Genomic DNA, 57671 nt, shown 5'->3' with positions numbered 1-57671 from the left:
CAGATCGTAGGACTGACTAGGTAATTGAGTTTTTTCTGCGGCTGCGTGTTGCCATTGAATCGTCTTTTGTTTTTGTTGAGCTTGGTATTGGGCAACGGCTAAATAGTAGGGAGAGAGATCTAACCCAGTTACCCGCGCTTGCGGATAAGTATCTTGCAGTGCGAAGCTACTCATGCCGACACTACAGCCTAAATCGACAATATCGTTAATTTCTGCCTTGATTTGCTCCTTTAATATCCGGTGATATTCCCGTCGCAATCGCGGGTCGCCGTCCATCCCCGCCCCGGGCCAGATGGTAGAATGGACAGCATAGGCGGCAGATTCTACCTCAAAAGCTGGCAACCAGTCTAAATTGCCCTTTTCGTAAGCGTGGAAAGAACAAACGTAGTATTCGGGATAGACGAGATCGGGATTTTCTACCGCTTGCAGTTCCTGACTCCAATCCCGTTGCTGCCATTGTTTGACGGTTTCTCGCCAAGGTACGCCTAGTTTTTCGGCTCTTTTAATCATCATATTGCGCGCCTGATAGCGAGCGATGTCAAAAAGCGGTTTTATGCCGAGAATACGGTTAACTAGACCAGAAACAGGATTAAAGGAGGCCGGAACGGGTGTAACTGTCATAGAAAAGCTTCGATCGTAAATTTTCCCTTATTTATCTTATAACAGTGATCAGTAATCAGTAATCAGTAATCAGTGAAAAGACAGCACTGTCACCGCCATTTAATACTGCTCAGTTAATACCACTCACTGAAAACTCACATCTGATAACTGTTGACTGATAACAGCAAAAAGCTCCCTAACCCCCATCCGACCAATTTTTCTTATGAGAACAATCGCTGAAATCAACGACAAGATCGCTAAAAAAACGGCTGTAGTCTGGACAGTAGAGGAATTAAAAAGCCGCGTGAGCGAGATGGGAATTAAGGAGGTTTTTTCCCAAGTAGATGTGGTTTGTACGGGAACCTTTGAACCGATGGAATCTTCGGGAGCAATTATTAATTTAGGTCAGACGGATCCGCCGATAAAAATTCGTCAATGTTGGTTAGATGGGATTCCTGCTTATGCTGGTTTTGGGGCGGTGGATTTATATTTAGGAGCCAGTGCTATTAGTGATCTAGCGGCCAAAAATGAGAATTTAGAGGGAGAAAATCCCGAAAGGGGCGGCGGACATATTATTGAGGATTTAATCGCCGGAAAATCGATTCAACTGCGTGCTGTCGGCCAGGCCACCGATTGTTATCCTCGTGCTTCTTTTGAAACGATTATTTCTAAGGAGACTATCAATCAATTTTATCTTTTTAATCCTCGCAATCTCTACCAAAATTTTATCGTCGGAGTCAATGGGGGAGAGCGGACTTTATATACTTATTTAGGACCCCTACAGCCGCGATTAGGTAATGCGGTTTATTCTAACCCCGGGGCAATTTCTCCCCTGTTAAATGACCCCGATTTAGAGGCTATAGGCATCGGTACGCGCCTTTTTTTGGGAGGAGGAATCGGTTATATTGCCTGGGAAGGAACCCAACATTTTCCCCTGCAAAAACGCCTACAAAATCGCACTCCTATTGGACCGGCTTCCACCTTAGCCTTAATTGGTGATGCTAAACAAATGAATTCTCGTTGGGTGCGAGGTTGTTATTTCAAAAATTATGGGGCTTCTTTAATGTTAGGGGTAGCAGTACCGATTCCAATTTTAAGCGAGGAAATAGTTCGACATTGTGCGGTAAAAGATGAGGAAATTGTCGCTCCAGTGGTGGATTTTTCTATTCCCCGGCGAGTCCGTCCTACCTTTGGTTTAATCACCTACGCTAAACTAAAAAGCGGTCGGATTATGATCGAGGGAAAAAGTGTTAGGGTGGCTCCTTTGGCCAGTATTTCCCTGTCCCGGGAAGCCGCTTTAGAATTAAAAGCACTGATCGAATCGGGAGAATTTACCCTCACAGAACCCGTGGCAAAAATTAATCTAGAGCGGACTTTTATCCCCCAGGATCGTTGGGGCGGAAAATTATCAATTGAGTGAGGAGTTAAGGGATTGCGTGCAGGTGGCACAACTACAATTAAGATGACGAAAAATCGGATTTTCTTCCCCAGTTGTCTTGCCGATAATCATGTCACCTAAGTTCTCGGTATTGAAACTAGGATGAAAGGACTCTGGGGCAGCTTGTACGGAGTTAGTGGTAACTGCTAGGGCTAATAAACTAGCGGAAGCAGTGGCAAGAATAACGACTTTTTGATTCATAAATTTGTGGGAATTATTGACCATGAATACCACTGATTATAACACTGCCCCCTGCCGACCGCCTCCGTTAACGACCCAAAAGATTGGCAATATCAGCACATCCCCCCGGAATAGTTGCGCGGGACTTTTCCCCACACCAACGACAACAATAGTGACGCTGTTCCTCACTCATGTTTTTCACCCCGGTAAAATTGACATTTTCTACCACTGCTCCCGTGTGTTCTCCGCTGTCATAATTGGGGGGAACGGTACGACTGCGGGGGGTAGCATTTTCTAGGGAACCATAAAATAAACGCATCCCTTTCATATCTGCCCCTCTTAAATTAGCTTCGTAGAGAATTGTCCGCGATACATTTGCTTTCACCAAATCGCTATAACTTAAATCGGCCCGCACCATATTCGCTTCGCTTAAATCCGTCCAGCGCAGATCCTGCCCAGAAATGTCGGCCCCTGCTAACATTACCCCCAATTGTACTACTCTTGTACCGAACTCTCGATCCTCCGCATAACCTCCTTCCCCGTCTAGAATCGGTCGGCCTAGATAACGATCGCGTTTAATCGGTGATAATAGCCGCGATTGACTCAAAAAACGCAGTATTTTTGCTTTTCCAGAGGCATCGACACTGCTGAGGATGGAAGCGGTGCGACCTTCTGCGATCGCTCTTTCCTGGGGCCAATCTTCTAAAAATCCCTCCTCATCCAAGGCTAGATCGGAAATGCCCTGAAAATAGGAATCGATCGTCTGTTGTTGGGTAATGCGATTTTGTTGTATGGTTAAATCCTTAGAAATAACGTACTGTTCCCAGGCCACATAGACGGCTAACACAGCGATCATAATCTGTCCCAAAGCCCCCACCCACTCGGCCCAGGAACCGAACTCATCGTATTTAAAACTGTCTAACCATCGCAATATGCGCTCGTAAACTCCTAAATATTTCCCTAATCCGGCCAGAGCAGCTATAAAAACCATAAAAGCGAAAACCGTCTGACGTTCAGAGGGAGTGAGATAATGGGCGATCCACTGGCGAATAGAGGGCAAAATCACCTGTAAAGATATCAATATCGCTACTATCGCCCCAGAAAAGCCTAACCAGTCCCAGCTAAAGACGAGGCCGATGGTCATCAGCATCAGGGGGGCCAGTAATAACCCCGCGTTACCCGGCCGAAGATCTTTTAATACTAGGATGCGCTGACGCACAGGATTACGCGAAGATAAAGAGGAGACGTATTCGGAGGCATCGGGGGCCGATAAACCGGCTTTACCGTTATTTTCGGGGTTATCAGCCCTATTTTCCGCGGTGAGTTTTTCTGGGTCTTTGCGATCGCTCATATTAATCCTTGTCAAGAGAAAATAATTCCACACCGAAAACTGAAGCGAAAACCCTCGATAAATCTTGCTGTACTTGCCTAAGACTAATATTAGGCAGAAACTGCTCTAAACTGCCCACGGGTTTATTAGTAATCCCACAGGGAATAATCTCGGCAAAACCGCTTAAATCCGGACAAACATTGAGGGCAAAACCATGATAGGTAATCCAACGACTAACTTTAATACCGATCGCCGCTATTTTATACCCTTCTACCCATACCCCCGTCAAGCCCCCGATTCTTGACCCCGACAATCCATAAATAGCGATAGTTTGCAGGATGACTTCTTCCAATTGTCGCAAATACCAGTGTAAATCCTGCCGATAATAGCGCAAATTGAGGATCGGATAGCCCACTAACTGCCCCGGACAGTGATAGGTAACTTCGCCTCCTCGCTCGATTCGGTACACTTCTTTATCGGTTTTGTCAAGATTAAATTTAATAAACTTAATATCTGAACCGGTACCGAGGGTGTAAACGGGGGGATGTTCCAGTAGGAGCAACATATCGGGTAAGTCGGGATTAGCAATTCTCGCCTCCACCAGCGATCGCTGTTGCGACCAAGCGCGAGCATAGGGAGTAATTGCCTGAATTTTTAGCCCACAGAGACGAGGTATTTTTTGTGCATTCATCGAAAGATGTGATTGGTCAAATTATTGAAGAAATGTGGAAGAGCGCCAAGGAAAATTAAAAGAAGGGAAGAATAGATGTTGGGGAGAATAATAGGCGCTAATCTCAAGTTATTCCATCTATCATCTCTTGGGATCAGTATCCTCCAGTTTATCGTCATCAGCGCCAAAAAAGCACCAAAACAAGTTCAATCCTTGATTGAGCAAACCCACCAACAGGTTATTGACCCTAATACTCAAAGAAATGTTATCGAGTTAATCGAGAATATTATTATCTACAAATTTCCGCAGAAAAGTCGCCAGGAGTTAGAAGCTATGTTTAATCTCACGGAATGGAAACAAACCAAGTTTGATCAAGAAGCTAAGGAAGAGGGAAAACTTGAAGGGAAACTTGAAGGGAAATTTGCAGGAAAATTGGAAACAATTCCCCTTCTGGTTAGGTTGGGACTTAATGAAGAACAAATTGCACGGGAATTAAATCTAAAAGTTGAGCTTGTTCATCAATTTATTACCAATCAGAACAACTAAAACTTTTGAGATATTGCTTCGGGGAGGGATTAATTTTCCCCAAAAGGGAGAATCTCTCAATCTCCCCTCGCAATGACAATCTTTCTTTCGGTATCCTGGATAGTTCTGGTAGCAATAGGTGAGAGTAGGGTAAACTTCTAAGTATTCTTCTAGTTTTGTTAATTTATTTTGGCAAAATTTCTCTCTTTTTAGTTATTTCAGGATGAGGTAAAGATTCCCCTAATTTCTGATAAAGTTGTATCAGAGATACTAGGACTTCTTCAGCATTTTTCACAGCTTCAGCATAAGTATTACCATGAGTCCGCCATTTTTGTCCTGGAAAGTCGGGTAAGCCAACTAGATAACAATTGTCTTCATCAGACCACTGAATCAGTATTCTATATTTAAGTTTTTTCATCTTCTTTTCTCCTGACCTCTTCAATGGCATTTTTGACTTCTTGTTCTTGGTAACGTTTGGCATCTGCTCCGTCTTTTCCCGATAGGGTGATTTTCCAGGCATATAGAGGGTGTAACCAGTGGTTGTGGCTGCCTTTTCCCGGAAAATCAATAAATCCAGCTTTTTTGAGCATTTGTTTTAATTCTCTGATTTTTTTGGGCATCAGTCAAGATTTGCTCGCTCAGGTAATTTGCTGGAGGGTGTGACAAGTCTTGTATAATTCTTATTATATAAGGATTTCGAGCATTGAGCGGTTACTGGAGAAGCTTCTTGAACAGGAGAGAGGGGGAGCAGGGGAGTACAGGTTGTTTCTCTTCTGGGTTCCCCTTTTCCTTGGCTCACCAGTGCTAGAAGATTTAGATTCAGGAATAGGATACCAAGGAAAAATTTTTATGAAAACTGTTGACAAGACTCAGTTCAAAGCTAATTTACTAGAATTGTTGCCAATTGTGGAGTTACAAGGAGAAGAAATTTTAGTGACAGAAGGGAGTAAACCAGTGGCGAGAATTTCTCCCTATCAAAAAAGTTATTCAACGGCGGAATTGTTGAAGAATATGCGAGGAAAAGTTCAGTATTTTGAAAATTTAACTACCCCAACAACTGAAGAATGGACGGAAGTATAAAAATTGTTCTTGATACTTGCGCTTTGCGCTAAATGGCGACTCTAAAAAAGTCTAATCTATGGTAAATTTTCTAAATCGTTTAAATCTTTAAATCTTGCACTAGCTTTTTTGTTTAGTTTTAAATGCTTTAAACTAAATTGATTTATTCAAGCGATTGTTATCGATCGGAATTTATTTTGCAGGAGACGACCCAGAGTGTTTTTCTTGATTTTAGCACAAACCTTATAGGGAAAAGCAGGGAAGCTTAACAAAAACTTAACAAAAATTCACTCAAAAATTATTGACAAGAAAAGACTGCTAACTTGGAAACTAAATATTTTGAGGATTGAGAGTAATTGTCATTAACTAATCGAGAAAATGCTTTTATTCAGCCTGAAAAACTCATTGATTATTTACTTTTGGAAAATCCCTCTGTTGGTAAATCAAAAGCTAAGTTTTTTCGTGAACTCGTTTTTAATGAAGAAAATGTAACGTTTTGAGAACAAGAATTGTCAAAAATAGTAAGAAATCAAGATGTTACTGAGGTAATTACTACAGAACATGGTACTAAATATGTAATAATAGGAACAATCAATACTCCTAAAAATAAATCAGTTACTATTCTTACAGTCTGGATTATTGGGCGAATTTAGAAGATTATCTTCAAGTTTATCCTCATACAGATTGGCATGACTTCTATGTAAATATTGCCTTACCTATTCTTGAAGGTCTGGAATTTTGTCACCGTTTCACAGAGACATTCATCCGACAAACATTCTTGTTGACAATAAAGGTAATGTCAAGCTTGCTGACTTTAACGTTTCCAGGAAAATTGACAATGACGATAATAGTAATATTACCTTGGTCTCTCTGTTGAAACCTGGGCGAGGTATTTATGTTCCTCCTGAACCGGGTAATGGGCTAAACAGCTATACTAGAGATGTGTTTGCTTTTGGCATTTTAGGGTTAGATTGTTTGAATGATGTTGAATTGTCTAATTATCAAGATGTTTTAGCTGCACTACAAAAACTTGATGCACCACTACCCATTAAAAATTTAATTGCAGCTACAATTGCCCTTGATCCCGAAAAAAGACCGGCTACAGCCACAGTTCTTTTAAAAGAATTACAAGCAATTGAAAACCTAGAACAGATTAAAAAACCCTTAGTCAAGGAATCTGAAATAAAACTCAATTCCCATCTAGTTAATGGAAACACAAATCTTAATCAAGTATGATCAAATGTTGCTGTAACAACCCCTGTTTCTGCAAACTTGATCAATGCTAGTCAAGCAAGCACTACTCCTAGTCAACGTTCAAACCTCGTTTATGTGTTAGGAACTTTAGGCTACGATTTCGGAACAGAAGTGCGTCGGGACACCTTTAAACAGTTAATGCCAACTATCACGATAGATATCGCTCTTTCAGGACTCTAGGAGAGATAGAATTAAGATATATAGCCTGAAATCGAGAGGTGGTCTATGGTTAAGCCACGCCCAGCCCAACCAACGGTTAAATTCATTGATGACTACTGCGAAAACTATAGAGATTTATTTCCAGAAGTTAGAACATTTGAATATTTTAAGTATCTACATCTGGGAATAATTTCAGATATAAAAAGGAAAACTTTACCAGCGATAGCGAAGGTAGTAGGGTTAGAAGATGCCGAGGGATTAGATCACTTTTTAACCGAGGCATCTTGGTCAGTAGAAGAATTGAGAAATAGAAGATTAAAATCAATTCTGAATTTGGTAAATGGGAAAAACATAATGGTCATTATCGACGAAACAGGGGATAAAAAGAAAGGAAAAAACACCGATTATGTGAAGAGACAATATATTGGTAATCTGGAAAAAATTGAAAATAAAATTGTAGCAGTAACGGCTTATGTATTATTGAGAGTAATGACATTTACTCTAATAGCTGAATTGTATAAACCAAGAGAGATATTAAAAGAAGGGGATGATGACAAAAGCCAGCCAAAAATAGGAGGAGAAATCATTAAAAAACTGAGAGAAATGGGCTTGAAGATTAAGCTAGTATTAGCAGATAGCGAATAGGGGGAAAGCGATGAGAATTTTGTTAGCATCTTAAATCAAGAAAAGCTAAAATTTGTACTGGCAATTCGCAGCAATCACGGAGTATGGCTACCATCGTAGCAAAGAGTAAGATCTAATAAATGGCGAGAATTTGAGAGAGTATTCTCCACAGGAAAGACGGAAAAAAGATATGTAAGGGAGATTATCTTTGGCAAAAAAAGAGAAATAAGGTATGGGCAAGTTACCGATAACAAAGAAACCTTACTAGATAACTCAACCTGGTACATTATCACAAAAGTACCAGGGATAAAGTATAAAGATGTGGGGAACTTATATGGGCTAAGAAACTGGGTAGAGTACGGGTTAAAACAGAGTAAAAATGAATTGGGTTGGGCCGACTTTCGAGTAACTGACTATAGCCGAATTGCAAGATGGTGGGAAATGGTCATGAGTGCTTACTTAATGGTAAGCCTACAGTCAGAAGTGTGGGGTGTGGGGTGTGGGGTTTTATCGATTTTCAGGACGTTCGGCGAAGCTCAGTCGAGTGGACGGTGAGCTTGTCGAACCGCCCTGGTCAATTACCTAATTTTCAGGGAAAAAGTGCCTAAAATTTCTCTGCGATTACTCCAAAGGCCAGCACTTTTTGAGGTCAAAAAGCCTAAAGATATTATCCAACAAGGTTTTTAGATTTATTCAGCCAACTCTAGGTAATTGCCAATTTTTTTCAAAAATTCCTGGAAGAATCGCCCCTCGATCGCTACAATAGAACCTAGTAGAGCGCGGATAAACTCGATCGCTATGAATCAACCTGCAATTTTTCATCTCGCTATTCCGATTACTGATGTGTCCACCGCTAAAAGCTTTTACTGTGATGGTTTAGGTTGTTTAGCAGGAAGGGAAACCGAGAAAGCGATTATCTTAAATTTCTCCGGTCATCAGGTAGTCGCTCATGTCACCGAAAGGCCTCTTACTCCCCAAAATAGTATTTATCCTCGCCATTTTGGTCTAATTCTGCCGGATGCCAGCGATTGGGACAATCTTCTCGAACAAGCGCGAGTCAATCAACTAAAATTTTATCTAGAACCAAAAACTCGCTTTACTGGGGAGATAACCGAGCATAAAACCTTTTTTCTAGAGGATCCTTTCTATAATCTCCTCGAATTTAAACATTATCGCCACTACGAAGCTATTTTTGCCAGTCGGGAATTAACAGCGATCGGCGATCGATCTGAAAATAAACAACAGGTGACTTTTTTGTAACTGGTTAGTTCTATCTTCAACTGCGACAAAAATAGGGGAACTTCGCTCAGATTTTCTCATCGAAACTAAAAAAACCTTGGCTGGCAATGATCAATTCTCAGGAAATCTATGAAAAAACTTTTATTGTTAACCCTATTCATTATCGGTCTAGGATTTGCTCTCTTTAACTTTACTGGATTAGCAAATCGGGGCGAATATCAATCAATTTTAATCGACTTTAAGGACGATATACCCGTCAGCGTCCTCGATGAGCAGTTAAATACTGTCAACAAAAAAGCGGGAAAAACCACCAGTTTAAATAGTATTTTTTCCATCGATGAACATCTTTACACCGTCGATGGAGATAGCAAACTCCTGAAAACTCTCCGCAATTCCGACCTAAAAAAATACACTGAATCGATCGAACCCGATTATATTTATCATGCTTTCATCGCCCCCAATGACCCCGACTATAGCAAACAGTGGAACCTGCGAGGAATTAACATCGAACGCGCTTGGGAAGAAAATCACGGTGAAGGGATCACCGTCGCTGTTATTGATACAGGTGTATCACAAGTTCCCGATCTGCGAGAAACCGAGTTTGTGGAAGGCTACGACTTCGTCAACGATCGCAGCAATGCCGAGGACGATAACGGTCACGGAACCCATGTAGCGGGAACAATTGCCCAATCGACCAATAATAACTACGGGGTGGCCGGCATCGCCTACAAAGCCAAAATTATGCCCCTCAAGGTACTTTCCGGGACGGGTGGGGGAACCGTGGCAGATATCGCCGAAGCGATCCGTTTTGCCGTCGATAATAAAGCCGATGTCATCAATATGAGTTTAGGGGGTGGAGGCGAAACCCAAGTAATGAAAGACGCGATCGAATATGCCTATAGTAAAGGTGTGGTAATCGTCGCCGCCGCCGGTAATGCCGATGATAATTCCGCCGCCTATCCTGCCCGTTTTCCCCACGTTATCGGCGTTTCTGCGGTAGATGCCTCCGGAAATAAAGCCCCCTATTCTAATTTCGGGGCCGGAATCGATATTGCTGCCCCCGGCGGCTCCGATACGGGTAAAATTATCCAAGAAACCATCGATCCCGCTAAGGGGGGGGAACCGGCGTTCCTCGGTTTTCAGGGAACCAGCATGGCGGCCCCTCACGTTGCTGGGGTGGTAGCTTTAATCAAGGCTGCGGGAATTAAAGAACCCAATGCAGTTTTAGAGGTTTTGCAACAGTCGGCCCGTAAGATCAATGATGATCCCTTTAATCATTTTGGCGCCGGACAATTAGACGCGGGCAATGCCCTACAATTGGCCCTAAAAGGACAGATTACTTTCCGGGATTTTTGGCGTTGGTTGCGCGATAACGGTTATCTCAATCCCCGTTTCTGGATTGATGGCGGTGCGGTGGCGGTTTTACCCAAAATGGCTATGGTTTTGGGTTCTTATCTCCTCGCTTGGTGGCTGAGAAATTATTTTCCCTTCTCCTGGAACGGATTTTTGAATGCTGGTCTAATTTTTGGCAGTTCTGGCTTATTTTTCCTCAGAGGTCTTTATATCTTCGATTTACCCCAATGGCCTTTCCGAGTGATGGGGAGTTCTCTTTCCGACCTAGGAGGCGTTATTCAGGGAAGTTCTGCCCTTAATCCGCTTTTTGCCAGTGTTATCCTGCCCTTTGTCCTGATTGCTCTGCTTTTGGGCCATCCCCAAGCCAAATGGTTAGCGGTGGGGGTAACTTTAGCCATGGCGGTGACTTTAGGTATCAGTGCTGTTATCCATCCTACTCTGATCTGGTTAGGTTCTGGTACGAGCGCTCAGGCATTTTTGGGCGTAAATGCGCTTTTATGTCTCGGTTTAGGTTATTTAGCCCTAAAAAGTGCTACTTCCTCCCGATACGCTTAAACAGGGGTTACAATGGGACAACAAAGGTGATTTACCGATAAAAACCTCTTTGGTCTTGGTATCTCCCTTTTGTTTGGCATTGAGTTCTCCTACAACAGCAGCCTCGGACATTAACCGAGGTTTTTTCTTTATAGTGTATGTTAGTTTCTAAGGGTTTTTTGGGAATGCTGAATCTGTTTCTCGAAAGTTTCCCTCAATACCCCCTCGAATCATCGAGCTTATCTATTGTCTCTTTTCTAAGGTGTCTATCGTGTCAAATCATAAAATTCTCGTTATCGATGACAGTAAAGCGATCAGGATGCACATTCGCGATATGTTACCAGAGGGTAACTTTGAATTCCTCGAAGCTAAAGACGGATTAGAGGGCTATCATCTCATCCGGGCTGAAAACCCGAATTTGATTATTTTGGACTTCCTTCTCCCGAAAATGAGCGGTTGGGAGGTGTTTCAGCAAATCGAAAGCGAAGATAATCTCAAAAGTATTCCCCTCGTGTTAATGTCGGGACGGAAAGAGGAGGTAGTAGAGAAAATCCCCGAACCTTTCCAGCATTTTGCCTTTATTGAGAAGCCTTTTGACCAAAAACAATTGGTACAAGCAATTAAAGAAGCGATGGCCAAGGCCAAACAGTATTCTCCTAAACCAACAGTTTCTAGCCCGAAACTAGAGGAACTCACTGGGGATTATACCACCGATATTCAGACTCTCCATGCCCAAATTTCCCAAATGCAAACAGAAATGGCAAGTATGAAGAGACAAATGGCTCAATTAGTGGCTTTTATTAAGAAAAAACTGGCCTAGAACTATTTATCCCGATCTTTTATAACTTGGGCAAGCAGTTATCGTTATCCGGCGGTGCCAATTTCTGGCTAATCTCCTGTCCCTTTTAAACAGGATTTAGTTGAAGTGGTATTTATGGCTCTTCTAGAGTAGTTATGATATATTAGCAGAAAATAATCCACGCAAGCCTTGCCAAAAGGCTAACCAGAATTCAAAAAAGCAATTTTAATAAAAAAAAGCTTTTTGCTTTGTTGGATTCCAGGCTATTTAAGGGGTTAGGCTGATTTCAACTACTAATTGGCTATCACCAGTCTAGGAGAGCCGTATTTATTTGGTGAGTGACGGCGAACCCTAAGTTATTAATTAACTGATAACTAATTATGAATTGGCAAGAAATAGCAGGTAATTGGGTTTTTCTCCCCCGTCGTCCCCGGGGTATCATTCACTTTTTAGGTGGGGCATTTGTGGCGGCAGCCCCGAATATTACCTATCGTTGGTTATTAGAAAGCCTTGGTAATTCAGGATACGCTATTGTTGCTACTCCCTTTGTTAATACCCTCGATCATAAATCGATCGCCCGCACAGTTTTAAACCGTTTTGATAATATTATTGAACGTCTGCGCTGGAATCATAGTCTGCCCCAAGGTTATCTCCCCATCTACGGATTGGGTCACAGTATGGGGTGTAAACTACATTTATTAATCGGTAGTCTCTACGAAGTCGAACGGGAGGGAAATATCCTAATTTCCTTTAATAATTATCCCATTCGTCGAGCTATTCCCTTTATCGAACCTTTGCAAATTGACACCACTTTTAACCTCGAATTTACCCCTTCTCCCGAAGAAACGAACGAGTTAATTTTCCAAGATTATGCCATTCGTCGCAATCTTTTAATCCGTTTTCAAGACGACACGATCGATCAATCTCTGGTATTAAATCCCCTGCTAAAAAAACGCTTTAATGATTTAATTACCCTGCGAACTCTCCCGGGCAATCATCTCACTCCCTTGAGTCAAGATGTCAGTTGGCAAACCGGAGAAGTATTTACTCCCCTTGATGCGATCGGCCAATGGTTAAAACAGGGACTTGCCCGGGATAATTCCCGTCTCAAAGATGAGATTCTCCAGTGGTTAAATCCCGTCCTTCCCGCCCCTCGTTAGCTTTCCTCTAGATTAATCCCCATTGCCCGTAATTGCGCCTCTATGCGGGCTAATTTTGCCTCAGCTAATTCGGCCCGTTGGCGTTCCTGTTGGGCTTGCTGTTCGGCTAATTCCGCTTTTTGCTTGATTTCTAGGGTGGTCAAAAACCGCGAGCCATCGGGATAAAAAATAGCTAACTGGGGACTCTCCAGTTGAAAACGAATCTGTAGCCGCGGACTCTGCCAATTATCGATCGCGGCAATCATCTCCAATTGATCACCCCTGCGCCACCAACCCTGTAGATAATTAGCATCGGGATCATAGAGATAATATTCTTCTACGCCAAAACGCTGATAAAATTGCCATTTTCGGCGCATTTCCGCTTTAGTGTTGCCCGGAGAGAGAATTTCAAAGACCACCTGCGGCGCAATCTGGTTTTCTAACCATTGCTTATAGGAACCTCGATCGCCCTTGGGTCTGCCAAACACCACCATAGCATCCGGCGCTTGACAGGTTTTATTATCCCCCTCGACCGGATACCACAACAGATCGCCGGCGATAAACACATGGTCATTCTCTGCGAATAAACATTCGAGATTTTCCTTGATCGTCACGATCCAGCGAAACTGTTTGGTATTATCGGCCATCGGTTTACCGTCACTATCGGGATAGATAATCTCCGACTCAGAGAAAGATTGGGCTTTTACCATTGTTCTACTCCCTAGCGTACTAACTATTTAGTATAACCTTAAATTCCCTGACGAAAGAGGGCAAAAGCCGAGGTATAACCGTGTAGAAAAGTGCGACCGGCCACCGGCCCGATTTCTCCATTGCAAAAGAAACCAGCGAGGGGAACATTGGCGAAATAACGCTGAAAAAGACCCGAATCAAAGTCCGGTTTTTCGTAGAGATTTTCCCCGCGACCGAGACAGGAAAAGACTAAAGCCCCTAGTACCTCTGAACTATTAGGTTTTCCTTGGGGAAAAGCTTGCAAAAGTAATTCTAAATCTAGGGCGGAAGTCTCGGCATCGCGCAGGTGAAATTGTACCCGTTGCCCCGGACGAACTCGATCGCCGATTGCGATCGCACCTTGACGAGGATCTACTCCCAAAACACTGCGAATTAAGAAATCCCCGGCCCGCAACTGCATTTTGAACTCATCCCTAGCAATACCGATAAAAAGGGAGTTTTGCACTAATTCTCGGTCTTTTTCCCTTAAGGAGGGGATTAAATCCCGCAGTAGGTTTAAAGGTGGTTGGGGAGTCCCATCAGGCCCTTTACCGGTCATGGAGATGATAATATTGCGTTCTCCCTCACTCACCTGATAAATCGGTCCGATGGGACGACAACCCTGGGCGACGATAGTTTCGACGATAATATTGCCAGAAAGGGCGATTCCTACGGTTCCCTGACGATAGAGATAGCTATTACGGGGTTTTTGTTGATCGTGGTAGAATAGACCCCCAGAACGTTCGATCATGCCACCACTGACTAAACCGCCGATTTTGGCCGAACCGGGGTAGGCAAAATCCAAACCCTCTAACAGATCATTGATGCGACTGGAAAAAGGATCGGCTAAAAGGATAAATTGGGGATTTTTGGCCGCTTCTACCCCTAATAATTCTGTCCAACTAGAGGGGGAACTGTCGAGATCGGGCATTTCCGCCGCTTCGATATAGAAGGGCTGCACTTCCACATTAGGCAAATGGGCGACGGTGAGACTTAAAGCCGGACTCGCTTCGATTTCTCGCGCTTTTTCCCTGTCACCCATGCCGACAATCCCCGCCCCACCGCAGCCGATCAGGACAGGAACCGGGAGTTTATCCAAGATTAAGGGAACTAAACGGGGATAGTCGCTGGCATAGGCAGAAGAAATAAAAATTATGGCTAGATCTGCCGATCCGACTAACTTATCTTGCACTTTTTCCACTACCTCCGTCACCGCCGCTTCTAGGGAGGGACGGGTTGATAGGGCATTAATCCACTCGATGCGATCGCTCATGTTTCTTGACCCCAAATTTGGTCTAAATGGTCAAAAATGATCATCTTAACAATAAATTAACCTAAAAATCCTATCCTCGCCCCTAGATGTGGGGATAAATTGTAGAATTGTCATGACGTGAGCAAATACAGCCGCAAGGGATTGCCAGTCATTTTAATCGTATTTAATCTTAAAATAGAGAATTGTCCCCGCTAAGATAAAAGTAACAAAATTAGCGACAATAATCGGTTTGCTGCTCATATAAATACCGTAGATGAGCCAGAGAAAAACCCCCAGACAAAAGCAAATAAACATAGTGAGGGACAAGTCCTTAGCCGAACGATAACGCCAAGTTTTAATCACTTGGGGTAAAAACGAGACAGTAGTTAATATTCCCGCCACGATCCCGATTAGTTCAATAATATTCACCGCTTATCCTCTTAGCTTAGTTTCTTTCATTTTAAACTGTTGACTATCTAAATTACTCCTGAAGACGGCTCTCTCGACATCATCGGGTAAAGTGTTGGTAAATGTGACATTTTTTCCATTGTTTCTATTGAGCGATTACTATCACCGAAGTGCCGATTTGTACCTTTTCCAATAAAGCTTTTATATCTCGATCGCGCATCCTGACGCAACCGTGGCAGACGGCCCAGCCGATGAGATTTTCTGGGTTTGTACCGTGAAAAACGATAAAATTCGCGCCATCAGTCCAAAATCCAATCCAACGAGCCCCTAAGGGGTTGTTTTTTCCCGATGGCACCAGTTGACCGGTGAAAGGATGTTCCCAGACTGGTTCCCGCACCATCTGAATCACCCTAAATTCTCCCGTCGGGGTTTCCCAACCCGGACGACCGATCGCCACTGGGTAATACCATTTTTCTTTATTCTTGGCAGGTATCTTACCCCCCCTTGCCCCCCCGACGTCGGGGGGGTTGGGGGGGTGGGGGGTTAGGGCGATTAACCATCTCTGTCATTACTTATGAAAAATGGTATAAGAAGCGATTATTTTCTGTGCTTGGTCAACAAAAACCCGTCTTTTTTTTAAATTCAGCAGCAAACGGGTTTCCGTTCGGGTTGCCGTGGTTGCGGGAAGGGAATTGACGGGACTAACTGGGGGATTGAGCAAAAATTCCCCCATTCCTAGACATAAACAGAGAATCGGCAGCAAAACTAGCATCTGATACCGGCAAAGTCAAAATTAGACCTCTGGCAAAAATCAAAAATCTGACCTTAGGTGAGGAGTAAGGAGCCAGTAGTCTCAGAGTCAGGAGAATTAAGAATGAGCATTAATCAATTAAATGCTCTATTTAGGGATTTTAGGCAATTTTATGCCTATTTTTCTCATTTTTGAACTCTCAAAAATTAATTATGCAAGAACTCTATTTTTTATCTGCATTCTAATCTGATTGTGACGATGTAATACCAAATCCGTTTTTAATATTGTGATTAACTCACAAGTTATGGATTGTTTCTCCCCACATCCCACTTGCTAATTCCCACTTCCCACTCTCCTATACCTTGAAAACACGATTTAGTATTAGAAGCCCTAGTCAGGGGTGGAGATAAGCTAGGTGGTAAGCTGTACTGAATTTAAACTGCTTATTGGGAATTTTAGTACAAATGCTCAAACTGCCTCTCCCAACTCCGGCACTCCGCTGCAGTCTTAACGAGTAATTTAGATAGTCAACAGCTTAGTTCAGGGGGAACTGGAATAGGAATAGGTGCGGCAGCTCCTATTCCAGTCAGTTTATTCGTGTTGCAAACGTTCCAACGCGGCCACCAGCGCATCCACCTCGGCCTTAGTATTGTAGAAAGCCAAGGAAGGGCGCACCGTTGCCTCTAAACCAAAGCGTCGCAGAATGGGTTGAGCGCAGTGATGGCCTGCTCGCACGGCAATCCCTTCCCGGTTCAGGGCCTGTCCGATGAATTCCACATCAAATCCCTCCAGCACAAAGGAAAGCACGGCAGCCTTATCGGCTGCCGTCCCAATCAAACGCAGGCCCGGGATGGTTGTCAGTCCCGCAGTGGCATACTCCAGAAGTTCATGCTCGTAATTGGCAATGGTGGTCAAACCAATCTGCTGAACATAATCCAAGGCCGTCCCTAGGCCAACGGCATCGGCAATATTGCCCGTTCCGGCCTCAAAACGAGTGGGAGCCGCCTGATACACGGTACGCTCAAACGTCACATCCACGATCATGTTGCCGCCGCTTTGCCAGGGAACCGTGGCATTTAACAGGTCTTCTTGACCATAAAGTACCCCGATTCCTGTGGGACCAAAGACTTTATGTCCGGAAAAGACGAACCAATCACACCCTAATTGTTGAACATCGATCGGAATGTGGGAAACCGATTGAGCGCCATCTAACAAGACTTTAGCTCCGACCCGATGGGCTAAGTCAATGATTTGTTTGGCGGGGGTAATGGTTCCCAAGGCATTGGAAACATGGGAAAAGGCCACCAGTTTTGTGCGGGAGTTGAGTAATTGTTGGTACTCTGCCAGTAAAATCTGCCCGTGGTCATCGACGGGGACAACCCGCAATTTTGCTCCCGTTTGGGCGGCTAGTTGCTGCCAAGGCACAATATTGGCATGGTGTTCCAGATGGGTGAGGACAATCTCATCCCCCGCTTGTAGGGTTTGTTGTCCCCAGCTTTTTGCCACCAGATTAATGCCTTCCGTTGTTCCCCGCACGAAAATGATTTCGTTGGCAGAGGAGGCATTGAGAAAACGACGTACCGTTTCTCTGGCCGCTTCGTAAGCATCTGTGGAGCGAGCCGCTAATTCATGGGCGGCACGATGCACATTGGAATTTTCATGGCTGTAGAAATGAACGAGGCGATCGATGACTGCTTGGGGCTTTTGAGTTGTTGCGGCATTGTCGAACCAGATCAGTGGTTTGCCATTCACCCGTTCTTGCAGGATGGGAAAATCCTGGCGAATGGTATGAACATCAAAGAAGCTAGGTCTTTGAACGCTTCGCCCGCTTGCCTGGGGGACAAAAAGGGGATCGATACCCGGGACTTGAACAAGCTGGCCCGGTTTGGCCACTACCGCCGGAAGGTCGGGGATTTTTGTTTCTAACTCTTCAATGAAGTAGAAAGAGGGGGTGGCTAAGGGTACAGTAAAGGGAACTGTGGGCCGTTCGCCCACAGCAGCCGGGGAAGTTGCGGGGGTGGATGGCACCAGATCATCCCGGTCTGGACTCAACCCCTTGGCCCGCGACGCTCCAAGGTCGTGCCGTTGTAGTTCTTGAATTATCGTCTGGGCGAGATGCTCAAGAAGGTCAGGTTGGAATAAGGGGTTAAGAGAAATGTTCTCGACCTCAGTTAGGGCAGTGGTGGGCGGGGATAGAGCGGTTAGATTCCCCCCCGCCTTTTCAGGGATCAGTTCAGGGTTAGTCATAGTCGTAGATGTGGTATTGGTTGACATCAACGTTCTCCAGTACGGCCGCCGCATCGTCGGTCAACACTGCCAACGAACAGTAGAGGGAGACCAGGTAAGATGCGATCGCCTTGCGACTAATCCCCATAAATCGCACCGACAAGCCAACTCCCTGTTGACCGGGTAAATTGGGCTGATAGAGACCGACCACCCCTTGACGGCTTTCTCCTACCCGCAATAACAAAATATTAGTTTTGCCTTGTTCATTCACGGCCAACTTATCGGAAGGAATCAAAGGCACGCCTCGCCAGGTAATAAACTGAGACCCGAATAATGACACCGTAGCGGGGGGTACACCCCGTCGGGTTGCTTCTCGGCCAAAGGCGGCGATCGCTTTAGGATGGGCGAGGAAAAATGCCGGTTCTTTCCACACCTTGACCAGCAACTCATCCAAATCGTCCGGCGTGGGCGCACCATTGCGAGGTTGTACTTTCTGGGAATCAACAATATTGTTCAGCAATCCGTACTCATGGTTGTTGATCAACTCATTTTCTTGACGTTCCTTCAGGGTTTCGATCGTCAGCCGCAATTGTTCATGGATCTGATCGTGGGGACTGCTGTAGAGATCGGACACGCGAGTGTGAACATCCAGTACCGTATTCACCGCACTCAAGAAATACTCCCGGGGGGTCTCTTCGTAATCCACAAAGGTTTCGGGCAGTTCCCGCTCATCTCGTTCAGAGCAGGCCACCTCAACCCGGGAAGCATCCCTGACTTTGTTGAGACGATAAATCCCCGCCTCAACGGGTAGCCAATGCAAGAGGCGAACGAACCACCGGGGTGAAATGGTCAATAACTGAGGAACGGTCTTCGTGGCATTGGCTAACTGCCGAGCGGCAGCATCTCCCAAAGCCAGTTGTAATTCATGATCTTGGGTATAGGTCATTGAGTTAAATCCTCCAATTTAAGAAAAAGTAACAAAGCGACTGTTATGGCCGAACAATCACAGCCCGGACAGCCCCTCAAATTCCAGAGCCGTCATCAAACATTTCCTGTCGTAGTTGCGCCTGGGAGATAAAACCCCCCGGCGGCACACTGCGGGTTAACCAAACATTTCCACCGATGGTGGCGCCCCGACCGATAGTTACCCGACCGAGAATCGTTGCACCTGAGTAAATCACCACATCATCTTCAATAATCGGATGACGGGCTTGACCTTTGATTAAACTGCCCGATTCGTCCCGGGGAAAGCTTTTTGCCCCGAGCGTGACCGCTTGGTAAAGGCGCACGCGATCGCCAATCACCGTAGTAGCCCCAATCACCACCCCCGTCCCATGATCGATAAAGAAACTATTGCCAATCGAGGCACCGGGGTGAATGTCAATCCCCGTTAAGGAATGACCAATTTCACTGATAATCCGCGCCAACAAGGGCGATTCCAACCGATACAGGGCATGGGCAATGCGGTGATAAGTGATGGCCGTTACCCCGGGATAACAAAACAACACTTCATCTAAATTTCTGGCCGCCGGATCACCTCGATAGGCCGCCGTGATATCGGTTTCCAGCAGAGCTTTCAGATGGGGTAATTGAGTGGCAAAGGCTTGTACCGTCCCTTGGGCGTGTTTCTCAATCTGGTCTGACGACCAGTGCAACTGTGACCCCAGCAACCACTGTTCGCGACAAACCTGATGATGCAGCAGTTGCAGGACTTCATTGAGGGTATGACCGATAAAATAGCGGCTGGATGTTTCGCCTAAATCGGGATTGCCAAAGTGATAGGGAAAAAGAACGGCACGCAGTCGATCAACAATCCGAAATAAGGCCTCACGGGAGGGCAAGGGGAAATGGTTTCGTGATTGAGACCAACTGTGGAACGACTCGCCACGAGGTTTGGACAATTGAGCGATAATCTCATCGAGATCCAAGGACAGGGGCGGTTGGGAGAGAGCGCTGGAACTGCTCGGATGCTCGCTCGTCATGCCACTAACCCTTGCTCATTAAATACCCCTTGGAACAGGATGGAACTCAAATACCGTTCTCCGGAATCTGGCAAAATCACGACAATGGTTTTGCCTTGGTGTTCGGGTTGTTGTGCCAAGCGAGCGGCGACGGCGGCGGCGGCACCGCAGGAAATGCCGGAGATAATCCCTTCTTCTTTGGCCAACCGTTGGGCATAAAGAATGGCCTCTTCGTTGGAAACGGTTTCAATCCCATCCACAAGGGATAAATCCAGAACTTCGGGAACAAACCCCGCCCCAATGCCCTGAATTTTGTGAGGGCCAGACTTTAAGGGCTGACCTGCCCGGGCTTGGGATAGTATGGGGCTGGCTTCTGGCTCCACTGCTACCGATAAAATCGGTTTTCCCCGGGTCTTTTTGACATAGCGCGAAACTCCCGTAATGGTTCCGCCCGTTCCCACACCCGACACGAGAATATCGATCGCCCCGTCTGTGTCCTGCCAAATTTCAGGGCCGGTGGTTTCCTCATGGATGCGGGGATTGGCAGCATTGCGGAACTGTTGCAACAACACATAGCGATCGGGATTAGACGCGGCAATTTCCTCTGCCTTTGCCACTGCTCCGGTCATGCCCTTAGTCCCTTCTGTTAACACCAGATTGGCTCCATAGGCGAGCAACAGTTTGCGCCGCTCCAGGCTCATGGTTTCTGGCATGGTCAGGGTTAGGGGAATCCCCTTAGCGGCGGCTACAAAGGCTAGGGCAATGCCTGTATTGCCACTGGTGGGTTCAACCAGTTCTTTGCCCGGCCCCAATAATCCCCGTTGTTCCGCATCCCAGATCATGGCCGCACCAATACGACATTTGACTGAATAGGCTGGATTGCGACCTTCAATCTTGGCCAGAACCGTGGCGTGATTGTTGCCAACGACTCGATTAAGGCGCACTAGAGGAGTCCGCCCGATCGACAAACTGTTATCTGCGAACCATTTCTTACTCACAAAATGGCAACTCCATGATTAAAATACGACAGTTCACCAGATTGGCTCATCCTGAATTCATTTAAAATTCATTTTGAATCCATTTGAAATTCATTCTAGCCTATGCACTATCAACCTCTGGTCAAGCTAAACAAATCTTTACAATCAAGGGGGGTAGGCGATCGCTGGAGGAGAAGAATCTATCCTGAATTATTCACCAATTGCCAAAACCCTGATTATGAGAGGGTCTCAAAAAACAGTCTGTTTTTTAGCTAGATCCCTGAATGATTTTCCTAGCAAGGCTTTTGAGTATTTTCCCAAATCTTCATGAAGAATACAGGCTATGAGGGCTCTGGGCATAACTTTGGCGTTATGCGGCTTAGGTTATCAGTGCCATGCCGAAGGCACCCGGTAGCAGTACGCCGATCCGTAGGAAAGATTGAGTGATAAAATCGGCAGTAACGCCCAATTTTAGCAGAGAGTTTTCCCTTAAAAATCCCAACTTAGTAGATTGACAAAAATGAGATGCACCCAATTTGCTCTCCCTCAATCCCTCTTAAAAAAGGGGACTTAAATTCGATAATTTGATGTGTAATTTTTATGAGCGAGAATTGCTATGAGATGCCGGTTCAAGGCGAATTAATTGACCGTTACCTTCATCGGTGAGCAGGTATAAAAATCCGTCGGGACTTTGACGCACATCCCGCACCCTCTGACCGATGGGAATCGCTTCTTGATTGATAATTTCACCCGATTTATCCACTTCCAGACGGCGAATATGCCTGGAAACTAAACCACCGGCGAATAAATTTCCCTGCCAATTAGGAAAGCGATTACCAGTATAAAAGACCAATCCCGAAGGAGCGATCGCAGGTTTCCAAATTGTTTTCGGATCGATCAGACCGGGGCGAGATTCTTCGCGGGAAACGGGGGTGTTAGTGCCGTACTCTTGACTGGCAGAAACCACTGGCCAGCCATAATTTTTACCTTTTTCAATTAAATTTAATTCATCCCCTCCTTTTGCTCCGTGTTCTGTTGCCCAGACTCGTTGAGTCATCGGATCAAAGCTGATTCCTTGAATATTCCGATGACCATAACTCCAAATTTTAGAATCCGCAAAAGGATTATCTTTCGGTAGAGAACCATCGTCATTGATGCGGATAATTTTACCTAAATGACTTTGCAGATTTTGTGCTTGTTTTCTAATTAAATCTCCCGCTAATTGTAGGGGAGGATTACCCCCGTCTCCAATCGCTACCAATAAAGTGCCATCCGGTAGCCATAATAACCGCGAACCGAAGTGTTGAGAGCCGGTTTTTGCCTGGGAAACTTCAAAAATAACCCGCACATCTCGCAAACTTGTACCATCATAAACCGCACGAGCGACGCGGGTACGATTAGCCTCCTGGTCTCCGTGGGCATAAGTTAGATAAATCCAGCGATTTTGGGTAAATTGGGGATGAATTGCCACATCGAGCAGTCCTCCTTGTCCGACGGCAAAAACTTCGGGAACTCCAGCGATGGCTTTTGGGTCTAATTTGCCCTCTCTAACCACTCTTAAACGACCGGGGCGCTCTGTGATGAGGATTTCCCCGTTAGGTAGCCAAACCATAGCCCAAGGATGCTCTAAACCCTCGATTACGGTCACTTTTTGCCATTGATTGGTCTGGGAATTATTCGCCGAAGTTAATACCTTTGTACCTTGACAACTGGAGATAATTATGGTAAGCAAAACGCTAGATACTAAAGGCGAGAAAATGCGATTGAGAGAATTAAGCATGAGTTGGTAACTCCCCAAGTTTGCCATGGCATAGACATCATTAAGGTTGGTTCGGGTTAATTGCTCGTACAAACTATTTGGCAATACCTGTAATTTTCGCTTTGACTTTTTCAACCAATGAAGAAGAATTCACATCGTGGAGATGTTGTTTACTGGCTTTACTTAGGATTGATGCCACTAAACCAAAGGAGGACTGAGAAGAAAAAATCAAATCATTACAACTGGCTAACAAATACATATCCATTAATGCTTCTATGCCATTTTGAACGCGATCGGGACATTGATCCCAGTTCTGGTGCATTCTTTCTCCTGAGGGTGGAAACCATTTTGGTGTGGTGATAATATTTGGGAATTCCTGTTGAAATTTTTCAACAACTTCTTGAGAATCTGTGGACAAGAAAATGCTGTTAAATTTATTGTTTTTGTTGATTTTTTTAGTCTTAGTAATTAGCTTATCCAAAGGAATCTTCATATCTGTATATCTGACATGAACGCCTAGGGTATTCACTCCCAAGTGAGATGATTTAAAATCTTCGATAGACTGAACGATTTCAGGTTTCAGGCTTAGATGAGAGTTTAATACCTGTTTGATAATAGTACGATCATCCATTTTTGCCAAGTAATCGAACTTCCCATGAAAAAGTTGTCTCATCTGGTTGATTTTATGAGTATAGGCACAGAAAACCAGAATCTCACTCTCATAATTTGTTCTAGATAATTCAACCGACATAGATTGATCCGAAATCCTTAAATCTTTTCTTAGTCCACCAAAAGACTGATCTAACTTATCAATCCATATCTCAGGATAGACAGATTTGGTATCAGGTATAGATTCTACTGAACTTGTGTTTGGACAGTTAAAAAATAGAGGGAAGGAGTTGATATCGTCATGACAATAAGTATTATCCCGCCAATCAATAACTAACTGGCGATTACTAATTTCACTATAGATTATTGCACCACAGGCGGCCAGAATTCGGTTTCCCATGCCAGAGGAACCTTTACAAATCAGAAATTTTCTAGAGCTATTCATATTTTCTATTAAGTATCTACTAAACTATAAACCTAGACGACGGCGAGTTCTTTTGAAACTAAGGGGGGAGTGAGCTATAAATAGCTTCACAAATTCTAGGCGACGCAGATAGAATCTGTTGGGTTAAACCCTTTAAAACTTCCTTGAGTAGATCGGGACGAGTAAAAACTGTTAAAATAACTGGCGGCAAATAACTAGGTAAAGGCATCTCATCAAGAGACATTGGTAAATTTGTTAAATTCATAGACTACCGCAAAACAAAATTTTTAACATCTGTACAAATCACGCCCTATATATTAACACCTTAATTTGAGTTTGTCAAGCTTAATTACACTTCGATAACTCCCAGCTAGAATTGTTTGACCTTAACTTGAGAGAAAACTTTTATTATAATGTTCGGATATCCTATCTCCTTTTCATGACCACTTATTAACCGTAACTTCCTATCCCTAGATAAAATTTTACAACCATAATCAGCGATTACTAAAAATCATATCCTTAAAAACCCCTATCGGTCATTAAAGAGATAGGGGATAATTATTTTAGATACTTTCTGTTTTTTCTGACTTGCTTTTATAAGTATCTTGAGTCAGATAGCGGATGCGAGATTTCAGAAATTCAGCGACTCCATAAATTTCATCAAGACTGTCTATATTGGTGGTTGCTTCTTTACCAGTTTCGACGTTATCGGGAATACTGATTGATTTCTTGCCAGTTTTTTCATGGAAGCGCAGACGACAGACTGTTTTGGTTACTTTTCCATCTAAGTTGATACCAAAATAACTTTTAGTGTCTTTGTATTGAATGCGTGCGGTATTGATTTCTTCCCGTAGAATTGATTTAATAATGTAAAATCCTTCCAATTCTTCGAGGGTCGTATTAATTCCATCTCCCCCTGTTTCTTCTGGTGGAGTATCTTCTGCTGCTGTATCAGCAGGATTTGGTTCGGGTTCTTTTCTAAAAACTTCCTCAAATTTTTCTTTGATGATATCATTGATATACTCTTTGAGAGAACGCTTAATAATTTCTGTGAATTTTTCAACAACCGATGCAGTTCTCACTCCAGAATACACATGACTAACAAAAAACTTAACAAATTCGGGGGAAGGATCATTTAATTGCTGGGCAATCACTTTTTTAACTTCTTTGGTGTACAATAAATTGCGAGCAGCCTCTTTTATTTTGCCAGAATTGAAGTCAGATGTGCTAGTGCTAAATTTAGAAAATCGTTTTAATTCGTTAACAGAAGAGTCGTCAAAGTCGAGGATGTTAAACTCAAAAAATGGCTTATCGTCCATGATATTATCCTTGACGGTATCCGTATAAAACCGATAGATAATCCCATTAGTTAAAACTCCAAAGTTAGCTCCAGTTGCATTAAAATATCGATGCAGTTGGGAACTATGTTTAGGATGCTCAAGATTTTGATGACAGCTTTTACATTCCATCAAAACAATCGGTTGATTGTCCAAACAAATAGCATAATCTACTTTTTCCCCTTTTAATCCAGTTAAATCGGCACTATATTCGGGGTGAACTTCCATGGGATTGAACACATCGTAACCCCATGCTTGCAAAAAAGGCATAATAAAAGCTGTTTTGGTTGCCTGTTCGTTTTGGATTTGAGAACGAGAGGTTTCAACTTTTTGAGCAATTTCTTTGAGTTTATCGATTTCCATGATAGCCTCATTATCTAGGATGTGTGGGTTATCTTCTCAGCCTAACCATAATTTAACCTTTTTTTACCTCAGGGTCAAGCATTTTTGACTGTCATGATCATTAATTCAAGAATATTTACACTAATCCAGTGCCATTCGGATATTTTATGCTATTATTACTAGGAACGGCTTATTTTTAATAATGTCCCCATTTGATCAAAGACAATGCTTGCTTTAGAACAGCTTTATGAACGGGAGTATGATCGCTGGTTAAGCGAGACGATCGAGTTATTAAAAAATCGTCAGTTAGATCAGTTAGATTACGAACATTTAATCGAGGAGTTGGCAGCTTTGGGACGAAGCGAAAAAACTGCTGTTAAAAGTTTAAGTTTACAAATAATAATCCATCTGTTACTCTATCAATTTTGGACGACAGAAAGAGAAAAAAAATAGTAATCATTGGGCGGCAGAGATTATCACTTTTCGAGTACAATTAGAAGATAAGCTCACCACCAATTTAAGCAAATTTCTAGAACTAGAGTTAGAGAATATCTATGAAAATGCCCGCTTAATTGCCGAAAAAAAGACAGGATTAAAAAATTTACCGATAATTTGTCCCTACTCTCTGAGACAAATTCTTGAGAAACAGTGGTTTCCCGATACAGATAATCAATAAACTCTCAAAAATATGGACTCTCACAACAGTGAACCGATTATAATTGCCGAAGCGGTGGAAAAATGGTATGATAACCGCTTTCATGCTTTGCGGGGAGTCAATCTCACCGTGAATAAACAGGAAGTTGTCGTGATTATGGGGCCGTCCGGTTCGGGAAAATCCACCTTTATCCGCACTTTTAATGGGTTGGAATCCTATCAAAAAGGTCGCATTATTATTGACGGAATAACTGTGTCCCACAACCTCAAAAATATCGAGGCAATCCGTCAGGAAGTCGGCATGGTTTTTCAACAATTTAACCTCTTTCCCCATCTGACGGTATTAGATAATGTCACCCTCGGTCCGATGTGGGTGCGCGGTTGGAAAAAAGCGCAAGCGGAGGAAATAGCGAGAAAACTCCTCGAAAAAGTTGGTATTCTCGAACAAGCGCTTAAATATCCCCCTCAGTTATCGGGAGGACAACAGCAGCGGGTGGCGATCGTTCGCGCTTTGGCCATGCAGCCGAAGGTGATGTTATTCGATGAACCCACCTCAGCTTTAGACCCAGAAATGGTGCGAGAAGTCTTGGAAACGATGCAAAGTTTAGCCAAATCGGGGATGACCATGGTTTGTGTCACCCACGAGGTAGGATTCGCGCGAGAAGTGGCCGATCAAGTGGTATTTATGGATCAGGGTTTAATTTTGGAAATTGCCCCCCCAGCAGAATTTTTTAATAATCCTCAATCCGATCGAACTCAGCAATTTTTAGCAAAAATTCTTTGATTTTCCATGACTTGATCATTAAACCCTCTCTTTTTCTTCTTCTACCTCCACTAAAAGGGGAACGAGATTTTCATTTAAACGACCGGCTCGAATTAATTCTGCGTAGGTATTAGCTTCGATATCAAGTAAAGTATCTTGAAATTGTTCGACCACCAGATCTTTTAATTGTGGGTGTTCCTGTAGTAATTTTTGCAACTGATCCCCCAAGGACTTTAATTGTCCTTCCACCAGAGTTTTTTTGTAGCGATAAAATTCGGGATCGATATCGGGAAAACGTTCTGGTTGTTGCAGATAATTAGACACCCTAGTTAAAGCAATTTGACGAGCAATTAAGGCCGAATATTCGGTGCGAATCGGTTGATCACCGATAAGATTGAGGGCATTTAATAGCCATTGTATAGATAATCCTTGCACCAATAAAGTAAATAAAACCACCCCAAAAACCACGTCAATAATTTCTTGACGGTAGGGGATAGACGTAGGAACACTTAACGCTAGGGCGATCGAAACCGAACCGCGTAATCCTCCCCACCATAACACCGTTCTTTCCTTAAAATTGATCTTATTGCCCGTAATTAGGTTACTAATTCCCCCTAGTCCAAAAATTGAGAACAGACGGGAAACCACCATAGCGGCGATCGCTATTAAAATCCCGGTTAAGTGACTACCGAGACTCTCAAAACGGGTTTGATCGCCGATCAGTAAAAAGATGATGGAATTGACAAAAAAGGCGATAAATTCCCAAAATTCGCTAACTACCAAGCGCGTGCGGGGACTCATACCAATGCGCGAACCGAGATTACCGAGAATAATCCCGACAATTACCACCCCAATCACACCAGATCCGCCTAATTTTTCCGTGACGAGATAGGTTCCGTATGCAGAAACTAGAGTAAGAGACTGTTCCACAAAAGGCAGATCGAAGCGTTGGGTAAGGTAGGAAATGCCGAAACCGATCACGCAACCCACACCGATGCCAATCCCCACAAAGGTGCAGAAACGAGCGATCGTCACGGGAATTGAGAAGGTATCGACTCCCAAGGGAATACCCACCAAGAGGACGAAAGCGACCACAGCGACCCCATCATTAAAGAGACTTTCCCCTTCCATCAGGATCGTCAGTTTTTTACTGGCCCCCAATTCTTTAAATAGGGCAATCACAGAGACGGGATCGGTGGCAGCTAGGGCAGCCCCCAAGAGAAACGCGATCGATAGGGGTAAATTAGCAAAGATATGTAGGGGATAGGCGACTCCCAAAACGGAGATAATCACCCCGATAACGGCAAAAAGGACGATAGTAACCCAATATTCCTTTAATTTAGCCCAGGGAATATTCCAGGCTGCTTCAAATAACAGAGGAGGCAGAAAAATTTCCAGAATTAATTCCGGGGAAAGATTAACTAGACGCAAATCTAAAAAAGCTAAACCCATACCGACAATAACTAACAGCAGGGTGTAGGGAATTTTGCGGAGGAAGGCAACGGTTCTCGATAAAGTGGCGACACTCAAGGAAATGGTCAAAACTAGCAGGAATTGCTCTAAATTATGAGCGATCGCTTCGTTAGCAGTAGATTCTAGACTCATTATTTTCAGTTATCAGTTATCAGTTATCAGTTATCAGTTATCAGTTATCAGTTATCAGTTATCAGTTATCAGTATTAAGTGGCAATTGCGGGGCTTTCTTTTTTCTTTTCAGTGATTACTGTTTACTGATTACTGATTACTGGACGGCTACGCCGTGCCTTTGGCAACACTGAAAAAGTCTCCTAACACCCTAGTCATTCGGGGACTGAGGAGAGATTTTCAAAGAGGAAATGGCCCCTTCTTCTATGGGGGTTTCTGATGTATTCCTTTCCCCACCGAGAGAAGGAGTTTTCTTGCCGCCAGAACCGCCACTTTTCGGGGGTTTCGAGGAGAGGAATCGGGCCTCGAACTGTTTGATCAGCACATACAAAACCGGGACGAGAAATAAACTCAACACCGTGGAAATCAGATAACCGCCTAGGATTGCAGTTCCCAGGGACCAACGACTCATCGCTCCGGCGCCGGAAGCGATAACCAAGGGCAAGAAACCGACTAAACCGGAAATAGCTGTCATCAGAATCGGTCTTAAGCGTTCCGTCGAGGCCCGGGCTGCCGCCTCGGGAATACTTAAACCCAAAGTACGGGACTGGTTAGCGAATTCCACGATTAAAATCGCATTTTTAGCCGCTAAACCGATCAACATGACCAAAGCCACCTGAGCATAGATATTATTATTCACCGTCGGGAAGAGACTACCCACTTGTAGGAAATTCGCCCGCAACAGTAAGGCCCCCATGGCACCTAGGATCGCTAGGGGAACGGTAATCATGATGATAATCGGGTCGATATAGCTTTCGTACTGGGCCGCAAGGACGAGGAAAACCACGATAAAGGCTAATCCGAAGATAATTGGGGCAGCCCCGGCGGAAGTTTTTTCTTGGAAAGCTGTACCCGTCCAAGCGTAACCGAAACCGGGCTGCAGGACTTTCCGACAAACATCTTCCATCACTGCGATCGCCTGTCCCGTACTAAAACCGGGGGCGGGACTACCCTGAACGTTAATCGAGGGATAGAGGTTAAAGTTAGTGATAATCGGTGGATAGGTGAAGCGTTTGACGCTAACTAAACCCGATAGGGGAATATTGGCCCCGGTACGGGAACGGACGTAAAGACGGTTAATATCTTCAGGATTAGAACGATAATCCGCTTCTGCTTGGGCAAAGACTCGATACAAGCGATCGCCTAGGACGAATTGATTGACGAAGTTGGAACCGAGATAGGTTTGCAGGGTACCGAAAACGGCCTGCATATCGACGTTTTGCGCCTGTAGCTGGTTGCGATTGATGGAAAGTTCCAGCATCGGCGTGTCGGTGGTAAATTGGGTGAAAATTCCCGATAATTCCGGTCTTGTTCGGGCCTCGGCCATGACTTTATTAGCGTTGTCAATCAAAGCGTCCATGGGGAAAGAAGCGCGGTTTTGGATAAATAACTCGAAACCGCCAGTAGAACTTAATCCATCCACGGGGGGCGCATTAACGGCGAAAGCGCGAGCATCTCGGACTTTAGTGGCTAATTGTTGGTTAATTTTCCTGAGAACCCCGAAAACTGACTTATCTTCCCCGGGCCGTTCCGACCATTCTTTTAACTTGACAAAAAATAGCCCTTGGTTGCTGCCACTTCCGGCAAAACTAAAGCCCGCCATACCGACAAAGTGTTCCACTTCTTCGATACCGGCGAGAATTTCTTCGTTAATCTGACGGATAACCCGGTCGGTGTAGCGCAGGGAAACCCCGGGGGGTGCTTGCACCAAAACGAAGGCATAACCTTGGTCTTCTTCGGGGATAAAACCCTGGGGAGTGGTGTTGTAACTCCAAGCTGTGAGAAAGAGGGCGGCGATAAAGAAGGGTAAAACCAGAAAGCGAACTCGGATCAGAAATTCGATCGAGCGTCGATAACCTTCTTTAACTGCGTTAAAACCTCGATTAAAGCCCTCGAAAAACAGTCCCAAGGGTCCACGGGTGCCTTGGGGCGGTTTCATGATAATCGCCGACATGGTGGGGGAAAAACTGAGGGCGTTAAAGGTGGAGATCAGAATTGAAGCGGAGATGATGACGGCAAATTGTCGATAAACGATCCCCACCGTACCGGGGAAGAAGGTGACGGGAATAAAAACCGCAAATAGTACAAGAGAACTGGCGATTACCGCCGAGGTTAACTCACCCATGGCATCGAGGGCAGCTTGAAATGGCCGCATTCCCTGTCGTAATTTTTCCGATACCGCCTCTACAACCACGATCCCGTCGTCCACCACTAACCCGGTGGCTAGAATGACGGCAAACAAGGAGAGGTTATTGAGAGAATAGCCTAAAGCGAGGGCGACGGCCATGGTTCCGATCAAAGATACGGGAATAGCGATCGCCGGAATGATCGTGGTGCGCCAATCCTGAAGGAAGATAAAAATGACTAGAATAACCAGTAAAATCGCCTCCACCAGAGTGCCAAGGGCTTCTTCGAGGGAGGCGGCGACAAAGGCGGTATTATCGAGGGTAATGGCGATATTTAACCCCGGGGGGAAACTTGGTTCTAGTTCCGCCATTTTTTCTTTGACCAGTTTGGCGGTATTCCAAGCGTTGGAACCGGGCAACTGATAGACGATATAGACGACGGCGGGGGATTTGTCGAAATAGGCGGCGGTACTGTAGTTTTCGGCTCCGATTTCTGCCCGTCCCACGTCTTTAATACGGATTAAACTGCCATTTTCCCCGACTTTGACGACGATATTTTCCGCTTCCTCCCCAGTGGCAACCCTACCAACGGCGCGAATGGCAATCTGGAATTGCTGCTCTTCGGGACTGGGATCACCGCCAATTGTCCCCGCACCCACCTGAATATTCTGTTCTCGGATCGCCTGTACTACTTCGTTCGCCGATACACCCCTAGCGGCTAAAGCATCGGGATTAAGCCAAAAACGTAGGGCGTATTCCCTCTCCCCGATGATGGTTGTACTACCAACTCCCTCGATCCGGCGAATCTCGGCATCGATGACTCGATCGACAAAGTTACTCAAAAAGACTGTATCGTAGGGATAATTGCCCTTTTCGTCTGGTTTGGCGGAAATCCCGTAGGCAAGGGTAACGCTGGGGGATTGAGTATTGGTTGTCACCCCCTGCCGGTTCACTTCTTCCGGTAAACTGGCGGCGGCGGTACTGACACGGTTTTGTACCAAGACTTGGGCAATGTTACGATCCATTTCCACCGGGAAAAAGACATTCACCGTACTCTGTCCAGTGTTGGTACTCTGGGACTGCATATAAACAATCTGTTCTGTCCCGTTAATCTGGCGATCGAGTACCGTGGTAACGTTATCCTGTACGGTTTTGGCATCGGTTCCCAAATAGTTGGCATTTACCGCTACCTGAATAAATGCCAACTGGGGCAGTTTTTCTAGGGGTAAAAAGGGAATGGCGATCGCTCCGATCAAAACGATTAAAATCGAGCAAACCGTAGTCAGAACGGGTCTTTTAATGAAAGTATCGGCAATACTGAGGATCATAGGGCGTTACTGGTTCATCTTTTCTAGGATAGTTGCGGCAGTGGGAGATTTACGAGTCAGATAATTAAATATTAATAGTTTAAAGATGGTATCTAGGATAACGGGAACAGTGGCCACAAACAAGCTAATGAATGTAATATTCTCGCGCCAACCAAAGTGTCGGAACAAAGTTTCTAAGATTACCGTCCAACCCTCCGCCGAGTGAAACCCGACAAATATATCGGTAAAGAGAATAAAGATAAAGGCTTTGGTGATATCATTTAAGCTGAGAAAATAACGACTAACATAAGCTCGCGTAATTGCCAATTGTTGACGACCAAAAATTAAGATCGCAATAAAGGCTATTAATCCAGTAATATCGGAGAGCAAGTTTTTCCAACCATCTTGACTTTCATAACCCGCTTCTCTGAATAATTCCTCCACCTGTTCCCGAAAATTTTCCTCCGATTCATGCCCTACTTTTGCTACTCCTAAAACCTGCTTGATTTCTTGTATTTCTTGAAGTCTAGCAAATTCCCTGAGATATTTTTCGCCAATTTCCTGAGAAATATAAACTTCTGATATTTTCGCTCTATCCACACCAAAATAGTTTAAAACAGGGCTAAAGACGAAGTTTCTACTAATAACCTGCACCGAGAGAGGAACTAAAATAATAATCAGGATAAAACGAATAGCAATCCGTTGCTGTTGTCGCAAGGTACGGAGTTGTTTAATAACGGTTTGTTCGTATTCTGGGGTTAATTCTTGCTGGAAGTTAAAAAATTTATTACTGGTTGCAGGAGAAATTATCTGGTTATCTTTATCCCTGGGTTTATCACTGGTGAGATTGGTATTAGGCAGATTTGGGGTTTGATTATTCGGTAATGGGGGCAGCAATTCCTCTACATCTAGGCGATATTTACCGATAATATCCTCGATCACCTTTAAAGTCTCTAGGATGTTATTATTTTCTGGGTTAGTTTGCGGGTTAAGAAAATTACCCAGACGCACTTGAGTTAAATCGAGACGTATCTGTAATAATTCTCGTTCTAGGGTACTTTGAAAGTAATCATAAACACTTTTTCCTCCCACGGCAGCCGGGGAAATTTTTTGTCCCCCAAAATGTTTATCTTCGATCGCTTTAATTTTCAGCGCTCTCTGATAAGCTGATTCTAGGGCCACTAAAGAGCGTCTTTCTACCCATTGATTAACTCGATTCCAAGGCACGGCTATAATCCTCGCTTTTCTGTGATCACAAGTTATATTTATTCTACAAAAAACATCCAATTCTCGCTACTATAATTCTTAAGTTTGCTTAATTTTTTTTTCTGCAAATACTTGACGTCAAGGAAACTTTAGGTTAAAGTCTTGACAGTCCCTTTGAATAACTGCCCTTTATGGATAAAAAGCTAATCAAACAATTGCTGAAAAAAGATAATCCGATTATCTTAGAAATAGGTGCCCACAAGGGTACTGACACTCTTGAATTTCTCAGGGAATTTCCCAGAATCAAAATTTATAGTTTTGAACCCGATACGCGCGTAATTGCACAACACAGAAATCTAGTCAACGATCCTCGCTCTCAATTGTACGAATTGGCTCTATCCGATCAAGATGGTGAGGCGGTATTTTATCAAAGTGGTGTGCAAGTAGGTGATCAACTCAAACACGATGCTTCTTCTTCTCTGAAAAAACCGCAGGAACATTTGAAAGCTTATCCTAAAATCTCTTTTAATAGTTCTACCACTGTTAAAACTATGCGCTTGGATACTTGGGCAGAAGAAAATAATATCACAGAAGTTGATTTTATTTGGGCAGATGTGCAGGGAGCCGAAGAACAGTTAATTAGAGGTGGTTTAGAAACTTTAGCTAAAACCAGATATTTTTATACGGAATATTCCGATAGAGAGTTGTACGAGAATCAGATTAATCTCAGAACAATTCAATCTTTGATTCCTGAGTTTAAATTTGTTTGTTTCTATGCTAGTAACGTTCTGTTTAAAAATAGCCGTTACCTAGATTCAGGACTGGATATTTTATCAGAAAGACTTTTGACTAATTACCATATCTATACCAAAGAAAGGGCTTATTTTCGTCTACCTTTTAAGACTGGATTACGCAAGCTTTCTCAGAAGATAACGGGCAAAAAAGGTTAATAACACTCCCAAAGATTAATGGTTCTTCGGTACTTGTTATGCAATCACAAATACTGGACTTGACGCGTAAGGTTTTCAGGATAAGCAAAGAGTCCCTAGCATACTACCTGCCGAAGAACCAAATTAATTTTGTTGGGTTAGGGCAATATTAAAATCCACCTTTGTTTTCTAAAAACAGTTGATTGTCTAACGCAAAGGTACATCTCCACTTTCGAGAAATATCCATAATATTACATTTTGAGCGCAGGTGATGCACTCCCACCATTGAGGAAATGATATTATTGTTTTCGCCCTCTTTTACAGCGTTTCTCCTTAAGATAAAGTGTAACCTAATTTGTTATCAACGACCGATAACTGACTCCCTAAAACGAAAACCTCGTAGCTCACCATTAGGATAACTGCTCTAATTAAACTTAGCAATAATTTTTAGATATTGAATGTTCCTCGACAAATAAACTATAGTTACTTTGAAAGATTTCAGGAGTAAATCTATTAGCCTGTTGCCGACAATTTTCTGGAGCAATTCTATCACCGTGATCAACAAAATAGTTAACTGCTGCTACCAAAGATTGGGGATTTTGTTCCCCAAAAAGTAATCCTGTTCCCTGGGGAGAATTTTCCCGCAGCTCCCGCACGGTTTCTAAAGCACCTCCGGCGGCAAATGCAATCACGGGAGTGCCACAAGCTTGCGCTTCCACTAAAGCAATACCAAAATCCTCACAGGCAGCATAAATAAACGCTTTTGCTTTCGACATATACTCTGCTACTATTCGATCGGACACGGAACCTAAAATCTGAATATTATCCCTCGCTAACTGTCGAATTAAAGCCATCTGGGGACCATCTCCAATAACCACTAGGGGTAATCCCAATTGATTAAATGCCTCCACAATTAAAGGGACTTTTTTATAACTAACCAAACGAGATACCACTAAATAAAAATCTTCTTTTTTCTCTTGGTAGGGAAAACGCTCAATTTGTACGGGAGGATAAATAACTTTTGCCTCCCGTCGATAACAGCGCCAAATTCGTCTAGCGGTGTGGTGGGAATTAGCCAGAAAATAGTCCACACGATTAGCAGAAATCACATCCCACTGACGCAAACCATGCAAAAGATAACGGGTAAAAATACCGGGTAATCCCCGTCCTAACTTACTATTAGCCAGATAGTCAAAAGTTAAATCCCAAGCATAACGCATCGGACTGTGACAGTAACAAATGTGAACCTGATCTGGTCGTATTAAAACCCCTTTAGCCACACAATGGGAAGAGGATAAAACTACATCATAATCCTCTAAATTTAACTGCTCGATCGCTAGGGGAAGAAAAGGTAAGTATTTTTGGACGCCATTTCTCGCTTTCGGGAAATTTTGCAGAAAAGTTGTCCCGATCGAGCGACCATAGAGATAACTATCGGGATTAGTGGACTCAAAATCGATCAAAGCGTATAAATCCGCCTCTAGACATTGTAAAATCTCCTTAACCACTAATTCCGATCCCCCTGTCGCTTTTGGGGTTAACCACTCGTGAACCAGAGCGTACTTCATAGGATAATCAATAATCTCAGCCGTAATTATAGCAGTAAGGGATCAGCAGTTTAAGAGTTCACTTTCCGGCTTTCTCTTCCCCAAAATTGCCGATGCCTATCCGATCACGGTAAAAAACCCTAGGAAGAAATTATTAAATTTTTCAAGAAAAATTGCAAAGTTTAGTAAAAATTACTAGCCAGATCAGATGATCGAGTTCATAATGGGGATCAAGGAAAAAATAGACTTAAACCGATTGGGATCAAGAAAAACTAGCTTTATATACAAAAGATAACTAATTAACGAGGTTTGCTATGATCACCCTGCAACAAGTACGCTGTCCTAATTGTGGAAATTTTGCCGAAAGACAGCATATTTTAGAACACCATCTCGTTAGCACCGCCTGTCCTCGCTGTGATTATCTGTTAATTAGTTGCAGTCTGACGGGAAATGTACTAGAGTGCTATGCACCCGGTATTGGGTTAAGAAGTTAACTAAGGGAGAGATTCTGGAGACAAGGACAGAACTTAAAAATCTCAGGATTAAATAGGGCTGGCTGAAAAAGTTTTATACAAATATATTAACAACTGCGTGTAAGCATCTCACGGAAAAACTAATGCGCTCTGGGTTTTGGGGGTTCTACCCCGCAAAAGCTGGGATTGAGTGATCAAATCGCAAGTAACGCCCAATTTTAGCTGAGAGTTTCCTTTTGAAGTGGGGAATCTGGGTTAAAATAGACCGAGAAAGTTAACAAAAAAATTGTCTCGCTCAAGTGGGCGAAAATCAGCTTATGACCCTTGCGGTGGCGATCGAAAAGTTAAAAAAATCCTACGGTCAGACGGCAGCGGTTAAAGATATCTCCTTTACCGTGGCAGCGGCGGAAATCTTCGGTTTACTCGGTCCCAATGGTGCGGGGAAAACCACCACGATTCGCTGTCTTTGTACCCTTGCTAAACCCGATGGCGGCAAAATCGAGGTGGGGGGTGTCGATGCCTTGAATAACCCCAAATCCGCCCGTAAACGCCTGGGGTACGTTGCCCAAGAAGTCGCCCTCGATAAAATGCTCACTGGCCGGGAACTGTTACAACTACAAGCGGCCATATATCACATTCCCGCTCAAAAGTCAAGAGATCGCATCAAAGAATTAATAAATCTTTTAGGATTAGAGGAATACGCCGACAAAAAAACAGGAACCTATTCCGGCGGCATCAAAAAACGGCTGGATTTAGCGGCGGGATTACTGCATCAGCCGGAAGTTTTGGTGCTGGATGAACCGACTGTGGGACTCGATATCGAAAGTCGTTTGATTGTCTGGGATTTTCTGCGACAATTGCGGGCGGCCGGAACCAGTGTATTAATTACCAGCCATTATCTCGAAGAAATCGACGCTTTGGCCGATAACTTGGCAATTATCGACAATGGTATCGTCATCGCTCGCGGTACCCCCTCACAACTGAAGGAGCAACTGGGCGGCGATCGCATTACCCTAAAAGTGCGGGAATTTTCCCCAGAGGAAGAAGCTTTTAAGGCGAAAGAGTTATTATCCCGTCTGCCTTTTGTCGAGGAAGTGATCGTCAATACCGTCCAGGGTAACTCCCTGAATCTCATCGTCACGGCCAATAGCAATCCTTTAAGCAAAATTGAGCAAACCCTAGCCGAATCGGGATTACCCGTGTTTAGCATCGCCCAATCCCGCCCTAGTCTCGATGATGTCTATCTGGCGGCCACTGGACGCACCCTGATGGATGCGGAAATTGCCGCCGCCAGCAGTCGCGACCTGAAAGCGGAGAAAAAACAAGCGATGAAGGAATCCTAGTTCAGGGAGAAAGGCTGTAATATTGCCTAATTGACTGGTTAAATCGTCTATAATTGGAGCGATCGACTATCTATCAATCAATATGAAAGATAAACGGGTATTGCTGACCGGCGGTACGGGAGGACTGGGTTTAGGAGTCACTCCGGCGGTTTTACACCATGGCGGTCATCTGACCATGACCTATCGGGAGGAAAGGGAGGTGGGTCGTCTGAAATCTCGGCTGAGTGCGGCGGAATTTGAGCGTATTCGCTTTGTCAGGGTGGATTTAACCCAAGAAACTGCCGTGGCTAGATTAATTGATGATCTCGGTCGGGTCGATGTTTTAATTCATCTAGTCGGGGGTTTTACCATGGGGGCGACGGAGGAGTTTAGCTATGAAGATTGGCTAAAAATGTTCGATTTAAACCTCCATAGCACTTTTTTACTGTGTAAACACTGTTTACGCTCGATGAAACTTCATAATTATGGTCGTATCGTCACTATCGGTTCTCGTGGTGCCGTACAACCGGGGGCAAATTTGGCCGCCTATTGTGCCTCGAAAGCGGCGGTAGTGGCTTTAACCCAAGCGATCGCAGAAGAAACCAAACAGACTAATATTACCGCTAACGTGGTTTTGCCCAGTGTTATCGATACTCCGGGCAACCGGGAAGCGATGGGAGAGGCAAATGCCAAGGACTGGGTAAGTCCCCAATCTCTAGCCGAGGTGATCTGTTTTCTAGCGGGGGAAGGGGCGAAAGACTTGCGCGGGGCGGCAATTCCCGTCTATGGTTCCCTGTGAGTGTTTTTTGTCTTCGGGCTGATACACTGATGACGGCGCTCGCTCTTGCTAAAAATTGGGTTTAATTTATGCTTATGCCGATTCTTATCAGTCTTACTGTCTTGCTTTTATCCTATCTGCTCGGTTCAATTCCCACGGGTTATTTAATCGGTAAATACAGCAAAGGTATCGATATTCGTGACTATGGTTCCGGTTCCACTGGGGCTACCAATGTGCTGAGAACTCTGGGAAAAACTGCCGGGGCGACGGTGTTATTAATTGATATGTTAAAAGGAATGGCGGCGGTGGCCCTGGTACGAGGACTATATTTTATGGATGTCAATCCTCTCCCAGAAAGTTGGTATTATTGGTTAATTATCGGGGCAGCATTGGGGGCAATCATTGGTCATAGTAAATCGATTTTCTTGAATTTTAGCGGGGGGAAATCCGTCGCCACCAGTTTAGGGGTTTTATTAGTGATGAATCCCCTAGTGGCTTGCGGAACTTTGGCGAGTTTTTTGGTTATGCTCACACTTTTCCGGATTGTTTCTTTAGGTTCGATTATCGGGGCGCTGGTGGTGAATATTTTAATGGTTGTTTTGGGTCAACCTCTCCCCTATATTTTATTTAGTTTGATGGGTGGAATCTATGTGATTGTTCGTCATCAGGGTAATATTAAAAGATTGTTGGCAGGGACGGAACCGAAAATAGGCCAGAAAGTACAGCCATCATCGGAAGTAGGTTAAATAACTTTTTCAAGTCAGAATAACCCCTATGAAATGAAGTTGACGGTTCGGAAAAAAAAGTCAATTCAAATGGATTAAAGCTCTTGCCCTTCTTAGTCGGTGGTAAGCTGAAGGCTCATGGGTTCTTTTATGAATATTTGAGAGGGGGAGAGATAGCGAGGAAATCATGGTTCGATGCCATAATTTCTAGATTTGTTCATTTATTAGTCAAATTATCAGTGAAAGATTGTCTTTTTTGACTTAACTTATTTAGCTAGTAAATATCGATAAATTTGCTCGGTTTTTTCTGCTAATCGTTGCCAAGTGAATTTTTCTTCTACTTTTCTTTGACCGGCTATTCCGAGACTAGCGGCTAAATTATTAGCTAATAATACTTGACAAATTGTCTCGGCTATGGATTGAGATTCTTGGGGGACTAAAAAGCCATCAACCCCTTGAGAAATCACCTCAGCAACCGCAGGAATATCACAACCGATGACGGGTTTAGCAAAACTCCAAGCTTCTGTATAGACTCCCCCAAAACTTTCTTGGGTTGAAGGCACACAGAGAAGAGTACAAGCAGCCAAAGCGTCGGTTTTGGTCTGTAAATCCACGCTACCTAAACGAATAATTCTAGGGTCTTGATATTGGGCATAAATCTGTTCAGAATTGCCCACAGTTGGACCGACAAAAACAAATTTCGTTTCGGGGATTTTTTGCCAAATTTGACTAGCTGCTTGTAGGAGTTGTTGATAACCTTTGTAGGGATAGTGTTGCCCCAAAAAAAGTACCATCGGTTCATTGATTTGATAACGTTGTTTAAAATCTTCGGGATCAGCATGAGCAGCAAGAATTGGACCGACTCCAGTGGTATGAATTTTGTCTTCTTTTACTCCTAATTTAATCAGGATTTGTTTTTCGTTATTGGTTAGGGTAATCACGGCATCAGCTAATTGATAAAGTTTAATATATTCTCGATAGCGCCACCCCACCCACCGGGGATGATGCACAGGGGTGAAAACGAAGGGAATATCTAGTTTTTTAGCGAGATTATAGGAAGCGTAACTGAGTCCCTCGCGACCAATTCTGACGTTATGAATTAAATCTTTATCTTGGGCATAATTAGTTAAATAACTCTCTAAAATATCGGCAAGTTTGGGGAGAGCAAGAGACATTAAGGGATAATATATGGGCAGATAAGGTAAGAGTTTAATTTTATCCTGAAGACTAATACCAATTTGATGAACGGGAATATGATCAATAGTATAATCTTGACTTTTTTGGGGTGCTTTCAGGGTGGTTCCTAGGAGCCAATCCGTGCGATTTTGGTTCCAGTGGGTAATAACTTGGATTGGGTGTTTTTGGTGCAGCTGTTGGGCTAAAAGATGTTGATGCAGTTGCGCTCCACCGATGGCGGGGGGGTAGGCTGTTAAGGTGTAAAGTAGTTTCATATCAGTTTAATTAAGACTGTCTGCTGTGGTTTTTAACCAAAGGATAAAACTATTAATATCTTCTTGGACTTCTAGCCATGTATTATAATAGTTATTAACCAGATTTTCTAATTTTTGTTTTTCCAATTCAAACCCATATATATTGCGAACAACGTGCCGAAAGCTGAGGTATTCATTAAGTTTATACACCGTATCTTCTCGTAATACAGCAGGACGATAATCTTGAGGTTTACTCATAGGATTTAATAGCCTTCTATGCCAGTCATAACTAGATGGTAAACCACCATTTAACTCAGAAGCGATAATTTGAAAAATTCGTTCACATCCTGTATAGAAGTTATGGAGTTTTATAGCTAAACTTTCGGCACAAATATCGGCTAGTGCTGGGTTGGTTAGCATTGCCGCTTGAACTAAACGCATTTGGCTTTCTAGCTGATTTAATCTATTAACTTCCGGGGCAATATCAAGGGCGATTTCTTGTAATTCACTGGCACTCATCGGACGCATAAAGACATTCTCCTGTTTGCAAAACTCTTTTAAGGAAATGAGGTTCTAAGTCTTCTATAGGCTTTAAATCAATCCAGCGATCGCTAATTAAATTAACTTTTCCTAAAGCTTGAAAAAAACTTTCTGGGGGTATGCCAGCCACTGCTAGATCAATATCAGAAGTTTCCTGAAATTTACCTTTAACTAGAGAACCAAACAGGATAATTTTTGTAATTGGGAAATTTTCTTTTAGATAATCAATAACTGGCGGAAGCTTTTTCCTAGCTTCTTGGGCTAATTTTTGATGATATTCCCGCTGCTCTTTTTGGCGTTTTTGCCAGTATTCAAGATAGGGGTTACTTGCCGACATAATAATTATAGTATCGAGAATTTAGCTTAAGTTTCAATCTCTTTTTCTAAGTTGCTGTAGATTTTTCTTGTCCTGTCTAAATTAATTTTCAATTGTCCATAATCAATATTGGCGCCGTAGGCATATCGTCCGCAAATTTTTTGCTCCCAAAAATTAGCCGATAACTGACCGCTAGTCAAGGGTTACAATGGAAGACTGAAACAAAAATTTATAAAGTTGGGTTATGAGTAATCAGTACGATGCGATCGTGATTGGGTCGGGAATCGGGGGATTGGTGACAGCGACGCAATTAGCGGCAAAAGGGGCAAAAGTCCTAGTTTTAGAGAGTTATCTGATTCCGGGGGGCAGCGCGGGTTATTTTGAACGAGAGGGTTATCGTTTTGATGTGGGTGCTTCGATGATTTTTGGTTTTGGCAAAAAGGGGACGACTAACCTCCTAACCAAGGCTTTGGCAGCGGTGGATATGAGTATCGAAACCATTGCCGATCCCGTCCAGATTCATTATCATCTCCCGGACGGATTAGACTTAAAAGTTCATCGCGACTACGAACAATTTTTACAGGAATTAATTAGCCATTTTCCCACAGAAAAAACCGGTATCCGGCGCTTTTACGATGAATGCTGGCAGGTGTTTAATTGTCTCAATAGTATGGATTTACTATCACTGGAAGAACCCCGCTATCTGACTAGGGTTTTTTTCCAGCATCCTTTATCCTGTTTGGGATTGGTCAAGTATTTACCCCAAAATGCGGGAGATGTGGCCAGAAAATATATTAAAGACCCGAAATTATTGAAATTTATCGATATGGAATGTTATTGTTGGTCGGTAGTACCCGCCGATCGCACTCCGATGATTAATGCGGGAATGGTCTTTAGCGATCGCCATTACGGGGGAATTAACTATCCCCGGGGGGGAGTGGGACAGATTGCCCTCAAGTTAGTCGCGGGATTGGAAAAAGCTGGTGGTGAAATCCAGTATCAAGCGAGAGTGACTAAGATTATTTTAGATGCAGGACGGGCGATCGGGGTAAAATTGACCAATGGTAAGGAATATTACGCTAAAAAGATTGTTTCTAATGCCACCCGTTGGGATACCTTCGAGAAACTACTCCCCCCGGAATCTCTCCCGGGTAGCGAAAAAAAATGGCAAAAACGCTATCAAAAATCCCCCAGTTTCCTGAGTTTGCATCTGGGAGTTAAGGCCGATGTATTACCATCAGGAAGCGAATGTCACCATATTTTACTAGAAGATTGGGAAAATATGGAAGCAGAACAGGGAACTATCTTTGTTTCTATTCCTACCTTACTCGATCCCTCCCTAGCACCTCCAGACCATCATATCATTCATACTTTCACCCCTAGCTGGATTGATCAATGGCAAAAACTGCCTCCCCAAGAATATCAACAGAAAAAAGAGGCCGCTGCTCATCGTCTCATCGATCGCCTGAAAAAACTCTTTCCCAAACTAGATACAGGATTAGATTATATCGAAATTGGCACAGCCCGCACCCATCGCCGCTTTTTGAATAGAATCGATGGCAGTTACGGCCCAATACCGCGAAGAAAACTGTTAGGCTTGTTAGGAATGCCCTTTAATCGCACAGCTATTCCTAATCTTTATTGTGTAGGAGATAGTACCTTCCCCGGTCAAGGATTAAACGCGGTGGCCTTTTCTGGTTTTGCTTGCAGTCATCTTCTATCGGTAGATCTGGGTTTACCTAGTCGCAGAGATTAAAAGCTGAAAATCAGGATTTTTACCAGCGAATTCGCAAACGGGAAGGGGATACTTGACAGCGTTTCTCAGATAGATGAAGCGCATTTTTGCGACTGGAGTTTTTACTTCGGCAAGGTTTAATTTATACTTCACCTTGACGAGAAACGCTGTGGGATATTAAGTAGGGAGGCACAATTATTTGTAGGATGGGTTAGCGGTAGCGTAAAATGATTGGGCGTTGGGTTTCATGCTTCAACCCAACCTACGTTCATCTGATATAGCGGTGTGCAGTCGTATGAGGTACAGTGTCACGAGCTATAAACCATGATAGGCAAAGCTTGGTTTGTATCTCACTCAAGCGCTTACCGCTATAACTGATAACTGATAACTGATAACTGATAACTGATAACTGATAACTGATAACTGATAACTGATAACTGATAACTGATCACTGATAACTGATAACTGATCACTGATAACTGATGCTTACTCCCTTTGATTCCCCCAGATCTTTACATTGGCAGCAAAGCTTGCGATCGCCGATTGTTCGTCAATTGGAGATATTTAGCTTTACAATGCAGTTTTTGACTTTTTTGCTCTGGGATCGTTTAACGGGGGCTAATAGGGGCAAAAAACGGCAAAGGAGAGCAAAATGGTTAGTTGATCGCCTCATGAATTTGGGACCAACTTTTATTAAAATTGGACAATCTTTATCGACGCGAGCAGATTTAATTCCGCTCGAATATATCGAACAATTAACCCAATTACAGGATCGAGTTCCCGAATTTAATAGTCAAGAAGCGATCCGAGTTATTGAAACAGAATTAGGACAAACCATAGATAATTTATTTGAAAGTTTTACCGTATCTCCCCTCGCTTGTGCCAGTTTAGGACAAGTGCATCGAGCGCGGTTATTAAGTGGGGAAGAAGTCGTTATTAAGGTACAAAGACCGAATCTAGAAGGACTATTTAATCTCGATTTTGAATTGTTGCATCGTCTCACCCGTTGGTTAAATATTTTCCCCGGAGTGAAAAAATATAATTTAGAAGCTATCTATCAAGAATTCTTTGAACTACTCTTTCAAGAAATTGATTATATTCATGAGGGCAAAAATGCTGATCGCTTTCGGGAAAATTTTAAGAATTATCCCCAGGTAAAAGTCCCTTTAGTTTACTGGCAATATACCACCCGCAAGGTCTTAACTTTGGAGTATGTGCCGGGGATTAAAGTTGATGATCGAGAGACTTTACTAGCTAATGGTATTAACGTAGATGGGATTATTCAACTGGGGATCTGTTCCTATCTCAAACAACTATTACAGGATGGTTTTTTCCAATCAGATCCCCATCCGGGTAATATGGCAGTTAGTCAGGAAGGGGAGTTAATTTTCTACGATTTCGGCACGATGTTCGAGGTAAAATCTGTCGCTAAAGATCAAATGATCGAAACCTTTTTTGCTGTCTTGAGAAAGGATACGGAAACAGTCTTAAAAACTCTGGTGTATATGGGGTTAATTGAACCCGTTAGAGATCTACAACCCGTGCGAAATATCTTGCAGTTTCTTTTAGATGAATTTCGTGATAAACCGGTAGATGTGAGGGCCTTTGAACAAATTAGCGATCAAGTGTATTTAATGTTTAAACAGCAACCCTTTCGCTTACCTCCCCAAATGACTTTTATTATTAAATCTGTCACCACTTTGGATGGGATTGCCCGCTCTTTAGATCCCCAGTATAATTTATTAGCAGCTAGTCAACCTTTTGTGAAAAGTCTAGCGGTATCAGGAGGAACTACCAACACCATGCTTACCCTAGCTAATCAAGCGCGCACTTTTCTTCAACAACAATGGCAAAAAGGTAATAAAAACGAAAGAATGCTCCGTCAGTTAGAGGAAAAGATCGAGCGAGGAAATTTAGTTTTTCAAGTTAAGTCACGGGAAAATGAACGACTTTTGAAAAGAATTTATCTGGGAGTTAAAGTATTAATCAATGTCTGTCTATTGGGATTTAGCATTATCTCAGCCATATTTTTATTAAACACTAACTATAGTAAACTAGCTATTATTCCCTTCAGTTTAGCGGGGTTATTTGGTTTATTCTTTCTGCGTTCTTCCATGGCTTTATTGATTCAGGAAAGATTAGATAAAATCTTAGAAAAGTAAATAATTATCATCTTTAATTAGTAGATCGTTTTTGTTATCCGCAACAAAAATTAAAGTTTGACAGGCTGTCTGTTGACAAGATTTTCCAGAAGTTATCATAATGAAAATGTTTTCATTGCACCTAGCAGCAAGAGGACAAGAAAATGTTATTAAAATCTTTAGCCCTTGGTTCCCTTGTGGGATTATCCTTAGTTACATCTATCCCAGTCTTGGCTAATCCTTCCCTTTCTCCAGTACAAACTAACGAAGCAATAATCGCTGTCGGTCAACAAAAATCCGATTTATTTGTTAATTTAACCACCGATGATCCTTGGCGAGCTGCAATGGCCATTGGTGTCGCCACCAATATGCTGAAAAAAGGTCACTCAACCACCATTTTTTTGAATATTACAGGGGTACACCTGGCTGCGAAGACAATTCCTCAACACACTAACGGTATCACTGGTAAAACCCTGCAAGCAATGTTAGTAGATTTCATCAGTCAAGGGGGAAAAGTCTTAATTTGTCCCTCCTGTATGAAACAAGCAGCCATAAAACCCGAAGATCTAATTGCCGGTGTGGTGACAAGTTCCCCCGATTCCCTAGAAGCAAATTTATTTAAGGAAACGGTTAAAGTAATTAGCTGGTAATCGAGCATTTTCTAGAGAATATCGAGGCTGCCTCTCAAGGTTGTCTGAGATGCAGCCAGATAACTGGATATTCTCCCGTCGTAATGGTGATTTAAATCACTGTTTAATCCATGCTGATGGCCAAATACCGCCAATTTCGAGGCCAGCTAGACGACTAGAGGCATTGATAAGGGTTTTACCACGACTATCAGCCAATTTTATCGATAATTTACCTTTGAGGGTATCTTGACAAGCAAAACAGAGACCTTTTTCTGTGGGTACACGCACGCGATCGGGAGGATGATCACTGATCCCGATTAAGACAATGGTATAATTCTCGTTAGTTGCCCTCATTTCCCAGTATCCCCAGGGTTGCACTGTCCAAGTTAGTTGAGAATTCCAGATATCAAACTTATAAAAGCGATTTTGCCAGTGAATACCGATAATTCCCACCGATTCCGTCCAGTTAAGAACTTTCCGGGTAGAACCCACTGCGGTTAAGGTTAAATCGGGATTTTCAGGGAAAGCATTACAATTAATCCAAAACCACTTTTCCGGGAAAGAATAGCCCCAATTTTTCTCGCTATAAAAAGGTACATTCTCAAATTGATAATTTTTTCCCCGATAGGTAATCATTCCCGTTGCTAAACCATGAGCAGTTAAAATCTGCCAACCTGGGTCAAAAATCGGTAAATAAGATAATATTCCTGCTGTTGCTTGGGGTGGACGCTTTTTATCTCCCCAACTGTACCTAGTTTCAACGTGATAATCCCATTGACAGATTTCTCCGGTGACAGGATCGTAAATTCGTCCTTGCTGCTGGTGTGCCGTTGCTTGATAACCTTCTTGAATAGATTCAAAAAAATCTGACGAAGAAAGCAGACGGGGACGGATTTTTAAGTTAGTTTTTCCCCAATGGATAATGGCTAATTGCTGACGACTTGCCCAAAATTTATCCGTATCGGGAAAAGTGCGACAAAGATAATTAGATTCTATGGCTAAAATTTGTACCGCTCCGCCGCTATTGACTTGACCGCCGCTTGGGTCTTGAATAGAATACATAAAGGCGAATCCGTCGGCTAATTGCGGAATCATGACTCGGAAGTACCAACCTTCAAAGAATCGGGGAGTGATACCATCCCAATGGTAGCCAGAATGAGGGGGTTGTGAAGACATCTATGGGTTTATCTTTAGGTATTGATTTTGGCACATCGGGAGCGCGAGCGATTGCTATTGATTCTAGCAAAAATATCGTCGCTGAGGTTCATTATCCTTTCACTAATGCCAATTTTCAGGATTGGCAAAAGGCCCTATTTTATTTATTGGATAATCTAGGGGATTCGGTACGTTCAGAACTTAAATCGATCGCAATTAATGGTACTTCCTCGACGGTGTTATTATGTGATAATTGGGGTAATCCTCTTTCTCAGGCAATATTATACAATGACGGGCGAGGAATTGCCTTTTTAGAAGCAATTAAAGCTATAGCACCTCCTCACCATCCTGTCATTAGTGCCACCTCCAGTTTAGCCAAATTACTTTGGTGGAGTGAGCAAGAAATTTTTTCGCAAGCGCGTTATTTTCTCTCGCAAGCGGATTGGTTAGCATTTCTCCTGCACGGTAAACTGGGAATTAGTGATTATCACAATGCCTTAAAGTTAGGTTATGATCTCGAAAATCTCTGTTATCCCCATTGGTTAGAGAATTTACCGATGTTTAATTTACTACCGCAAATTTTTGCCCCGGGTACAGCGATCGATACTATTAAACCGGATTTAGTGACTCGTTTTGCTATCCCGAAAGATTGTTTAATTTATACGGGAACCACCGACAGCATAGCGGCATTTTTAGCCAGTGGTGCTAATTCTTTAGGGGCTGCAGTGACATCTTTAGGTTCAACTTTAGTTTTAAAATTATTAAGTAGCCAGAAAGTTGATGATAGTAACTATGGCATCTATAGTCATCGTTTAGGAAATTTGTGGTTAACTGGTGGGGCATCCAATACGGGGGGAGCAGTGTTAAAGAAGTTTTTTTCTGATCAAGAATTGAGAAATTATAGTTTAGCAATAGATGGAGAAAAAGAAAGTAATTTAGATTATTATCCTCTACTAAAAGCGGGCGAGCGCTTTCCCATTAATGATCCTTTGTTACCCGCAAAACTGACTCCCCGACCCGATAATCCTCTAGAATTTTTGCATGGTTTACTGGAAAGTATTGCCCGCATTGAAGCTTTAGGTTATCAGCGTTTACAGGAATTGGGGGCCAATAAATTAGAGCGAGTTGATAGCGCGGGTGGTGGGGCAAAAAATTCGACTTGGAGAATAATTCGTCAGCGTCATTTAGGGGTTCCCGTGCTTTTATCTAAACAGGAGCAAGCGGCCTATGGTACTGCCCTATTAGCACAGCAATCGGTTACGCTATTGAAATAGTCTCATAAGTAGGATTTGCGGCAAAAAGCTTGTTGGTGGGGTTAGGAGTCAGTATTCAGGAGTCAGTATTCAGGAGATAGGGTGATAGGGTTTTGGGGCGATAGGGTGATGAGACAGCTTCCCCATTTCCCCATTTCCCCATTTCCCCATTTCCCCATTTCCCCATTTCCCCACTTCCCCACTTCCCCACACCCTACACCCTACACCCTACACCCTTCGTTAATTAACCATAATAGGGTGGCTCATTACCCAGTTTCCATTTGATATTACAGCCTAAACTCGGTTTTTGGTCTGTCGGCACTGGTTGGCCGGTTAAAACCTTGTCAATAGCGGCGCGGAGATCTTTGCCTGTGACTGGTATTCCATTACTAGGACGACTATCATCCAATTGACCGCGATAGACTAGGCTGCGCTGACTATCAAAGAGGAAAAAATCGGGAGTACAGGCTGCCGTGTAAGCTTTCGCCACTTCTTGGCTTTCGTCATAGCATAAATTGAATTTAAAGTCAAGGGTTATCGCCATTTTTTTCAAATTTTCGGGCGAATCATCGGGATATTTCTCCACGTCATTAGAACTAATTGCGAGGATGCCCAGATTGGTATTAGCATAATCGCGACCTAGACGGGTAAGTTCTTCTTGAATGTGTTTAACAAAGGGACAATGTTCACAGAGGAAGATGACTAACAGAGCGGTTTTAGCCGCAAAGCTGTCCAGAGAGATAGTTTCACCCGAAACCACATCGGGTAAGGCAAAACTGGGGGCTTTTGTCCCCAGATCTAACATTGTGGACTCGGTGCGTGCCATAAAGTTTCTACTCTTTTCTATAGGGAGGACTGAGATTTTTATAGCATTTCATGCTTCATCGCGCAAATTTAAGTCATTGACCAGCATCAGTAAACAGTAAACAGTAATCAGTAATCAGTAAACTGATAAGCCATTGACCTATCTAAATTACTGGTTAGAGCTGCAGTAGTCATGGTTCGCAGTGTCCGCCAATTATGGAATAAAACTACTACAGAAATTCGCTTCTTCATCAGTAGTTTAGCAGCAGATGCCCAAAAACAGGCCGAGGTGATTCGCAGACATTGGAGTATTGAAAATAGTCTCCATTGGGTACTCGATGTTACATTTAATGAAGATGCCAGTGGGATTCCTCTGGGGTATGGAGCGGAAAACCTAGGGGGAGCATCTCACCTTTGTAACCCCTAAATCAGGTTTTATGTCAAGCTATTTTGAAAGCCTTGCTAGAAACCAGTTTTAGGGACAAGTATAATTACTCACTTGCATAAATGAGATGCTCCGGGCAAACGGCAAACTGGCAAATGGCAAACTTACTGGAAAAATCAAATTATGGGAACTTTGCAAGCAAAAAACCACATCCTCAAACCTGTATTCATCATCATATCAGGATTAGCGATTACTCAAACTATTGGCTGTACAACTTTCAATAGCTATCATCAGAAAAATCAAGTAAACGCCCAAACACCTGCAAAACCAGCACCCCAAGAAATTGTACAAACTGGAGAAGTGCGCCCTTTACCTAGTAGTTTAGATAAAATACCTGTTTTTAATAGCAACAGTCCAGAGTGGATCAAAAATGAAGGTATTCTACTTTCTACTTTTACACCTAATAACAAAAAAGTTCCAGCCGCACATTTAAACTTTCCCATTCAAGGCAGATTTGATTTATTTGCTCATCATTATACCCACACTCCCAAGGATTTACAAACCTTATATATAGGAGTAATTTTACATAATTCCAGTAAAAAACCTATCACTATTAACATTTTACAAGGTGCGAGTTATTTAATGACAGAAGCACCGTTTGTCACCTGGCAACCCTACATAGAAAATAACGATGGTAAAGCATTTTCTGGACCAGGTGCAAGAGCAGTAGCGGATGTTTTGCGGGGAGTACGTCAAAAAGAATTTCCAGCAAGAATAGTCATTGCTGCTGGGGGAAGTCAAATGTTATTAAACCATCCTATCCCAGTCAGAAATTTAGAAAAACCTGTCAATGGCAGCTCCAGTTTTTTCCGATTAAATAGCAGTGGTAAAATTTATGCAGCGAGTTTAGCCATGTTTGCGAAAAAAAATGCTGATGGTAGCGAGCGCGCACCCACATTAAAAGAATGGCAAGACTTATTAAATAACGGTAACTTTGCAGGACCAAGAGATAAAACCCCCACACCCCCAGATGCAAAAGGAGGTCAATTAATTTACAGCAGAGTCGCAGGTATATCCGAAGGTGCAACATGGAAAGCAAACCTCACAGACAACACCAAAACCCAAACCCTGACTATTCCCGAACCAGGTAAAACTATTTCTTATCCCATAGCCACCTTACGGGGTGGAAGGTTAGGAACAGAACAAAGCCAAACCGCAAAAATGCTAGTGCGGTATCCTGATACTGCTTACGAAGCACATGGTAACTATGGGGTAGAATATCAACTCAACATACCTTTAACTAATAACACTAATAAAAATCAGACAGTTAGCATCACTTTAGAAACTCCATTAAAAGAAGATAGACTATCTGAAAAAGGAATTAAATTTAGAAAACCATCATTAGACTTTCCCTTTTTCCGTGGTACAGTGCGTTTAAAATATAGCGATGATCAAGGTAAACAACAAACCCGTTATGTACATTTATGGCATAGAACAGGGCAGGTTTTAGATCCTTTATTAAAACTAGATTTAAAACCAGGAACTCAAATAAAAGTACAATTAGATGTTATTTATCCACCTGATTCTACACCGCCGCAGGTGGTTACAATTAAGACTTTGGAAAATTAAAATAAATTGCAACAGACAAAAATCACTGACTGCCTTGTCTGTTACGGCGAACTGACAGGAGTTAATCTGAGAGGAAGCAAAAAAAAGGGCGTTGCTGAATCAAGGTATGAATGACAACCTTGCATCCATCCAAAAGTTAGTTTGGGTCTAGGTTTTAAAAATCCCACACAAGAAGATTCAGAACTCAAATCAGCAACGCCGGTTGAATGGTACTCAACCCCTCTTTCTTTCCTCCCCGTTTATCTTGACTCTAATCTCGGAATTTAGCAACAGTTTTCTTAGCTTAAATCCCAGAATTAACCTACTGAAACTGATCTGCCCAATTTTCGATCACACGCTGACTTTCGCGAGCAATAACTAAAGCGTTATCGGGGACATTTCTAGTAATTGTAGAACCCGCAGCCACGGTGACATTTTTTCCTAATTTTAAAGGGGCCACTAAAACACTATTTGCCCCGGTTTTTGTGCCACTGCCGATCATAGTTTGGTGTTTTTTTACACCATCGTAATTAGCAGTGATTGTTCCCGCACCAACGTTAACTTTTTCCCCTAAAGTGGCATCTCCCAGATAGGATAAATGGGCAATATTGGTTTTATTGCCGATGTCACTTTTTTTAATTTCAACAAAATTACCGACTCGACAATTAGCCCCAATTTTCGCTTCTCCGCGCAAATGAGCATAGGGACCGATGCGACAACCAGAATCCACCTGACTATCAGAAATAACCGAAAATAAGACCGTTACATCGCTGCCTATGCGACTATTTTCGATTAAACTCCCCGGACCTATACGACAACCAGAAGCGATTATCGTCTCACCGCGCAGATGGGTTTGGGGTTCGATAATCACATCGGGACTGAGGGTGACAGTATCCTCAATGGTGACACTATCGGGGTCAATAATGGTGACTCCAGCGGCCATCCAATCATCTTTGACTCTAGTTTGCAGGATATCATAGGCGGCGGCCAATTGTTTGCGATCGTTAATGCCGCTAATTTCTAAACAGTCCTCCACATCCACGGCCATGACGGGATCGAGAAAATTGACCACATCCGTGAGATAATACTCACCTTGATCGTTATTGGGGGTTAAATTAGGCAGTATAGCCGCTAATTTTGACCAATTAAAGCAGTATATACCTCCATTAATCCGGTGGTTTTGTCGTTGGGCATCGGTACAGTCTCTTTCTTCCACAATCTGCTTAACGAGATTATTGCCATCACAAAAAACTCGACCGTAACCTTTCGGGTTAGGGAGGTTAGCAGTTAAGAGGGTGGCAGCGTTACCATGGTCTTGATGAATCTGGAGAAGATTTTGCAAGGTTTCGGGACGCAACAGGGGAACATCGCCATTTAAGACCAACAAATCCCCCTGAAAGTCCTCTAAATGGGGGATTAACTGCTGAATAGCATGGCCAGTGCCTAACTGTTCCTTTTGTTCGACAAATTCGATATCCTCGAGATGCTGTAGAGTATTTCGCACCTGTTGCCCTTGATAACCGATAATTACCAGTTTTCGCCGGGGATGTAAGGATTCGCTGACATTAAGGACCCGTTCCACTAGCGATCGACTGCCGAGGGGATGTAAAACTTTCGGAAGGCTGGACTTCATTCGGGTTCCCTTACCCGCTGCTAAAATTGCTACCGCTACCATGGTCATGCTTGCCAATATCGTTCGCGACTGAGTATATCGCACTCCGATCCCCTTGGTTGCAAGAATTTTTCCCCTCTTTCATCCTGTGCCAGTTGAGAAACTACCATAAAAAGGTTTTCTTTAAGACATTGTCAAGGTACTATACACAAATTGAAACAATTAAACATAATCAGCATTCTATAGATACCGCTATGACAACTGTACTAACTAAGGAATCCTCCGCCATGAAACAGATTCGCACCACCTACCAAGCTGACCAACAGGTGAAATACCTGCATCTGGAAGCGGAAATCGAGGTACTGCTGCAACAACTGCAAAACCTCAAGCGCAAAAACCAAGAGAATCAACACCTAAATTAAAGAAAATTTCCCTAAGAATTCTCAAATCCCACCCTCTGATCGGCGAGAAGGTGGGAAAATGTTTTTTGAGAATTCCAGATAGGTGTAGATTAATGATCAATTTTGCCTTACAGCAAGCCTTCGCCCGTCGTCATGCCCTGAAAGTGATTAGTGGGTTAAATAATTTCGATCGCTCGCAGGTTCTCTCAGTAGTTAAAGCCGCTACAGCCGGAGGAGCAACTTTTGTCGATATTGCCGCTAATGCTGACCTAATTGGGTCCGTAAAAGCCTTGACAAATTTACCCGTGTGTGTATCGGCCGTCGAGCCAGAATTGTTGGTGATGGCAGTGGCGGCCGGGGCCGATTTAATTGAGATCGGTAATTTCGATAGTTTTTATGCCCAAGGACGCATTTTTGAAGCTGCGGAAGTTTTAGCCCTAACCCGTCAAACTCGCGACTTACTGCCCGAAATTACCCTGTCTGTGACAGTTCCCCATATCCTACCCCTCGATGAACAGGTGAGACTAGCAGAAGCTCTAGTTAGTCAGGGTGCTGACATTATTCAAACTGAAGGCGGCACTAGCAGTCAACCCCGTCACGCCGGTATTTTGGGACTGATTGAAAAAGCTGCCCCGACTTTAGCGGCAGCCCACGCTATTTCCCATGCGGTTAAAGTTCCCGTCCTCTGCGCTTCCGGTTTATCCAGCGTTACCGCCCCTATGGCGATCGCTGCTGGAGCGGCCGGTATCGGTGTTGGTTCGGCGATCAATCAATTGGATAATGAAGTGGCCATGGTGGCAGCTGTGCGCGGTTTAGTCGAATCTCTGCAAGCACAACCGGTCCCTATTGGCAACTAGAACAATTTTTGTCTAGATACGACGGAGAAGGGTCTGTTTTCCCTTCTCTTTTTCCCTTTGTCACCAGTTATCAGTTACCAGATGTGAGTTTTCAGTTATCAGATGTGAGTTAAGCTGTACTGAATTTAAACCGCGTCTTGGAAATTTTAGTACAAATGCTCAAACTGCTTCTCCCTGCTCCGCAGCTCCGGCGCTCCCCTGCAATCTTAACGAGCAATTTAGATATAGCGTTTTTCAGTCTGCTGAGGTACAAAAGTTATGGGTTTTAGGCAAAAGGCAAGAGGGAAAAGGCAAAAGGGAAGAAAAATAGGTGTACCTCACTAGCTTAGGAAACGCTATAGTCAAAAGCTTATCAGTTCACTGATTACTGCTCACTGATTACTGATTACTGATTACTGATTACTGATAACTGATTACTGCTCACTGATAACTGATTACTGCTCACTGATAACTGATTACTGCTCACTGATAACTGATAACTGATAACTGATAACTGAAAAGCCCCAACCCCATCAACTGTGGTAAAATGCGCTATGGCTCAAAACATTAGAGATAGAAGCACTCCACCATGATTCGAGATATCTTCATGCCCGCGCTCAGTTCCACCATGACCGAAGGAAAAATAGTTTCTTGGGTGAAGTCCCCCGGGGAAAAAGTCAGCAAAGGGGAAACGGTGTTAGTGGTCGAATCCGACAAAGCCGACATGGACGTGGAATCGTTTTATGATGGCTATCTCGCTGTAATTTTAGTCGAAGCTGGCCAGGAAGCACCCGTGGGGGAAGCGATCGCCTATATCGCCGAAACTGAAGAGGAAATTGAACTGGCCAAAGCTCAGGGAAAAACCGCCGCAGCTGCCCCTAGCAAGCCCGTAGAGACCCCAGAAATCGCTCCGCCTCCCGTTTCGATCCCCGTCGCCGCCGTTAAAGATAATGGCCGTTTAGTCGCCTCTCCCAGGGCCAAAAAACTGGCTAAAGAATTAAAGGTAGATCTGAAAACCCTAGTGGGTAGCGGTCCCCACGGACGAATTACCGCCGAAGACGTAGAAAAATCGACAGGAAAAGTCAGCACCGCCCCCGCTCCTGTCATTACTCCCCCGCAACCCGTCAGCGTCCCTGTAGCGGCTCCTAAAGCCCCGATTCCAACCAGCGCCCCAGTCGGTCGGACTGTTCCCCTCACCACTCTGCAAAAAGCCGTCGCTCAGAATATGTCGGTTAGCCTACAGGTTCCCACCTTCCAAGTGGGCTACACTATCACCACCGACCCACTGGATCAACTCTATCAACAGCTAAAATCCAAGGGTGTCACCATGACGGCCCTGTTAGCAAAAGCAGTAGCCAACACCCTCGCTAAACATCCGATCGTTAATGCCAGCTATAGCGACGCAGGAATCCAATACCACGGAGCGATTAACGTGTCCGTAGCCGTAGCTATGCCTGGTGGTGGCTTAATTACGCCGGTTTTGCGCTCTGCTGACCAGATGGATATCTATTCCCTCTCCCGCAGTTGGAAAGATTTAGTTGATCGCGCCCGCAGTAAACAACTGCAACCGGAAGAATATAATAGCGGTACTTTTACCATTTCTAATCTGGGAATGTTCGGAGTCGATCGCTTTACCGCTATCTTACCCCCCAACCAAGGTGCAATCCTGGCCGTGGGTGCTTCCCGTCCCCAAATCGTCGTCAATAAAGATGGTTTATTCGGAGTGCAAAAACAGATGACGGTTAATCTCACCAGTGACCACCGAGTCATCTACGGGGCCGATGCTGCCTCCTTCCTGCAAGACTTGGCTAAACTGATCGAAACTGAGGTGCAGTCCTTAACTATGTAATCAGAATCTAGACAGCAGGAGCCAAGGGAGTTTCTCTCTAGCTCCTGCTTTGTTGTTACTAAAAAAATGTAAAGAATTAGCTAAAATGGGTTTAACCCTATCTATCACCCGAAACTATCGCCCAAACAAGGCCAAAAAAAGTGTTAATCTCAGGGAACTTTAAGATCTAAGCCAATATCGGTAAATTAACCCTCGATCTCGCCCTATATATTAAGCCTACACTAATTCGTATTCCCACGACCTAACGCCTACCCATAGGAAAAAATGATCACAGAGAATAGTCGCTTACGTTCAGAATTTTTAAATACACAGGTTATCACTCGCAATACAGGCAAAAAACTCGGCGTTGTTAAAGATATCCTAGTAGATATCGATCAACGAGAAGTGGTTGCCCTGGGACTCCGCGATAATATCCTCTCCTTGTCGGGAATGCCTCAATATATGTATTTATCGAGCATCAGTCAGACGGGAGACGTGGTTCTCGTTGAAGATGATAACGTCTTGGAATCCGTCGATATCGATGCTTATACTCCCTTAATCGGTAGTGAAGTGATCACGGAAACCGGCGAACCTTTAGGCAAAGTCCGCGATTATCAATTTGATCCCCTTAGTGGTCAATTACATTCCATTATCATTGCTTCCCTAGGATTGCCTCTGATCCCCGAACAATTGATCAGTACCTACGAAATTTCCATTGAAGAAGTGGTTAGCAGCGGTCCGAATCGCTTAATCGTCTTTGAAGGGGCCGAGGAACGTCTCACCCAAGTTAGTGTGGGGGTTTTGGAACGTTTGGGTATTGGTCGTCCCCCCTGGGAAAGAGAAGAGGAAGAAGCTTATTATACCCCCGCTGCTCGCCCAGAAAATCAGTTAGGTACGGGTATTCCCCTCCGCACTCCCGTGGAGGCCGCTAAACCCGTTGAAGAACGCTGGAGTGAAGACGAATGGGAAAAAGAACCCCTGCGGGCCAATCCCCCACCGCAAAAACGGGCCGAAGCTCGTTATTATGAGCAAGAATACGAGGAAGAAGAAGATAACTGGGGAGAGGCTCGCTCAGAACGCGCAGAAAGCTTTTCTCGTCCTCAGTACGACGATTACGAAGATAAGGCCGAGGATGATATGTGGGATGATGACGTGGAACCAGATTACAATCCCCCCCGCATCAATATCACCGAGAAGAAAAAAGAGAGAATCCCCGAATACGAAGACGGTTAATCTTTGACAGTCCCCCTATCCATTAGTTACATATTTCTTAACATAAAATTTGACAAAAAAAGAAAAGTGTGCTATGTGGACTAAGGGGGTTCTCTGGGGGGACTAAATATTTTTGGTATCACTTCGAGTGCAGTGATTTGTCAGACTTTACAGATGTTCAATGAACTCTTCAACTGTGACTTGGGCTTGTTTCAGAATTCCACTTAATGTACCAACCTTCAATTCCTGATGTACAGGGACAACACAACCAATTTTGCCCTCTTCGGTTTCTTTCTTCATCACAACATGGCTACCTGTTTGACGAACTTGCTCGAAGCCTAAGCGTTCAAGAGATCTAACTGCCTCCCGACTAGAGATTCGTGGCAGCTTAGGCATAACTAACCTCAATACTGGTCACAAATCTAGGGGATGTTTCTGGTAAGGTAAATTCCTCTAGGTAAAGCCGTGTGGCTTCTTTCAATCCAGCAATCGCCTGCTCAATAGACCTCCTGCAAAAGTCCTATTCAGCTACTTGATGATAGCCTAAAGCAAGTTCATAGTTGTAAATGCCAGCGATTAAATTAAATCTCAGACCAAAACGCCGTCTCCGATTCCTATATCTTGATGATAAAAT

The 57671-nt window shown here is 43.5% G+C and carries 55 protein-coding genes and 5 pseudogenes (1 of these 60 running past the window's edge); 28 read left to right on the top strand and 32 right to left on the bottom strand.

The window, feature by feature from the left end; all coding sequences use genetic code 11:
- Positions 1–621: the 5' portion of a class I SAM-dependent methyltransferase gene (locus H6F92_RS14445; RefSeq protein WP_190358462.1), read on the bottom strand. The gene continues 306 nt to the left of window position 1, outside the view; 621 of the gene's 927 nt are visible here — the first part of the coding sequence; its start codon is at positions 619–621; the stop codon falls past the left edge of the window.
- A 202-nt stretch (positions 622–823) separates the two neighbouring features.
- On the opposite strand from H6F92_RS14445, the gene H6F92_RS14440 reads away from it, so the two are divergent.
- The gene (locus H6F92_RS14440) at positions 824–2020 is read left to right on the top strand and encodes a homocysteine biosynthesis protein (RefSeq protein WP_190358461.1); all 1197 of its coding nucleotides are present in this window, start codon (positions 824–826) and stop codon (positions 2018–2020) included.
- On the opposite strand, the gene H6F92_RS14435 is transcribed toward H6F92_RS14440, so the two are convergent.
- From H6F92_RS14435 to lipB, 3 genes are all read right to left on the bottom strand, one after another.
- Positions 2009–2239, bottom strand: coding sequence for a hypothetical protein (locus tag H6F92_RS14435; protein ID WP_242030142.1), 231 nt, complete (start codon positions 2237–2239; stop codon positions 2009–2011). The two genes, H6F92_RS14440 and H6F92_RS14435, sit on opposite strands and share 12 nt — an antisense overlap.
- A 67-nt stretch (positions 2240–2306) precedes the next feature.
- Positions 2307–3569: a pentapeptide repeat-containing protein gene (locus H6F92_RS14430; protein ID WP_190358459.1), complete on the bottom strand. Its 1263-nt coding sequence runs from the start codon at positions 3567–3569 to the stop codon at positions 2307–2309.
- A 1-nt stretch (position 3570) separates the two neighbouring features.
- On the bottom strand, positions 3571–4239 hold the full coding sequence (lipB, locus tag H6F92_RS14425; RefSeq protein WP_190358458.1) for a lipoyl(octanoyl) transferase LipB: 669 nt from the start codon (positions 4237–4239) through the stop codon (positions 3571–3573).
- A gap of 75 nt (positions 4240–4314) precedes the next feature.
- Between lipB and H6F92_RS14420 the strand changes: the two genes are divergently transcribed.
- Entirely contained in the window at positions 4315–4764 is a 450-nt protein-coding gene (locus H6F92_RS14420) for a DUF2887 domain-containing protein (protein WP_190358457.1), read from the top strand.
- Positions 4765–4927: 163 nt separating this feature from the next.
- Here H6F92_RS14420 and H6F92_RS14415 read toward each other — a convergent pair whose 3' ends face one another.
- Together H6F92_RS14415 and H6F92_RS14410 are read right to left on the bottom strand one after the other, a co-directional pair.
- Positions 4928–5161 (bottom strand): type II toxin-antitoxin system HicB family antitoxin, encoded by a 234-nt coding sequence (locus H6F92_RS14415; RefSeq protein ID WP_190358456.1) that lies wholly within the window; start codon positions 5159–5161, stop codon positions 4928–4930.
- A complete protein-coding gene (locus H6F92_RS14410) occupies positions 5148–5363 on the bottom strand; it encodes a type II toxin-antitoxin system HicA family toxin (protein WP_190358455.1) in 216 nt (71 codons plus the stop codon). Before H6F92_RS14410 ends, H6F92_RS14415 begins: the two co-directional genes overlap by 14 nt.
- 229 nt (positions 5364–5592) lie before the next feature.
- Here H6F92_RS14410 and H6F92_RS14405 point away from each other — a divergent pair, with 229 nt between their 5' ends.
- The 9 genes and pseudogenes from H6F92_RS14405 to H6F92_RS14365 all read left to right on the top strand — a co-directional run bounded on the left by H6F92_RS14405 (position 5593) and on the right by H6F92_RS14365 (position 12924).
- Positions 5593–5823 carry a type II toxin-antitoxin system Phd/YefM family antitoxin gene (locus H6F92_RS14405; protein ID WP_190358454.1) on the top strand — a complete coding sequence of 77 codons (231 nt, stop codon included), beginning with the start codon at positions 5593–5595 and terminating at the stop codon, positions 5821–5823.
- A gap of 335 nt (positions 5824–6158) precedes the next feature.
- A pseudogene (locus H6F92_RS26815) lies at positions 6159–6455 on the top strand (DUF6883 domain-containing protein).
- Positions 6456–6540: 85 nt separating this feature from the next.
- Positions 6541–7038 carry a protein kinase domain-containing protein gene (locus tag H6F92_RS14395; RefSeq protein ID WP_190358453.1) on the top strand — a complete coding sequence of 166 codons (498 nt, stop codon included), beginning with the start codon at positions 6541–6543 and terminating at the stop codon, positions 7036–7038.
- A gap of 36 nt (positions 7039–7074) precedes the next feature.
- Positions 7075–7236, top strand: coding sequence for a hypothetical protein (locus H6F92_RS14390; RefSeq protein ID WP_190358473.1), 162 nt, complete (start codon positions 7075–7077; stop codon positions 7234–7236).
- A gap of 84 nt (positions 7237–7320) precedes the next feature.
- Positions 7321–8322 (top strand): annotated as a pseudogene (locus H6F92_RS26085) (IS701 family transposase); the annotation flags it as partial.
- Between the two features lie 315 nt (positions 8323–8637).
- The gene (locus H6F92_RS14380; RefSeq protein WP_190358452.1) at positions 8638–9099 is read left to right on the top strand and encodes a VOC family protein; all 462 of its coding nucleotides are present in this window, start codon (positions 8638–8640) and stop codon (positions 9097–9099) included.
- 108 nt (positions 9100–9207) lie between these two features.
- A complete protein-coding gene (locus H6F92_RS14375) occupies positions 9208–10986 on the top strand; it encodes a S8 family peptidase (RefSeq protein WP_190358451.1) in 1779 nt (592 codons plus the stop codon).
- Positions 10987–11236: 250 nt separating this feature from the next.
- Entirely contained in the window at positions 11237–11785 is a 549-nt protein-coding gene (locus H6F92_RS14370; RefSeq protein WP_190358450.1) for a response regulator, read from the top strand.
- Between the two features lie 359 nt (positions 11786–12144).
- The gene (locus H6F92_RS14365; protein ID WP_190358449.1) at positions 12145–12924 is read left to right on the top strand and encodes a DUF1350 family protein; all 780 of its coding nucleotides are present in this window, start codon (positions 12145–12147) and stop codon (positions 12922–12924) included.
- On the opposite strand, the gene H6F92_RS14360 is transcribed toward H6F92_RS14365, so the two are convergent.
- From H6F92_RS14360 to H6F92_RS14300, 13 genes and pseudogenes are all read right to left on the bottom strand, one after another.
- Entirely contained in the window at positions 12921–13613 is a 693-nt protein-coding gene (locus H6F92_RS14360; protein WP_190358448.1) for a Uma2 family endonuclease, read from the bottom strand. The two genes, H6F92_RS14365 and H6F92_RS14360, sit on opposite strands and share 4 nt — an antisense overlap.
- A gap of 38 nt (positions 13614–13651) precedes the next feature.
- Positions 13652–14905: an FIST signal transduction protein gene (locus tag H6F92_RS14355; protein ID WP_190358447.1), complete on the bottom strand. Its 1254-nt coding sequence runs from the start codon at positions 14903–14905 to the stop codon at positions 13652–13654.
- A gap of 153 nt (positions 14906–15058) precedes the next feature.
- Positions 15059–15313, bottom strand: a complete 255-nt coding sequence (locus H6F92_RS14350; RefSeq protein WP_002743903.1) for a SemiSWEET transporter — start codon at positions 15311–15313, stop codon at positions 15059–15061.
- A 124-nt stretch (positions 15314–15437) separates the two neighbouring features.
- Positions 15438–15785 (bottom strand): L,D-transpeptidase, encoded by a 348-nt coding sequence (locus tag H6F92_RS14345; protein WP_416338801.1) that lies wholly within the window; start codon positions 15783–15785, stop codon positions 15438–15440.
- A gap of 96 nt (positions 15786–15881) precedes the next feature.
- A pseudogene (locus H6F92_RS14340) lies at positions 15882–16064 on the bottom strand (L,D-transpeptidase); the annotation flags it as partial.
- Between the two features lie 570 nt (positions 16065–16634).
- Positions 16635–18317, bottom strand: a complete 1683-nt coding sequence (locus tag H6F92_RS14335) for a family 2A encapsulin nanocompartment cargo protein cysteine desulfurase (RefSeq protein WP_242030139.1) — start codon at positions 18315–18317, stop codon at positions 16635–16637.
- Complete coding sequence (locus H6F92_RS14330) at positions 18283–19215, bottom strand: family 2A encapsulin nanocompartment shell protein (RefSeq protein WP_002750434.1); 933 nt, start codon at positions 19213–19215, stop codon at positions 18283–18285. Before H6F92_RS14330 ends, H6F92_RS14335 begins: the two co-directional genes overlap by 35 nt.
- Positions 19216–19291: 76 nt before the next feature.
- The gene (gene epsC / locus H6F92_RS14325; RefSeq protein WP_190358445.1) at positions 19292–20251 is read right to left on the bottom strand and encodes a serine O-acetyltransferase EpsC; all 960 of its coding nucleotides are present in this window, start codon (positions 20249–20251) and stop codon (positions 19292–19294) included.
- Positions 20248–21228 carry a cysteine synthase A gene (gene cysK / locus H6F92_RS14320; RefSeq protein WP_190358444.1) on the bottom strand — a complete coding sequence of 327 codons (981 nt, stop codon included), beginning with the start codon at positions 21226–21228 and terminating at the stop codon, positions 20248–20250. Before cysK ends, epsC begins: the two co-directional genes overlap by 4 nt.
- A 577-nt stretch (positions 21229–21805) precedes the next feature.
- Complete coding sequence (locus tag H6F92_RS14315) at positions 21806–22987, bottom strand: PQQ-dependent sugar dehydrogenase (protein ID WP_190358443.1); 1182 nt, start codon at positions 22985–22987, stop codon at positions 21806–21808.
- 73 nt (positions 22988–23060) lie between these two features.
- Positions 23061–24020, bottom strand: a complete 960-nt coding sequence (locus H6F92_RS14310) for a NodZ family protein (protein WP_190358442.1) — start codon at positions 24018–24020, stop codon at positions 23061–23063.
- Positions 24021–24078: 58 nt separating this feature from the next.
- Entirely contained in the window at positions 24079–24264 is a 186-nt protein-coding gene (locus tag H6F92_RS14305) for a hypothetical protein (RefSeq protein WP_190358441.1), read from the bottom strand.
- Between the two features lie 298 nt (positions 24265–24562).
- Positions 24563–25699, bottom strand: coding sequence for a type I restriction endonuclease (locus H6F92_RS14300; protein WP_190358440.1), 1137 nt, complete (start codon positions 25697–25699; stop codon positions 24563–24565).
- 204 nt (positions 25700–25903) lie between these two features.
- Here H6F92_RS14300 and H6F92_RS14295 point away from each other — a divergent pair.
- Positions 25904–26354 (top strand): annotated as a pseudogene (locus tag H6F92_RS14295) (DUF29 domain-containing protein).
- 12 nt (positions 26355–26366) lie between these two features.
- A complete protein-coding gene (locus H6F92_RS14290) occupies positions 26367–27116 on the top strand; it encodes an amino acid ABC transporter ATP-binding protein (protein ID WP_190358439.1) in 750 nt (249 codons plus the stop codon).
- 18 nt (positions 27117–27134) lie between these two features.
- On the opposite strand, the gene H6F92_RS14285 is transcribed toward H6F92_RS14290, so the two are convergent.
- The 3 genes from H6F92_RS14285 to H6F92_RS14275 all read right to left on the bottom strand — a co-directional run bounded on the left by H6F92_RS14285 (position 27135) and on the right by H6F92_RS14275 (position 33399).
- Entirely contained in the window at positions 27135–28700 is a 1566-nt protein-coding gene (locus tag H6F92_RS14285; RefSeq protein WP_190358438.1) for a cation:proton antiporter, read from the bottom strand.
- A 190-nt stretch (positions 28701–28890) separates the two neighbouring features.
- Positions 28891–32193, bottom strand: coding sequence for an efflux RND transporter permease subunit (locus H6F92_RS14280; protein ID WP_190358437.1), 3303 nt, complete (start codon positions 32191–32193; stop codon positions 28891–28893).
- Positions 32194–32199: 6 nt separating this feature from the next.
- Complete coding sequence (locus tag H6F92_RS14275) at positions 32200–33399, bottom strand: proton extrusion protein PcxA (RefSeq protein WP_190358436.1); 1200 nt, start codon at positions 33397–33399, stop codon at positions 32200–32202.
- Between the two features lie 170 nt (positions 33400–33569).
- Here H6F92_RS14275 and H6F92_RS14270 point away from each other — a divergent pair, with 170 nt between their 5' ends.
- On the top strand, positions 33570–34328 hold the full coding sequence (locus H6F92_RS14270; RefSeq protein WP_190358435.1) for an FkbM family methyltransferase: 759 nt from the start codon (positions 33570–33572) through the stop codon (positions 34326–34328).
- 413 nt (positions 34329–34741) lie between these two features.
- Here H6F92_RS14270 and H6F92_RS14265 read toward each other — a convergent pair whose 3' ends face one another.
- Entirely contained in the window at positions 34742–35875 is a 1134-nt protein-coding gene (locus H6F92_RS14265) for a glycosyltransferase (RefSeq protein ID WP_190358434.1), read from the bottom strand.
- 293 nt (positions 35876–36168) lie between these two features.
- Here H6F92_RS14265 and H6F92_RS14260 point away from each other — a divergent pair, with 293 nt between their 5' ends.
- The 4 genes from H6F92_RS14260 (at position 36169) to plsY (ending at position 39173) form a co-directional block, all read left to right on the top strand.
- The gene (locus H6F92_RS14260; protein ID WP_190358433.1) at positions 36169–36348 is read left to right on the top strand and encodes a replication restart DNA helicase PriA; all 180 of its coding nucleotides are present in this window, start codon (positions 36169–36171) and stop codon (positions 36346–36348) included.
- A gap of 296 nt (positions 36349–36644) precedes the next feature.
- Complete coding sequence (locus H6F92_RS14255; protein WP_190358432.1) at positions 36645–37670, top strand: ABC transporter ATP-binding protein; 1026 nt, start codon at positions 36645–36647, stop codon at positions 37668–37670.
- A gap of 82 nt (positions 37671–37752) precedes the next feature.
- Positions 37753–38448 carry a 3-oxoacyl-ACP reductase FabG gene (fabG, locus tag H6F92_RS14250; RefSeq protein ID WP_002799931.1) on the top strand — a complete coding sequence of 232 codons (696 nt, stop codon included), beginning with the start codon at positions 37753–37755 and terminating at the stop codon, positions 38446–38448.
- 74 nt (positions 38449–38522) lie between these two features.
- Entirely contained in the window at positions 38523–39173 is a 651-nt protein-coding gene (plsY, locus tag H6F92_RS14245) for a glycerol-3-phosphate 1-O-acyltransferase PlsY (protein ID WP_190358471.1), read from the top strand.
- A 245-nt stretch (positions 39174–39418) separates the two neighbouring features.
- On the opposite strand, the gene H6F92_RS14240 is transcribed toward plsY, so the two are convergent.
- The 4 genes from H6F92_RS14240 to H6F92_RS14225 are packed head-to-tail and all read right to left on the bottom strand — an operon-like array spanning position 39419 to position 41638.
- The gene (locus H6F92_RS14240; RefSeq protein ID WP_190358431.1) at positions 39419–40603 is read right to left on the bottom strand and encodes a glycosyltransferase family 4 protein; all 1185 of its coding nucleotides are present in this window, start codon (positions 40601–40603) and stop codon (positions 39419–39421) included.
- A 6-nt stretch (positions 40604–40609) separates the two neighbouring features.
- Positions 40610–41110, bottom strand: a complete 501-nt coding sequence (locus H6F92_RS14235; RefSeq protein ID WP_190358430.1) for a ribonuclease toxin HepT-like protein — start codon at positions 41108–41110, stop codon at positions 40610–40612.
- Complete coding sequence (locus H6F92_RS14230; protein ID WP_190358429.1) at positions 41088–41459, bottom strand: nucleotidyltransferase family protein; 372 nt, start codon at positions 41457–41459, stop codon at positions 41088–41090. Before H6F92_RS14230 ends, H6F92_RS14235 begins: the two co-directional genes overlap by 23 nt.
- A gap of 26 nt (positions 41460–41485) precedes the next feature.
- Positions 41486–41638 (bottom strand): hypothetical protein, encoded by a 153-nt coding sequence (locus H6F92_RS14225; protein ID WP_190358472.1) that lies wholly within the window; start codon positions 41636–41638, stop codon positions 41486–41488.
- A 44-nt stretch (positions 41639–41682) separates the two neighbouring features.
- Between H6F92_RS14225 and crtH the strand changes: the two genes are divergently transcribed.
- The 3 genes from crtH to H6F92_RS14210 all read left to right on the top strand — a co-directional run bounded on the left by crtH (position 41683) and on the right by H6F92_RS14210 (position 45964).
- Positions 41683–43194: a carotenoid isomerase gene (gene crtH / locus H6F92_RS14220; RefSeq protein WP_190358428.1), complete on the top strand. Its 1512-nt coding sequence runs from the start codon at positions 41683–41685 to the stop codon at positions 43192–43194.
- 461 nt (positions 43195–43655) lie between these two features.
- Positions 43656–45335, top strand: coding sequence for an ABC1 kinase family protein (locus H6F92_RS14215; RefSeq protein WP_190358427.1), 1680 nt, complete (start codon positions 43656–43658; stop codon positions 45333–45335).
- Positions 45336–45478: 143 nt separating this feature from the next.
- Positions 45479–45964 carry a DsrE family protein gene (locus H6F92_RS14210; protein ID WP_185239063.1) on the top strand — a complete coding sequence of 162 codons (486 nt, stop codon included), beginning with the start codon at positions 45479–45481 and terminating at the stop codon, positions 45962–45964.
- 96 nt (positions 45965–46060) lie between these two features.
- On the opposite strand, the gene H6F92_RS14205 is transcribed toward H6F92_RS14210, so the two are convergent.
- Positions 46061–47119 carry a tocopherol cyclase family protein gene (locus tag H6F92_RS14205; RefSeq protein ID WP_190358426.1) on the bottom strand — a complete coding sequence of 353 codons (1059 nt, stop codon included), beginning with the start codon at positions 47117–47119 and terminating at the stop codon, positions 46061–46063.
- Positions 47120–47121: 2 nt separating this feature from the next.
- Between H6F92_RS14205 and H6F92_RS14200 the strand changes: the two genes are divergently transcribed.
- On the top strand, positions 47122–48372 hold the full coding sequence (locus H6F92_RS14200) for an FGGY-family carbohydrate kinase (RefSeq protein ID WP_190358470.1): 1251 nt from the start codon (positions 47122–47124) through the stop codon (positions 48370–48372).
- Positions 48373–48595: 223 nt separating this feature from the next.
- Here H6F92_RS14200 and H6F92_RS14195 read toward each other — a convergent pair whose 3' ends face one another.
- Positions 48596–49177, bottom strand: coding sequence for a thioredoxin family protein (locus tag H6F92_RS14195; protein ID WP_125731130.1), 582 nt, complete (start codon positions 49175–49177; stop codon positions 48596–48598).
- A 171-nt stretch (positions 49178–49348) separates the two neighbouring features.
- Between H6F92_RS14195 and H6F92_RS14190 the strand changes: the two genes are divergently transcribed.
- Both H6F92_RS14190 and H6F92_RS14185 read left to right on the top strand, forming a co-directional pair.
- Positions 49349–49582: an ISAs1 family transposase gene (locus tag H6F92_RS14190; RefSeq protein ID WP_190358425.1), complete on the top strand. Its 234-nt coding sequence runs from the start codon at positions 49349–49351 to the stop codon at positions 49580–49582.
- Positions 49583–49723: 141 nt separating this feature from the next.
- Positions 49724–51169 (top strand): DUF3370 domain-containing protein, encoded by a 1446-nt coding sequence (locus tag H6F92_RS14185; RefSeq protein ID WP_190358424.1) that lies wholly within the window; start codon positions 49724–49726, stop codon positions 51167–51169.
- Positions 51170–51470: 301 nt separating this feature from the next.
- On the opposite strand, the gene glmU is transcribed toward H6F92_RS14185, so the two are convergent.
- Complete coding sequence (gene glmU, locus H6F92_RS14180) at positions 51471–52823, bottom strand: bifunctional UDP-N-acetylglucosamine diphosphorylase/glucosamine-1-phosphate N-acetyltransferase GlmU (RefSeq protein WP_190358469.1); 1353 nt, start codon at positions 52821–52823, stop codon at positions 51471–51473.
- A 191-nt stretch (positions 52824–53014) separates the two neighbouring features.
- Between glmU and H6F92_RS14175 the strand changes: the two genes are divergently transcribed.
- The 4 genes from H6F92_RS14175 (at position 53015) to H6F92_RS14160 (ending at position 57058) form a co-directional block, all read left to right on the top strand.
- Positions 53015–53182, top strand: a complete 168-nt coding sequence (locus tag H6F92_RS14175; RefSeq protein WP_002756735.1) for a hypothetical protein — start codon at positions 53015–53017, stop codon at positions 53180–53182.
- Positions 53183–53274: 92 nt separating this feature from the next.
- Positions 53275–54018, top strand: coding sequence for a DUF561 domain-containing protein (locus H6F92_RS14170; RefSeq protein ID WP_190358423.1), 744 nt, complete (start codon positions 53275–53277; stop codon positions 54016–54018).
- 568 nt (positions 54019–54586) lie between these two features.
- Positions 54587–55846, top strand: coding sequence for a dihydrolipoamide acetyltransferase family protein (locus H6F92_RS14165; protein ID WP_190358422.1), 1260 nt, complete (start codon positions 54587–54589; stop codon positions 55844–55846).
- 264 nt (positions 55847–56110) lie between these two features.
- Positions 56111–57058 carry a PRC-barrel domain-containing protein gene (locus H6F92_RS14160; RefSeq protein ID WP_190358421.1) on the top strand — a complete coding sequence of 316 codons (948 nt, stop codon included), beginning with the start codon at positions 56111–56113 and terminating at the stop codon, positions 57056–57058.
- Positions 57059–57205: 147 nt separating this feature from the next.
- Here H6F92_RS14160 and H6F92_RS14155 read toward each other — a convergent pair whose 3' ends face one another.
- On the bottom strand, positions 57206–57433 hold the full coding sequence (locus H6F92_RS14155; protein ID WP_149987308.1) for a type II toxin-antitoxin system HicA family toxin: 228 nt from the start codon (positions 57431–57433) through the stop codon (positions 57206–57208).
- Between the two features lie 124 nt (positions 57434–57557).
- Positions 57558–57671 (bottom strand): annotated as a pseudogene (locus tag H6F92_RS14150) (IS5/IS1182 family transposase); the annotation flags it as partial.

This window comes from Microcystis wesenbergii FACHB-1317, assembly GCF_014696875.1.
Classification (GTDB): Bacteria; Cyanobacteriota; Cyanobacteriia; order Cyanobacteriales; family Microcystaceae; genus Microcystis; species Microcystis wesenbergii_A.
Note: the sequence above shows the minus strand (reverse complement) of the source record. Positions and strands in the feature narration are given on the sequence as shown.

Coding starts and splice junctions, on each gene's coding strand:
- H6F92_RS14440 (WP_190358461.1), top strand. CDS start 824: ATGAGAACAATCGCTGAAATCAACGACAAGATCGCTAAAAAAACGGCT.
- H6F92_RS14435 (WP_242030142.1), bottom strand. CDS start 2,239: ATGAATCAAAAAGTCGTTATTCTTGCCACTGCTTCCGCTAGTTTATTA.
- H6F92_RS14430 (WP_190358459.1), bottom strand. CDS start 3,569: ATGAGCGATCGCAAAGACCCAGAAAAACTCACCGCGGAAAATAGGGCT.
- lipB (WP_190358458.1), bottom strand. CDS start 4,239: ATGAATGCACAAAAAATACCTCGTCTCTGTGGGCTAAAAATTCAGGCA.
- H6F92_RS14420 (WP_190358457.1), top strand. CDS start 4,315: ATGTTGGGGAGAATAATAGGCGCTAATCTCAAGTTATTCCATCTATCA.
- H6F92_RS14415 (WP_190358456.1), bottom strand. CDS start 5,161: ATGAAAAAACTTAAATATAGAATACTGATTCAGTGGTCTGATGAAGAC.
- H6F92_RS14410 (WP_190358455.1), bottom strand. CDS start 5,363: ATGCCCAAAAAAATCAGAGAATTAAAACAAATGCTCAAAAAAGCTGGA.
- H6F92_RS14405 (WP_190358454.1), top strand. CDS start 5,593: ATGAAAACTGTTGACAAGACTCAGTTCAAAGCTAATTTACTAGAATTG.
- H6F92_RS14380 (WP_190358452.1), top strand. CDS start 8,638: ATGAATCAACCTGCAATTTTTCATCTCGCTATTCCGATTACTGATGTG.
- H6F92_RS14375 (WP_190358451.1), top strand. CDS start 9,208: ATGAAAAAACTTTTATTGTTAACCCTATTCATTATCGGTCTAGGATTT.
- H6F92_RS14365 (WP_190358449.1), top strand. CDS start 12,145: ATGAATTGGCAAGAAATAGCAGGTAATTGGGTTTTTCTCCCCCGTCGT.
- H6F92_RS14360 (WP_190358448.1), bottom strand. CDS start 13,613: ATGGTAAAAGCCCAATCTTTCTCTGAGTCGGAGATTATCTATCCCGAT.
- H6F92_RS14355 (WP_190358447.1), bottom strand. CDS start 14,905: ATGAGCGATCGCATCGAGTGGATTAATGCCCTATCAACCCGTCCCTCC.
- H6F92_RS14335 (WP_242030139.1), bottom strand. CDS start 18,317: ATGTCAACCAATACCACATCTACGACTATGACTAACCCTGAACTGATC.
- H6F92_RS14330 (WP_002750434.1), bottom strand. CDS start 19,215: ATGACCTATACCCAAGATCATGAATTACAACTGGCTTTGGGAGATGCT.
- epsC (WP_190358445.1), bottom strand. CDS start 20,251: ATGACGAGCGAGCATCCGAGCAGTTCCAGCGCTCTCTCCCAACCGCCC.
- H6F92_RS14315 (WP_190358443.1), bottom strand. CDS start 22,987: ATGCTTAATTCTCTCAATCGCATTTTCTCGCCTTTAGTATCTAGCGTT.
- H6F92_RS14310 (WP_190358442.1), bottom strand. CDS start 24,020: ATGAATAGCTCTAGAAAATTTCTGATTTGTAAAGGTTCCTCTGGCATG.
- H6F92_RS14305 (WP_190358441.1), bottom strand. CDS start 24,264: ATGAATTTAACAAATTTACCAATGTCTCTTGATGAGATGCCTTTACCT.
- H6F92_RS14300 (WP_190358440.1), bottom strand. CDS start 25,699: ATGGAAATCGATAAACTCAAAGAAATTGCTCAAAAAGTTGAAACCTCT.
- H6F92_RS14290 (WP_190358439.1), top strand. CDS start 26,367: ATGGACTCTCACAACAGTGAACCGATTATAATTGCCGAAGCGGTGGAA.
- H6F92_RS14285 (WP_190358438.1), bottom strand. CDS start 28,700: ATGAGTCTAGAATCTACTGCTAACGAAGCGATCGCTCATAATTTAGAG.
- H6F92_RS14280 (WP_190358437.1), bottom strand. CDS start 32,193: ATGATCCTCAGTATTGCCGATACTTTCATTAAAAGACCCGTTCTGACT.
- H6F92_RS14270 (WP_190358435.1), top strand. CDS start 33,570: ATGGATAAAAAGCTAATCAAACAATTGCTGAAAAAAGATAATCCGATT.
- H6F92_RS14265 (WP_190358434.1), bottom strand. CDS start 35,875: ATGAAGTACGCTCTGGTTCACGAGTGGTTAACCCCAAAAGCGACAGGG.
- H6F92_RS14260 (WP_190358433.1), top strand. CDS start 36,169: ATGATCACCCTGCAACAAGTACGCTGTCCTAATTGTGGAAATTTTGCC.
- H6F92_RS14255 (WP_190358432.1), top strand. CDS start 36,645: ATGACCCTTGCGGTGGCGATCGAAAAGTTAAAAAAATCCTACGGTCAG.
- fabG (WP_002799931.1), top strand. CDS start 37,753: ATGAAAGATAAACGGGTATTGCTGACCGGCGGTACGGGAGGACTGGGT.
- plsY (WP_190358471.1), top strand. CDS start 38,523: ATGCCGATTCTTATCAGTCTTACTGTCTTGCTTTTATCCTATCTGCTC.
- H6F92_RS14240 (WP_190358431.1), bottom strand. CDS start 40,603: ATGAAACTACTTTACACCTTAACAGCCTACCCCCCCGCCATCGGTGGA.
- H6F92_RS14235 (WP_190358430.1), bottom strand. CDS start 41,110: ATGCGTCCGATGAGTGCCAGTGAATTACAAGAAATCGCCCTTGATATT.
- H6F92_RS14230 (WP_190358429.1), bottom strand. CDS start 41,459: ATGTCGGCAAGTAACCCCTATCTTGAATACTGGCAAAAACGCCAAAAA.
- crtH (WP_190358428.1), top strand. CDS start 41,683: ATGAGTAATCAGTACGATGCGATCGTGATTGGGTCGGGAATCGGGGGA.
- H6F92_RS14215 (WP_190358427.1), top strand. CDS start 43,656: ATGCTTACTCCCTTTGATTCCCCCAGATCTTTACATTGGCAGCAAAGC.
- H6F92_RS14210 (WP_185239063.1), top strand. CDS start 45,479: ATGTTATTAAAATCTTTAGCCCTTGGTTCCCTTGTGGGATTATCCTTA.
- H6F92_RS14205 (WP_190358426.1), bottom strand. CDS start 47,119: ATGTCTTCACAACCCCCTCATTCTGGCTACCATTGGGATGGTATCACT.
- H6F92_RS14200 (WP_190358470.1), top strand. CDS start 47,122: ATGGGTTTATCTTTAGGTATTGATTTTGGCACATCGGGAGCGCGAGCG.
- H6F92_RS14195 (WP_125731130.1), bottom strand. CDS start 49,177: ATGGCACGCACCGAGTCCACAATGTTAGATCTGGGGACAAAAGCCCCC.
- H6F92_RS14190 (WP_190358425.1), top strand. CDS start 49,349: ATGGTTCGCAGTGTCCGCCAATTATGGAATAAAACTACTACAGAAATT.
- H6F92_RS14185 (WP_190358424.1), top strand. CDS start 49,724: ATGGGAACTTTGCAAGCAAAAAACCACATCCTCAAACCTGTATTCATC.
- glmU (WP_190358469.1), bottom strand. CDS start 52,823: ATGGTAGCGGTAGCAATTTTAGCAGCGGGTAAGGGAACCCGAATGAAG.
- H6F92_RS14175 (WP_002756735.1), top strand. CDS start 53,015: ATGACAACTGTACTAACTAAGGAATCCTCCGCCATGAAACAGATTCGC.
- H6F92_RS14170 (WP_190358423.1), top strand. CDS start 53,275: ATGATCAATTTTGCCTTACAGCAAGCCTTCGCCCGTCGTCATGCCCTG.
- H6F92_RS14165 (WP_190358422.1), top strand. CDS start 54,587: ATGATTCGAGATATCTTCATGCCCGCGCTCAGTTCCACCATGACCGAA.
- H6F92_RS14160 (WP_190358421.1), top strand. CDS start 56,111: ATGATCACAGAGAATAGTCGCTTACGTTCAGAATTTTTAAATACACAG.
- H6F92_RS14155 (WP_149987308.1), bottom strand. CDS start 57,433: ATGCCTAAGCTGCCACGAATCTCTAGTCGGGAGGCAGTTAGATCTCTT.